Here is a 56,768-nt window from a genome sequence, read left to right as displayed (position 1 = left end):
GGCTGAACCCGGGTCTGAAAGGAATGGGTGAGGCTTGGGTCGCGCAAAGCTATGACCCTCGCAAGGATCGCGAGCCGATCAAGCTTGAAAAGGGATCAACCGTGTCGTTCAGAGTTGGCGGACTGAAACCCGAGCTCATGCTGCACCGGGGCTGGTCACGCTTCGAAACGAACGGCATCTGGTCCACACGGAAGGTGTCGAATGTCCTTCTCGAGCTGCCAAAACATCAGGACTTGAACCTGCGTGTCGATCTCGCCCCGTTCGTCCCGCGGTCTCAGGATCGGATGAAGGTGCAACTCTCGATGAATGGCCACGACGTCTTCGAGCGCACTTACGTCGGACGCAACGATGGAACTTGGCGTGTAGAGACAGAAAACATCAAGCTGCCAAGTTCCATACTGAGCGAGGATGGCATTAACGTTCTGGAATTCAAGGTCGATCCACTACTGTCCCCGACAAGCATCGGCATTCAGGACCCGCGGTCGCTCGGTGTCATGCTTCAGCAGATCAGCATCGAATAGTATAGCGTTGGAAACGTGTCGCGCCGATTGTCCGCCCATGGGAGCGGTTGTATCGTCATGGAGGAGCGGATAACGAGTTGAAGCTCGGACGTTGGGGTGCACTTCGCCGCCCCTCTCGGAACCTGGCAAGCCGACTGTTGCGGATCAACCAAGCAGGCGTGCTCCGACCAATCCATCGCTAGAGCATTTTTCGGCGAAGTGGATCCGGTTCGCCGTCAAAAATGCGGCACGGCAAAGAAGAGAGGTGATTCCACGCCAGAGGAAACAGCTCTAGGGACAAACTGCGCATTCACACGGCAACGCGGGCGCATCTTGATCGACCGGCACGTCAACCCAGCCGGCACTGGTCGGTCGGACGAAAAACCGTCGCCGCCTGGGTTAGCCTTCCCCACGCCGAAGGGGCGAGATCCGATCGCACCGCGCGCAAGTCGCTGGTTTAGGCGGAGGAATGACTTCCTGAGCCTGGACCGCAGGTCGACGGTTCGAAACGCTCAGCGCGTCATCGTTCAATTCAGCCGACCGTCCTGTCTGGGTCGATACAGCCTCATGACCTTGTACTCTCGCAAGTGAGCGGGCCTCCAGCCTCCATGGAGTTCGCCCTGCCCTGGCTTAGAGCATCGGACGGACCCAGAGGGCCGCGTCAGCGAAGAGTGGATCCGGTTTTCACTGACGTGGCCCTTCGGGTCGCTGACGCGGCCCGCTGGGTCCGTTCTGACCGATGCTCTCATTCAAGAAGAAAGCATCGGATGGATCCCAAAAGCGCAAGTCCACTTTTGGGTCCGATGCTTTAGACCGCAGTGGCATCGGCCTTCTTCTGCAGCCATGAAGTCACGAAAAACAGGAAGTCGCCCGTCACCGTGACGATCCGCCCCAGAACCACGGTCAGCAAAAGCTCACTCTCGCCGACGAGCCCCTGCAGCAGGAAGACCAGGATGAGCTCTCTGACCCCGACACCGGCAGGCGCGCCGGGGGTGACCAAGCCGATGAGCCAAGCCACGATGTAGGCGCTGCACAGCACGATCCAGCCCGAAGGAGATGTGATCGCCGACGGAAAAACCATCTCGATCAGGCAGACGAAGAGGACTCCCGACAGGGTCACGAAGCTGACATAGTGGCCGAATGCCCGGACGGCCGCCCGCCCAAAATAGACCGCGAGAGCGGCAGTCACGACCGCGACAGCCACCACGAAGGCAACGATCCCCAACTGCATCGGCAGCCAGGGCACCAGCAGAGGCAGCACCAGAGCGCCGAACATTGATCCTGAGATCGCCAGCAGCCCCAGTTCCCAAAAGGTCGACTTGGCCAGAGACCAGCCGGGTACACCAGAGGCCATTCCCATCGCCTGCCTGCCGGCAAGGTGAAAGATGTTGCCGGGCACGTACTTGGCAAGCTGGGAAATGCCGTAGGTTCTGATCGCCCAGCGGCGTGGCGTAATGGCCCCGAACTGAACAAGAAGGTTCCACCAGCCCAACGCCATCAGGTTATTCGCAATGCAATACGCCACTGCACAGACCCCGACAGCCCACCAGAGCTCCGAGCCCAGACCCTTGAAATCGATCTGACCGCTATAGTCTCGCAGGCGTATGGCGACAAAGAAGATTCCGACCACCGCGACAGCGCTGCCGAACCAATGCATGTGTTTCTTCATGCCGGTAAGCACAGAGGAGCTTCGTGTGGCCGAGGCCGGGCCAGCTGCAGGGGCCGGCCTGGCGAGCTCTCGATCTGGGCAGCCATTCTCCTGGGCGTTACCGGCCATCTTCAAGCTCATCGCCCTATCCTTGATCTGTTGGCAGCGGCCCGCCCAATGCAGGTGAGATGCTCCGCGGTCCGAGCATTGAGTTGCTGAACGCAGACGCCAGTTGCTCAGCGGTGAGCTACCATATTCTCCGCGCGGGCGTCAGCTTGCGCCGCGCTGCCATGTTGTCCCAGGAGCGCCGACGCCTGCTGCCGGACCGTTACATCTTCGAGATTGACGGTATTGTGGCTCATATCCGTGGGTCCACGCTTGACCGTGACACGGATATCCTCAAGCAGCTTCCTGTTCGCAGCCAGCAGATCGGCCAGAAACGCCACCAGAACGGTTTGGAACCCCATGCCGAGCAACACGGATGCGAGAATGAGCGACTGAACGTGACCTTCGCCGGTGCCCGTAAAGTAATAGAACAGGAAGCGCAGCCCGAGAAGGAATCCGAGCAGGAACAAGGCGCTACCAAGAACTCCAAAGAACCGGAACGGGCGGTAGATCACGAAAATGCGGACCATTGTACCAATGGAACGCTGAATATATGACGGGATGCTTTTCAGAAGCCGAGACGGGCGCAGATCTTCGTTGACGCGGATAGGAACCGACATGATCGCCATGTTCTTCTGTCCGGCTTGGATGATTGTCTCGAGCGTATAGGTATAGTCGCTAAATACAACTAAACGTTGAGCGGCTGCCCGGCTCATGGCCCTGAACCCACTTGGGGCATCCGGAATGCTGGTGCGGCTGACGACGCGCACCACCCAGCTGCCCAGCTTCTGCAGAAATTTCTTGGCAGGTGAGAAATGCTCGATCGTGTCGATCGGGCGGGCGCCGACCACAATATCCGCCTTGTGCTGCAGAATTGGGCTCACGAGCGCCGGGATATCATCCGCATTGTATTGGTTGTCGGCATCCGTGTTGACGATGACATCCGCCCCACGTTCGAGACAGGCTTCCAACCCGGTCATGAACCCGCGTGCGAGTCCCTGGTTCCGGCTGTGGCTGACGACGTGATCGACACCGTTCTCCAGGGCGATACGCACTGTCTCGTCAACGCTGCCGTCATCGATCACCAGCCACTCGACGACGTCAAATCCCGGGACGGTGCGCGGAAGGGCCGCGAGGGCGATCGCAAGGGTCCCAGCCTCGTTGTAACAGGGTATTTGGATAATCAGCTTCAAAGTTCGGTCCCCGGAGGCATCAATTTCTAGAAACTCACCGCGACAATGGCACTCTCAACCAGGAGTTGCTCACACCAAGCCTGACTTTGCCGCAGATATCGACTAATCCGGAAGCAGTCGGCCAACGTTTCAATGTTATGATGCCTAGGCACTACCGGTTCGCCGGTCAACCCCCTTCTTTCGATGCAAACAAGGAGAGACATAGCTTCTGCCTCGCTGCTGCAGCACGCCTCCGACGTATGCCAGGACACTTCCAAGTAACGATGCCGAGCGGGGACGGCTGCATATCGATCGAGAGATCTCCACCGCAACGCCATGCGGAAAGCATTGCGATGCCTTTGATGCCTCGAGCCCACCGAAGGGGTGTCATCCCCATCCTTGCAGCTGAGATTTCCATAGTGTAGGCGATGCGGGCATGACAGGCGGCTAACCTGCGGGAAATCTATCACTTTCGTAGTTCGTGCAGGCCGGGCGAGCGATTTGCCCGGCCCGCTTCCTTGTCAGGGTTTTGCAATGATATTCGTTCGATGGAGTCTCTGATGCGTGTCGCGATGATCGGAGCCGGCTATGTGGGGCTGGTGTCCGGCGCCTGCTTTGCCGATTTCGGGCACGAGGTCTGCTGCGTCGACAAGGAGCCGGCCAAGATCGAGGCGCTCAACCGGGGCGAGATCCCGATCTTCGAGCCGGGCCTGGACGATCTGGTGGCCAAGAACGTGCGCGAGGACCGCCTGACCTTCACCACCGACCTGGCGCAGGCGGTCGGGAGCGCGCAGGCCGTGTTCATCGCGGTCGGGACCCCGTCGCGGCGCGGCGACGGCCACGCGGACCTGTCCTATGTCTATCAGGCCGCCCGCGACATCGCGGCCGCCATGGACGGCTACACCGTGATCGTGACCAAATCGACCGTGCCGGTGGGCACGGGCGACGAGGTCGAGCGCATCATCCGCGAGACCCGGCCCGAGGCGCAGTTCGCCGTGGTGTCGAACCCGGAATTCCTGCGCGAGGGCGCGGCGATCGCCGATTTCAAGCGCCCGGACCGCATCGTGGTGGGCACCGAGGACGAGCGCGCCAAGGACGTGATGACCGAGCTCTACCGCCCGCTCTACCTCAATCAGTCGCCCCTGCTCACCATGTCCCGGCGCACCGCCGAGCTGACCAAGTATGCCGCCAACGCGTTCCTGGCCACCAAGATCACCTTCATCAACGAGATCGCCGACCTGTGCGAGCAGGTGGGCGCCAACGTCCAGGACGTGGCCCGCGGCATCGGCCTCGACAACCGGATCGGGGCCAAGTTCCTCCATGCCGGCCCGGGCTATGGCGGCTCGTGCTTTCCCAAGGACACGCTGGCCCTGATCAAGACCGCGCAGGACCACGAGGCGCCGATGCGCATCGTCGAGACGGTGGCGGCGGTCAACAGCCAGCGCAAGCGCGCCATGGGCCGCAAGGTGATCGCCGCCTGCGGCGGCTCGGTGCGCGGCAAGACCGTGGCGGTGCTCGGCCTGACCTTCAAGCCCAACACCGACGACATGCGCGATGCGCCGGCCATCGACGTGATCACGGCGCTCCAGGATGCCGGGGCGCGGGTGAAAGCCTACGACCCGGAGGGCATGGAGGCGGCCCGCTCGGTGCTGACCGACGTGGCCTACGCCCGGGATGCCTACGATTGCGCCCGCGGGGCCGACGCCCTGGTGCTGGTGACCGAATGGGACACCTTCCGGGCCCTCGACCTGGCGCGCCTCAAGGCGACCCTGGCCGCCCCGGTGGTGGTGGACCTGCGCAACGTCTACCGGCCCGAGGAAATGCGCCGCCACGGCTTCACCTATGTCAGCGTCGGACGGACTTGACGATCGGCTGCGCACCCTCCCTGCCATCAAGGCGTACCGCTCGAGTAAGCACACAAGGATCCTCCTGCGCCTAGAATTTGGTCTCCCAGTCAGGCCTGTGTAATTTGCTCTGGTCTGTGCGAAATGGGCTGAGGATAGAATGAACTCCGATCAAGCGATGCCGCCTGGGCTGACGATCATTGCCGAGGAACTGCTGGAGCGTTTCCAAAGTCGCAAGGCAACCGTCGGCATCATCGGTCTCGGCTATGTGGGCCTGCCGTTGGCCCTCACCGCGGCTCAAGCCGGCTTTTCCGTGCTGGGCTTCGATATCAACCGCTCATATGTCACCCGGCTGAACCAGGGTGAGAGCTACATCAAGCACATCTCTTCTCAATCCGTTGCTAGCGCAGTTGCAACAGGGCGCCTCGAAGCGACAACCGATTTCGGCCGCCTCGGCGAGGCCGACGCTCTTCTGATCTGCGTGCCGACCCCGCTGACGCGGCACCGCGAGCCGGACCTGTCCTTCGTGCGGGACACAGCGACGACGATCGCGTCGCGCCTGCGCCCGGGCCAACTCATCGTTCTCGAATCCACGACCTATCCCGGAACGACCGACGACGTGCTCAGGCCCATCTTCGAAGCCACAGGCTTGAAAAGCGGAGAAGATTTCTTCCTGGCCTATTCGCCGGAACGGGAAGACCCGGGCAATGCGAATTTCGGAACCTCGACGATCCCGAAGGTCGTCGGTGGCGACGGGCCGGAGGCCCTCGCCCTCGCAGAGGCCCTCTACCGGCAGCTTGTCGTCGAGACCGTCCCGGTCTCCACGGCCGCAACGGCGGAGGCGGTCAAGCTGACCGAAAACATCTTCAGGGCGGTCAACATTGCCCTCGTCAACGAGTTGAAGGTGGTCTACGCGGCCATGGGCATCGATATCTGGGAGGTGATCGATGCCGCCAAGACCAAGCCCTTCGGCTTCATGCCCTTCTATCCCGGTCCTGGGCTCGGGGGGCACTGCATTCCCATCGACCCGTTCTATCTCACGTGGAAGGCACGGGAATACGACATCACCACGCGGTTCATCGAACTCGCCGGGCAGGTGAACACCCACATGCCCTACTACGTCGTTGAGCGGCTGGTCGAGGCCGTCGATCGGAGCGGGCGCCCTTTCAGCGGCTCGCGGATTCTGGTGTTGGGAGCCGCCTACAAGAAGAATGTCGACGACATGCGAGAGAGCCCGTCCCTCAAACTGATGGAATTGATCGAAGCGCGCGGCGCAAGTGCGGATTACCACGACCCGCATGTTCCCGCATTGCCGCCAACCCGCCAGCATGGGGCCCTGATGGGCCGGCTTTCCGTTTCGATCGATCCTGAAACCGTGAGCCGCTACGACGCCGTCCTGATCGCGACGGACCACGACGATGTGGATTACCGCCTGGTCGTGGACCATGCGAAGCTTGTCCTGGATACCCGGAACGTCTGCGCGAGAGCCGGAATCACCGACCCCCGCATCATCAAAGCTTGAGGGATGAACCCTGCCTCGGGCGCCGGCAGGCCCCGCTCGGGGACGGCGACCCTCGCGCATCGTGCGGACGAGAGCGGCCCCCCGAACGATGCGCCGCGTCAGGATGTGAGCCTCGGACAATCGGGATGACCGGCGAGAGGCGAGCGATGACCGACCGGCCATGACGCCGGAGGGTGTTCGCACCGCCTCCCACAACCCTCCACGTCATTACCGGGCTTGTCCCGGTGATCTCGATACGAGAGGCGCGGCGCTTCACCTTATCGGGATGGCCGGCACAGGGCCGGCCATGACGTGGGTGGGTGTGATCACCGGCCCGCACCACCTTCTCCACGTCATCACCGGGCTCACACCACCCTCCCCGTCATCACCGGGCTCGTCCCGGTGAACGCGATCGGAAGACCGCCGAGCGCATCCTGCGGACGAACGCGGGCCGCACTCAACGATGCCCCGGACCATGCCGACCGCTCGATCGACCTGGGATCGGCACGCTCCCCGCTCGAGGTCGCTGGAACTCAACGGATTACGTCCTGTTTACCTAAAAGGAGGTAAGCCTATCGTCATGCTTCGGAGAGTTCCTGAGGCACGGCGCGAGACCGGAGAGATGAGGTTGTCCATGACCGACCTGGAGGAGATCAAGAAGGCGATCGGTGATCGGATCCGCGATGAAGAACTGGCCACGTCCGCCTGTTACGAAGTCGAGGCCTATGCCAAACGTTGGCCATCCATTTTTCTGATCAACGATTGGGATGTCTGGAACGAGAGCAGGAAGGCGCTCAAGCTTCAGGTCGTCCGCTGGCTCGAGGCCAACGGCACCCCTTACGACTTTTATCAGTTCCGCACCGGCTGGGGTCTGATCGGCTTCAAGAGCCGAGATGCCGCCCGCCTCTTCGAAACGCGGTGGTCCGGACAGAGTGACAGCCTTTCCATGCCCGATGAGGACTGGAACCCGCATCCCCTGAAGAGCACCTTCGAACCGACCTACATGGGCACAGCAGCCAGCCAGGAGCGCCTTGGGCAACGGGCGATGCGCTAGAGCTGCTTCCCCCTCACGTGGAATCATCTCTTGTCTTTGCCGAGCCGCATTTTTCGACGGTCAACCGGATCCACTTCACCGAAAAATGCTCTAGCGCCGTGGATGCTCTCAGGCCACCTGCTTGCCTGCGACGGACAGCCCCCAGGCCAGAAGGTCATCCGCCCGTTCCTGGGTCACTGCCTCGACATACACGCGCAACTCCGGCGCGTTGCCGGAGGGGCGGAAGTGCACGACCTCGCCGTTCTTCGCCGTCATCCGCAATCCATCGCGGGAGTTGATCCCGGCCACGCCGCCCAAGGGAGCCATCAGCTCGGCCAGGAACGTCTCTTCCTGCTGCAATCGCGCAACGAAAGCTGCGCTCCGGTCCGTCGCGACATTCTGCAGACGATTGCTGGCCGCCGCCTTGAAGGCGAAGGCCGCCCCGATATCGGCCAGCGACCGGCCTTGAGCGACGATTTCGCCGAGAGCGCAGAGGATGGGCAGCATCGCGTCCCGGGTTGGAAGAGCGGCAAGACGGCGCCCGTCCCGCACGACGTCGGAACCGAGCAGCACGCCCCCATTGGCCTCGAACCCGACGACAGCCTGCGCCCCGGACGCGATGGCCTCCGCCATGCCCGCGATAACGTAGGGTGACCCCACCCGGGTGCGGAGCACCGTCCCGAAGGCGCCGGACTCCTCGAGAGCGGAGTTGGACGTCACCGGCGTGACGATCGCGTCCGCCCCCAGCGCCTTGGCCGTGATCGCTCCCACGAGGTCTCCGCGCAGGAACATGCCCCGTGCATCCGAGATCAGAGGGCGATCCGCATCGCCGTCGGTCGACACGATGGCGTCGAGAGATTGCTCGCCGGCCCATTGCCGGGCCAGAACCTCGTCCTCTTCCCGCAGGGCTTCGGTGTCGACCGGGATGAAGCTGGTGGCCCGCCCCAGGGGCAAGGCCCGCGCCCCTAAGGCCTCGAGCGTCGCGACGATGACGTCCCGGGCCACCGACGAATGCTGATAGACCCCAACCGTGAGGCCCTTCAAGGCCCCATCCCCGAAGAAGTCGCTGTAGCGGGCCTTGTAGGCGGCTACGAGATCGATGTCCGGCGTCCGGGCGCGGACCGTCCGGGCGGCCTCCGGCACCGAGTCGATTCCCAGCCTGCCATGCCAGGCCAGGATGCTCGCCTCGTCGTTCTTGTCGATCTCGCCCTGAGCCCGGTAGAATTTCAGGCCGTTGCGATCCTCCGGGATGTGGCTTCCCGTCACCATGATGGCCGGAATCCCGAATCGCATCCCGTGATAGGCCAGCGCCGGAGTGGGAAGAGCGCCGCAATCGAGCGGCTCGAGGCCGGCTTCGTGCAGGGCCGCGCAGCAGAGCTGGGCAATGCTCGGGCTGCTCTCCCGCAGATCCCGCCCGACCAGCACGACGTTGCGGGACGCTGCCGCCGAGCCGTCCTCCTTGAGCATTTCGGCGAAAGCGCGGGTATAGGCGAAAGCCGGGCTGCCGTTCAATTCGACCACCAGCCCCCTGAGACCGCTCGTACCGAACTTGAGAGACGATGGTGCGGCTGCTGGTTTGCTCTGCATAAGGATTGCCTGTCTGATCTCGGAACCTGATGCCGTGGCTCTACCAGAACGCGCCCTTCGACGGAACTCCGTCAGGCGCACAATTTCGAGCGCTTCGGCATGGGTCGAGGCGCTCAGTCGGAGGTCGAGCGTTCATCCGGACAGGGAGACGGGCATCCGGGCTACTACGATCGCACAGGATGCCCGATCCCTCGGGCCGGACCGGGCTTCGGCGCTAGACCCGCTCCCATGCGGCGGACTCGTCCGACCGTCGCAAGGCATCCAGGATGCGCATGTTCAGGATGGCGTCCTCCAAGCCGTATTCGAGAGGCGCCGCGCCTCTGACCGCCCGGCTGAAGGCCTCGCCCTGGAGCTGGTACTGGTCCACCACGGGACACTCGAGGGCTCGCGCGGAACGGTTGCCATGCTGGCTGCCGTCGTCGACGAAGATCCGGGTGGGGCTGTCGGGTGGGGCGTTGAAGGGAATCTCGATCTCGATTCGCCCCTTCGTTCCGAGAATCTGCACCCTCTGATAGGGCACCGCCTGGGTCGAGACCGTAAAGGCCAGCTGCCGCCCTCCACCGAAGTCCATGAGGGCGCTGGTGGTCCGGTCGACGCCGAAGGCCGGGTCACGGTCCACGAGCGTCACGACCCGCAGGGGCTCGGCCTCGAAGACAAAACGCCCTGCCACGACCGCATAGCAGCCGATATCGAGGAGCCCTCCCCCGCCGATATCGGGCTTGTTGCGGATGTTGGCCGGATCGACGTTGAAATAGGAGAAGATGACGTGGATCGCGCGCAGATCTCCGATCTCGCCGCTCCGGATCACGTCCCGGGCCCGATGCCATTGCGGGTGATGGCGGACCATGAAGGCCTCCGCGATCATGACCTGCGCCGCGGCGCGCTCGAGCTGCTCCGCCTCGTTGGCCGTGATGGCGATCGGCTTCTCGCACAGGACATGCTTGCCGGCGGCGGCGGCCGCCAAGGTCATCGGCACATGCAGGTGATTGGGCAGCGGGTTGTAGATTGCTTCGATATCCGGGTCGGCGAGAAGCGCCTCATAGGAGCCGTAGGCTTTCGGGATTCCGAGTTCCGCCGCCATGTCCCGCGCCGATGCCTCGTCTCGTGAGGCAACGGCAACGACCTCGCAGAGCGGGCTCTTCATCATGCCGGGCACGACCTTCACCCGGCCGATCTTCGCGGTGCTCAGAATTCCCCAACGGACGGGCTGCATGGCGTTCTCCTCGGTTGCTCTCTCGTGGACGGGTTCGATCTCACATCGCCGATCGGCGCAGCGACGTGTAGTCCTTGTGCAGAACGGGACCCGTGGTGTCCCGCTCCAGGAGCGTCAGCGGCAATCGGACGTTCCAATCTCCCGCCGTCATCTCGCCCCTGATCAGCTTCATGAGAACATCGGCCCCGACGCACCCCAGTTCGTGCAAGGGCTGACGAAAGGTGGTGAGCGTCGGCTCGGTGTAATCCGCGAACTCGATCCCGTCGAAGCCGATGACGGAGACATCCTGCGGGACCCGGATGCGCTCGGCTCTGACCCGCTTGATGAAGCCGATGGCGCTCTCGTCGCAGGCCGCGAAAATCCCGGTCGGGCGGTCCTTCATGGCCAGGAAGGACTCGGCCGCGGCGACGCCTGTCGCGAAGACGAAGGGTCCCTCCCAGCGAACGATCTCGTCCTGCCGGAACCCGGCCGCGGCAATTCCCTCGCAAAATCCCCGGAACCGCTCGTGTTCGATGATCGAACCCGGTGTTCCGGAGATGTAGCCGAAACGGCGATGCCCGAGCTCCGCCAGATACTCCACCGCCCTGCGGGACGCTTCGCGGTCCTGAACGACCACGCTCGGGATCGCGTCGTCCTCGATGGCGGCGCACAAGGCCACGATGGGCAATCCGCCCTCCCTCATGTCGCGGGTGCCGTCCGCGGGAATGTAGCCGGTCAGCAGAAGAACGCCGTCCACCTGCCGGGAGAGGGCGAGGTCCACATACCGGGCCTCCCGCTCCCTGCGGTTGTCCAGGTTGCCGATGATGATCCCGTAGCCCGACTGCGTCAGTTCGTCGTCCACCCCGCGCAGGATCTCGGCAAAGACCGGATTGGTGAGCCGGGGCGCAACCACCAGCACGGTCATGGTGCGGCGCGTGCGCAGTTTGCGCGCCGTGCTGTCGGGAATGTAGCCGCTGCGGCGCACCGCCTCCATCACGAGATCGTGCGTCTTCTGCCTGACCTTGCCCGGCTCCGACAGGACGCGACTGACGGTCGCCGTCGATACTCCTGCGAGACGAGCCACGTCGGCGATGCGGATCTCCTTGACGGAATGCCACCTTTTCCGACTCATTGAGGTTTCCCCGCCCCTCGGCAAGACATGTTACCTTCTCTCACAGGATATGACTGACCTCAACGAGTGTCTTGACTAATCTAAAAAGTCTCTACAACCTATATCTCAAGATGTAATCGATTACAAAAATCGATAAAACGCTTCTGGGAGGAAGCCATGAGCATGACGACACGCGTTTCCGCATATACCCTTTCCATCGCCCTGATCTGGAGCACCGGCGCGTTCGCGCAGCAGATGAAAGCCGAGGTTCTGCACTGGTGGACCTCGGCCGGTGAATCCGCCTCGGTCAAGGTCTTCGCCGATCAGTTCACCAAGGCCGGAGGCACCTGGGTCGACAATGCCATTGCGGGCGGGGCCAATGCCCGGACGGCCGGCATCAACCGCATGGTGGGCGGCAACCCCCCGACCATGATGCAGTTCAACACCGGCAAGCAGTTCGACGAGCTGGTCAGCAACGATCTCGTCCGTGACGTCGATCAGCAGGCGCAGGCCGGCAAGTGGCGGCAGATCATGCCCAAGCCGATCGTCGATGCGACTGTGCGCGAAGGCAAGTTCTTCGCTGTTCCGGTCAATATTCACGGCCAGAACTGGATGTTCTACAACACGAAGATCTTCGCCGATGCCGGTCTCGAGCCTCCGAAGACCTTCCCTGAGCTGGTCGAGAGCGGCGAGAAGCTGAAGGCCAAGGGCATCATTCCGCTGGCTCTCGGCGGCCAGCCGACCTGGGAGCACAACCTGTTCCGGGCCGTCGTCGTCGGACACGGCGGAGCGGACATGTTCCGCCAGCTCTACGGCACCCGCAAACCGGACGTTGTGAAGACCCCCAAGTTCAAGGAAACCGTGGAGCTCTTCGGCAAGATGCGCGGCCTCGTCGACCCGGGCAGCCCGGGCCGCAACTGGAACGACGCGACGGCTCTCGTCATCACCAACAAGGCCGCGATGCACTTCAACGGCGACTGGGCCAAGGGTGAGTTCATCGCGGCAGGCCAGACCGCGGGCAAGGAGTACGGCTGCACGGTCGTCGGGCAGGAGCCCAAGCTGGTCATCGGCGGCGACGTCTTCGTCTTCCCGGCCACGAAGGACAAGGCGGCGCTCGCCACTCAGGACAAGCTGATCCAGGTCCTGCTCGATCCCGCCACGCAGATCGAGTTCAACAAGAAGAAGGGTTCCATCCCGGTCCGCATGGATGTCGACGTCTCGTCCATGGATATCTGCGCCCAGAAGTCCCACGCCATCCTGAGCGACCCCGCCAACCAGGTGGAGAGCATGGAGATCCTGAGCCCGCCGAACTTCTCGGGCGCCATGCAGGATGCGGTCACGCAGTACTGGAACAACCCGAACATGTCGGCCGACGCCTTCATCGAGAAGATCGTCAGCGCCATGCGCGACGCCACCTGAGTCACTCCACCTCGCCCCGGGGCACCGGGGCGAGGTCTCCATCACTGAGTCTTGCACTGAGTCTTGCACTGAGTCTTGACGCACTCGCAGTGGAGCCTTCCCGGTGGAAACGATCTCGATTCGCGCACCCTCTACCCCATCGAGCGCCACGAAAGCCCGACGCAGCGCGCGCACGCGCCTGCCTGCAGCCATCGCCCTCCTGCCGACGGCACTCGTTGTCCTCGTCGTCTACATCGGCTGCATGCTCTGGACCGTGCGGCTCTCCTTCACGAGTTCGACCCTCCTGCCCAAGCTCGACTGGTTCGGCCTGACGCAGTACATGCGTCTCTTCGCCAATGACCGGTTCGTCACCTCGGCCGAGAACATCGTCATCTTCGGCGTCCTGTTCATCTCGGGCTGCCTGATCATCGGCTTCCTCATGGCCGTGTTCATCGACCAGAACGTGCGCGGCGAGGGTCTTTTCCGGACCGTGTTCCTTTATCCCTATTCCATGTCCTTCGTGGTCACCGGCGTCGCGTGGCAATGGTTCCTCAATCCGGGGCTCGGCCTGCAGAAGCTTGTCCGCGACATGGGCTTCGAGAGCTTCACGTTCGACTGGCTCGTGAACCAGAGGATGGCGATCTACACCATCGTGATCGCCGGCCTCTGGCACGGCTCGGGCCTCACCATGGCGATCATGCTCGCCGGCTTGCGCGGCGTGGACAAGGATCTGTGGAAGGCCGCGAAGGTGGACGGCATTCCGACCTGGCGCGTCTACACCTCCGTCGTTCTGCCGCTGCTGCGCCCCATGGTCGTCACCGCCACCGTGCTGCTCGCGACCGGCGTCGTGAAGCTCTACGACCTGGTCGTGGCCATGACCCTCGGCGGTCCCGGGATCGCCACGGAGGTGCCGGCCAAGTTCGTCATGGATCATCTGTTCGAGCGCAACAACATCGGCCTCGGAACGGCTGCCGCGACCATCATGCTGATCACCGTGGTGATCGTCCTGGCTCCCTGGGTCTATGCCCGCTACGTTCGTCCGCAAGGGAGGCATGCATGAGCACCGCCGTGCCCCAGGGCCGCCGCCCCCGTCACCTCACCGTCGGCCGCATCGGAGTCTACGCCTTCCTGGTGACGGCGGCCCTGTTCTTCCTGCTGCCGCTCTGGATCATGGTGGTGACGTCGCTCAAGCCCATGGACGAGATCCGGCTCGGCAACATCCTCGCCCTGCCCGCCGCCATGACCGTCGATGCCTGGTCCAAGGCCTGGTCTTCCGCCTGCACGGGCCTGGAATGCAACGGCATCAGCGTCGGGTTCTGGAATTCCGTGCGCATCCTGATCCCGTCGGTGATCCTCTCGATCATCGCGGGCGCCATCAACGGCTATGCGCTGTCGTTCTGGCGGGTGAGGGGTGCGAACGTCATGTTCGGCATCCTGCTGCTCGGGGCCTTCATCCCCTACCAGGTGTTTCTCTACCCCCTGGTGCGCATCTTCTCGATGACCGGGATCTACAATTCGCTCACCTGCATCGTCCTGGTTCACGTGATCTTCGGCCTGCCGACCATGACCCTGCTGTTCCGCAACTATTATGCGGGCCTGCCGATCGAGCTCTTCAAGGCGGCGCGCATCGACGGGGGCGGGTTCTGGTCGATCTTCTTCCGGGTGATCCTGCCGATGTCCACGCCCATCCTGGTGGTCGCGACCATCCTGCAGGTCACCGGCATCTGGAACGACTTCATCTTCGGTCTGACCTTCGCAGGGCGCGAGAACCTGCCGATGACCGTGCAGCTCAACAACATCGTCAACTCGACGCAGGGCGAGCGCGCCTACAACGTGGACATGGCGGCGACCATGCTGGCCGCCCTCGTTCCCCTCGTGGTCTATTTCGTCTCCGGCCGCTGGTTCGTCCGCGGCATCGCCGCCGGCGCTGTGAAGGGATAAGGCATGTCGACCGTTTCCGTTCGTGATGTGACCGTCGCATTCGAGTCCGTTCAGGTCTTCGACGGGCTGTCCCTCGACATCGACGAGGGTGAGTTCATCGTCCTGCTCGGTCCGTCGGGATGCGGCAAGTCCACCCTGCTCAACGCCATCGCGGGCCTGCTCGACGTGGCGGAGGGGCAGATCTGGATCAACGGCAAGAACGTGACCTGGGAGGAGCCCAAGGATCGCGGCATCGCCATGGTGTTCCAGTCCTACGCTCTCTATCCCCGGATGAGCGTGCGCGAGAACATGTCCTTCGGGCTCAAGATGGCGAAGACGCCGCGCCCCGAAATCGAGAAGCGGGTCGCCAAGGCGGCCGAGCTCCTTCAGATCACTCCCCTGCTCGACCGGCGCCCGGACCAGCTCTCCGGAGGCCAGCGCCAGCGCGTCGCCATCGGCCGCGCGCTGGTGCGCGACGCCGCCGTCTTCCTGTTCGACGAGCCGCTCTCCAACCTCGACGCCAAGCTGAGGAACGAGCTGCGCGTCGAGATCAAGCGGCTGCACGCACGGCTCGGCAAGACCACGATGGTCTACGTCACCCACGATCAGATCGAGGCCATGACGCTCGCCGACCGCATCGTGGTCATGCGGGAGCAGAAGATCCAGCAGATCGGCACGCCCGACGAGATCTATCACCGGCCCGCCAACCTGTTCGTGGCCGGTTTCGTCGGCTCGCCGCAGATGAACTTCATCAAGGGCCGGCTCGAGAACACCGGAGAAGGACTGAGCTTCCTTTCGGGCGACCGCCGCCTGGCCCTGTCGGCCTACCCGTTCGCCACCGCCCCGTCGGCGGGTCAGGATGTCGTGCTCGGCGTGCGCCCCGAACATCTGGAGATCGCGAACAACGGCATCTGGCCGGGCTTCAAGGTCGACATCGTCGAGCCCATGGGCGCCGACACCATCATCTGGTGCAGCGACCCGGTCGGCTCGGTCCAGGTGCGCACCACCGGCTCGCGCCGGGCCGCGCCGGGCGAGAGCCTGACGCTCCATGCCGATCCCTCGCAGGTGTCGCTCTTCTCCGCAGAGACCGGCGAACGCCTGTGACCACCCCCCATCGCGATCGGCCCTACTGCCTGGCGGGTCGCGCCTGTCGTCACGAACCCCGAGGATTCCATGAGCGTCACGGACAGTCTTTCCATCCAACTCTACACCTTGCGATCGCTGGAGGATCTCGACCGGATCCTCGACACGGTGGCCGATGCCGGCTACCGCAATGTGGAAACGATCGGCTCGCATCTCGATAAAGCCGCCGAGGTCCGCGCGAAGCTCGATGCGCGGGGTCTCAAGGCCTCGTCCAGCCATGTCGGCATGGCGGCCCTGCGCGAAAAGCCCGATGCCATTGTCGAGGCATGCCGGACGCTTGGCCTCACCGACCTCTACATGCCGGCCGTTCCGCCGGACGAGCGCGACATGGCGGCCGACGGCTGGCGCTCGCTCGGCCGCGAGCTCGGGCAGATCGCGGAGCGCTTTCAGGAGCAAGGGATCCGTCTCGGCTACCACAACCATCACTGGGAGCTGAAGCCGAAGGACGGAGACAAGACGGCCCTCGAGCTGATCTTCGAGGCCGCCGGATCGAGCCCGCTCACCTGGCAGGTCGACGTGGCCTGGCTCGTGCGCGGCAATGCCGACCCGAAGCAGTGGATCGACCGCTACCGCAGCCGGATCACGGCCGCCCACGTGAAGGATATCGCGCCCGCCGGGCAGAACGAGGACCAGGACGGCTGGGCCGATGTGGGCTCGGGCACCTTGGACTGGCGCGACCTGTGGCGGGTCTGCCGTGCGGCGGGCGCGAAATGGATGGTCGTCGAGCACGACAAGCCCGCGGATCCGGGGCAGACCGCCCGCAACAGCTTCGCCTTCCTGCGCACGATCGAGGATTAAGGACCATGAACTCCCTCAACGTCGGCATCATCGGATGCGGCAACATTTCAGGCATCTATCTCCAGAACATCCCCGCCTATCGCGGCCTCACCCTGCGGGCCTGCGCGGACATGAAGCCGGAGGTGGCCCAGGCACAGGCGAGCCGGCACGGCATCGAGGCCCTGACGGTCGACGAACTGCTCGCCCGTGACGACATCGACCTGGTGGTCAACCTCACCGTCCCGGCGGCTCATTTCGGCGTCTCGCTCGCGGCGCTGAGCGCCGGCAAGCACGTCTTCTCGGAAAAGCCCCTGGCGGTCGATTTCGAGCAGGGCCGCCGGCTCGTGGACGAAGCGGAAGCGCGCGGCCTCCATCTCGGCTGCGCGCCCGACACCTTCCTCGGCGCGGGTGGGCGCCTCGCCCGCAACCTCGTCGATGAGGGCAAGGTCGGCCGCATCCTGTCGGGAACGGCCTTCCTGATGTCGCACGGCATGGAGCACTGGCATCCGGATCCGGAATTCTTCTTCAAGCCCGGCGGCGGACCGATCCTCGACATGGCGCCGTACTATCTGAGCACCCTCGTCAATCTGATCGGGCCCGTCCAGCGCGTCTTCGCCATGTCGAGCATCGGATTTCCCGAGCGCATCGTGACCGCCGAGTCGCCGCGCAAGGGTCACCGCATTCCGGTCGAGACGCCGACCCATGTGATGTCGCTTCTCGAATTCGCCTCCGGGGCGCAGGTGACGTTCTGCATGAGCTGGGACGTGTGGAAGCACAGCCATCCGGCGATCGAGATCTACGGCTCTGAGGGCTCGCTGCGCGTTCCGGATCCGAACTTCTTCGGCGGCCACGTGGAGATCACAGAGCGCGGCGGCGATTGGCGCGCCGTCGATTCGAGCGAGATGCCGCTGGGCTCCCCCAACTGGCGCTCGCCCAACTGGGCTCCCGAGGTTCCGAACAAGGCCAATTACCGTGCGCTCGGCCTCGCCGATCTGGCAAGCTCCGTTCTGAACGGCACCCCGCACCGCTCCAGCGGTCGCCTCGGTCTGCACGTCCTCGAGGTCATGCACAGCATCCTCGAAGGAGCGGCGACCGGGCAGCCCCGGGCGATCACCACGGCGCTCGATCGGCCGGCGGTCCTGGAGGATGCCGATGCGGCGCTGCTCTGGAAGGGTCAGCCCCAGACGGCGTCCGCGGCCTGAGATCGATCACAGCGACAGAAAGAAAGAACGATGCGCGAAGCACTCATCGTGTGGGGCGGCTGGCACGGTCATGAGCCGGAGCAATGCGCCACCATCGTGGCCGGCCTGCTGAGGGACGAGGGCTTCCAGGTTCACCTGGAGACCTCGACCCGTGCCTTTGCCAGCCCTCGGCTCTCCACGATGAGCCTCGTCGTGCCGATCTACACCATGTCGAAGATCGAGAAGGACGAGGTGGCCAATCTGTCCAAGGCCGTCCGCGACGGCACGGGCCTCGCGGGCTTTCACGGCGGCATGGGCGATGCCTTCCGTGAGGCGGTCGAGTACCAGTTCATGTGCGGCGGACAATGGGTGGCCCATCCCGGCAACATCATCGACTACCGCGTGAACGTCACGCGCCCCGACGATCCGGTCATGCAGGGCATCCGGGACTTCGACTACCGTTCCGAGCAGTACTACATGCATGTGGACCCGTCGAACGAGGTGCTCGCCACCACCACCTTCTCGGGCGAGCACGCCCCCTGGATCGACGGCGTCGTCATGCCGGTGGTCTGGAAGCGCCGTCACGGCCAGGGCCGGGTCTTCTACAGCTCCCTCGGCCATGTGGCGAAGGAGTTCGACGTGCCGGAGATGCGTACCATCCTGCAACGCGGCATGGCCTGGGCGGCGCGGGACTGATCCGGAAAAGCCCGTTCCCCCAGGCTGGTCGAAGCGAGGGATCGGGCTTGAAGGGAACACCCGAACGACCCATCCTGATCGACCAGCTCTCACGCGAGGATCATCATGCGGATCATTGTCTATGGCGTCGGCGCGATCGGCGGAACCGTGGCCGCGGCCCTCGCAGCGTCGGGGCAGGAGGTGATCGGCATCGCTCGCGGCACCCAGCTGGAGGCCATCCGGTCCCATGGGCTGCTTCTGCGGACGCCGGAGAAAGCCGAACGAGCCCGTTTCGCCTGTGTGTCGGACCCGGCCGACATCGACTTGCGCCCGGACGATGCCATCCTGCTGACCATGAAGACCCAGGATACGCCCCCCGCCCTGGACCGTCTTCGCGCCGCGGGCGCCGCCGGGCAGGCCGTCTTCTGCGTTCAGAACGGCGTCGCCAACGAACGCTTCGCCCTTCGCCTCTTTCCCGAGGTGCACGGGGTGACGGTGATGATGCCCGCCGCCATCTCGGGGCCGGGTGAGATCGCCGCCTTCTCCCTGCCCCGTCACGGCATCTTCGATATCGGGCGCTACCCGGGCGGCAGCAACGCGCATGACACGGCCCTCGCCGATGCTCTGGAGGCCGCCAACATCGCCGTCTTCGTGTCGCAGGACGTGATGCAAAGCAAGTACGGAAAGCTGCTGCTCAACCTGAGCAACATCCTGCAGGCCGCGCTCGGCCTCGATGCCGATTACCGGCATCTCGAGGCGCTGCTGCGCGCCGAGGCGGAGGCGGCCTTCAAGGCGGCCGGCATTCCTTGGCTGGACGTCGGGGCGGCCGATCCTCGGCGAACCCGGCTGATGCAGCAGCGGCCGATCGCCGAGGTCGGACGCCTCGGCAGCTCGACGGTGCAGAGCCTCGCGCGCGGCACCGGATCGGTCGAGACCGACTACCTCAACGGCGAAGTCGTGCTGCTCGGCCGCCTTCACGGCGTCGCGACGCCTGCGAACGCCTTCTTCACGGAACTCGGTGCCCGCATGGTGCGGGAGGGGCTCAAGCCGGGAGCGATCTCGATGTCCGAGGTCGAGGCGCAGCTCTCCGCTCTCGGTGCGATGCCCGGACGGTGATGAACAATGGGGAAGCTCTGCATGGATTACCGCAATTTGGGCCGATCCGGCCTCAAGGTCTCGCCGATCTGCCTGGGCACGATGATGTTCGGAGGACCGACCGACGAGGCTCTTTCCGCGCGCATCATCGCGAAGGCGCAGGAGGCGGGCGTGAACTTCATCGACACGGCCGACGTGTACAACGAGGGCCGCTCCGAGGACGTCACGGGCCGGGCGATCAACGGGTCGCGCTCCCATTGGGTGATCGCCACGAAGGTCGCGAACCCGACCGGGCCAGGTCCCAATGACCGTGGCCTCTCGCGCCGCCGGATCATGGAGGCCGCGGAGGCGAGCCTGAGGCGCCTCCGCACGGACTGGATCGATATCTACTACCTCCACCGGGAGGATCACGCGACCTCGCTGGCGGAGACGGTCCGCGCCATGGGGGATCTCGTGCGCCAGGGCAAGATCCGGCATTTCGGCGTGTCGAACCACCGCGCATGGCGCGTGGCCGAGATCTGCCGCCTCTGCGACGATCTCGGCATCGACCGCCCGGTGGTGAGCCAGCCCTATTACAACGCCATGAACCGGATGCCGGAGGTCGAGCATCTCCCGGCCTGCGGCTATTACGGTCTCGGCGTCGTGCCCTACTCGCCCCTCGCCCGCGGCGTGCTGACCGGCAAATACAGCCCCGACGCTCCACCGCCGGAGACCAGCCGCGCCGGCCGGCAGGACAACCGGATGATGCAGACCGAATGGCGTCCGGAATCGCTCCAGATCGCCCAGGACCTCAAGCGCCACGCCGAGGCCCGCGGGATCACGGCGGGCCAGTTTGCCGTGGGGTGGGTCCTGAACAACCGCCTCGTCACCGCGGTGATCGCGGGCCCGCGCACGGAAGAGCAGTGGGACGATTACCTCAAGGCGCTCGACTACCGGTTCACCGCCGAGGACGAAGCGCTCGTCGACGGCCTCGTCGCCACGGGTCATCCCTCGACGCCGGGGTACAACGACCCCGCCTATCCGATCGAGGGCCGCGTGGCTCGGACGGGCTCGCAGGGCGAGAGCCTTTCCCGGTGAAGGGGATCCGGTTCACCGTCAAACAATGCGGCGAGCGCATCGGACGATCGGGCTAGCCGTCTCTCCCCTCCCACGTCATCACCGGGCTCGTCCCGGTGATCCCGATACGGTGGAGCGCGGCGCTTCGAACAATCGGGATGGTCGGCACAGGGCCGGCCATGACGTGGGGAGGGTGTTGTCACCGGGTCACGCCACCCGCCATGTCATCACCCGCTCTCACCATCCTCCCACGTCATCACCGGGCTTGTCCCGGTGATCCCGATACGGTGAAGCGCCGCGCCCCAAAAGATCGGGATGGCCGGCACAAGGCCGGCCATGACGGGTGGAGGGTATCATCACCGGGCTCGTCCAGGTGATCCCGGTCGGAGGACCGTCGAGCGCATCGTGCGGACGAAAGCGGGCCACGCTCGTGACCCGAAGGCCCCCCTTTTCACGTCCGATGTTTCAAGGCGTGGCTCGGTCGGGTTCATGCGCCGCGGCGAAGACGGAGCCCGGATTCCCAGGAGAGACCCGCCCCATCATTGCACAATCACAATAAATAGACTGCAATTTGCGCCATTGATTTGCATTATTGAAAGGATCAGGTTCTTGGCAACGGACCATCGGGGTCCCGGAGACGAAACCATGATCGACACCCGCCTTGCTCCCTATGGTGCTTTCGCCCTGCGTGCGGCTCTTGGCATCATGTTCATTGCCCATGCCTATCTGAAGATCGCCGTGTTCACGGTCCCGGGCTTTGCCGGATTCCTCACGCAGGTCGGCTTTCCGGCCTTTCTTGCGTGGCCCATCATCCTGGCCGAACTGATCGGCGGCGTCGCGATCCTCCTGGGCCTGTACGGTCGAGCCGTCTCGGTCGTTCTCCTGCCGGTTCTTCTGGGCGCGCTTCTCGTCCATGCTCCCAATGGCTGGGTGTTCAACGCGCCCAATGGCGGCTGGGAATATCCGGCCTTCCTGGCCGTTGCGGCCCTCGCCCATGCCCTGATCGGCGATGGTGCCTTCGCGGTTCGGCCCTTGGCCCTCGGCCTGGGCTCGGGCGCCGTCCTTCGTCCCCGGATCGGGTAACGTCGGACCCACATCCCGAGCGGCCGCCTGTCTCCTGCGCGGCCGCTCCTCCCCTTGGGACATGAGGGGGCGCGGAAGGCCGCGGCCCCGGCGAACCCGTCAGATCTCCATCCGGGCCAGTTCGGCCTTCAGCCAGTCGTGGAAGGCCGACACGGCACGGCTCCGAGGAAGGGTTTGGGACGTGACGAACCAATAGGCGATCCCGGTGGAATAACGATCCGGAAACGGCGCCGACAGGCGACCGAACGCCATGGCATCTCCAGCCAGGGTTTCCCACGCCAGGAACACCCCCTGCCCGGCGACGGCCGCATCGAGACAGAGCGATGCATCCGAGAAGACCGGCCCGCCGCCCAGGATCGACTCGTCGAGGCCGTTCGGCCCAAGCCATGCGTCCCAGCCGAACATCGGCGTCGGTTCGCGGATGATCGGGACGGCGGCGAGATCCGCAGGCTCGCGCAGGCGCTCGGCGAGCGGCGGGCTGCAGACGGGGAAGATCAGCTGATCGATCAGCTTCTCCGCCTTCACATGCGGCCAGTTCCCCCAGCCGACCCGGATGCACACGTCCACGTCCGAGGTGTCCGGATCGACGAGCGCCACGTTGGCGTCGATGCGGATGCGGATGTCCGGGTAAATCTCGTGGAAACGCTGGAGACGCCACACCAGCCACTTGCTCGCGAAGACCGGTGCGACGGACACCGTCAGCACATCGTCCCGGCGGCGCTCGGCAAGAGCGAGTCCGGCGGAGATCTCGGCGAAGCCGACGCTCAGATACTTGAGAACCTCCTGGCCGAACGGCGTGGGCTTCAGGCCCTTGGGCAGACGCTCGAACAGGGGGCGTCCGAACTGCTCCTCGGCCTTCAGGATCTGCTGGCTGACCGCCCCGATGGTCACGCCGAGTTCGTCGGCCGCCGCCCGCAAGGTTCCCAACCGGCCGGCCGCCTCGATGGCCCGCAATCCGTTGAGATGGAAGCGGCTCAGGTTTCTCATATAGATTTTCTATAATCGTTCGCAGATAAAATCCATCCCATCGGGAGGATGGATGAAGCATCATGCAGAGATGTTGAACCTCTTCCGCCTTGCGGAGCAGTTGCTTCGGGCCTGCGCCGGCCCCCAGGACCCGGGCGATTGCAGCGACGATCCGCTGTCCCACCCGGCCCTGCGGCGCATGACCCTCGAACAACTTGCCGATCTGCCGTTCGACCGGCCTCCTCCGCCAGCCGGATTCGGCTCCGGTCCGTCGCCCGATCCCGTTGCGTCACCGTGCCGGCCCCTCCGGTGTCTGACGGCACCGGGAGGGACCATGGAGGATCCTCTCAGGCCTCCTTGTCGAAACGGCGCGCCTGAGCTTCGACCAGGCGGGTCATCTTGCGCAGGTCCTGCTCTCCCAGGTCCATGGCGGCGTCGAGCCAGATTTCGACGATGTCGCTCAACTCCTCGTAGGTCAGCGGGTTGATGCGCCGCTTGGACCGGTACATGGCCTTGTGGGCGTTATGCTTGCGCCTGTTGCGGGCGATATAGTCCCTGACGGCGTTCTCGCCCTGCCCGTCATCCGCCAGGATGTCGACGACGCCGAGGCGGTGGAGCTCCTCGGCCGTATAGACGGTTCCGCTCATGATGAGCTTCTCGGCCGCCGCGGTGCCGATCTTGCGCGAGAGGAAGCTGTAGGCGCCCATCCCCGGGAACAGGTTGAACAGGACCTCCGGCAGCCCCAGCTTGGCGCTCTTCTCCGCGACGAGAACGTCGAACGACAGGGCGCATTCGAACCCGCCCCCGAGCGCATCGCCCTGCACCAGGGCGATCGTGATCACGGGCGTATGGAACGCCATGGCGTTTCCATAGACCACGTCGATGCAGGCGTACGCATACGTCCGCAGGCCCTCGCGATCCCGCCGCCGGATGCAATCCGCGAAATAGGCGAGGTTTCCGCCGAAGTTGTACACGCCCGGCGTCTGGGATGCCGCCACGAAGTATTCGAGGTGCTGATGCTGCTCGCGGTTGCCCTCCTCCATGATCACGCGGACGGATTCCTGCACGCACATCATGTCCTGCAGCAGCTCCATCGTGATCATCGGGTGCCGGCTCGGACGCATGGCGGCCCAATAGATCCGGCTCTCGAAGTCGATATCGACATCGATGTGAGGCAGGAGAAGGTTCGTGGGGGCGCCATCCGACGGCGCGGGGTTCTGCTTCCGAGACGGACTTGCAGGAGGCGACGCGACTTCGTAATCGACGGTTTGGGCCTCGTCGCGGACAGGGCCGGCGACTTTGGCCGACGGGGCCAGCATCAATACTCTCCATCATAGAGAAATTCGGACGGACAGCGAGCTTCATCTCGCGGTCGTTCAGGATGCCGTGGTTGGGACAGGCCTCCTTTCCTATGGATAATGGTCTATTAACGACGGCCTGTGGAGTCGCTCATACCGTTTCGTAAGCAACTTGGTTAATGGTCAAGGCCGTGCCGGCGCTGTTCTGCCATCGTCATGCTGCGGCAATAAGGCTGGATTAACCAATCCCTGAAGAATGAGGTATCGGCCGACGCATGACCCAACGTTATTGTGGTATAAATCCCTTATTCAGTTTGGGATCAGCGTAGTTCAATCAGCAGAATGCCGATGAATTACGGCCTTGTCTCACCGCTGGACGAGACCGCCGACCTCCGTAGAGGACCTTGAACCACGCTAGCGCGAGTATAGACCCCATGGCCGACCGAATGACCACCATCAAACAGATCATCCCGTGAGACAATAGCGAAGACCATCGGGGATCGATCCATCTCATTGGCCAGGGATGCCGGGGGGCAACACATGGCGCGCATTCTGATCGTGGACGACAGAAGCACGAACCGCAACATCTTCTCTCGACTGGCGCAGGCCATCGAGGAAGGTGCGGAGGTCCACGCCTCCGCGTCGCCCCACGAGGCTCTCGACTGGCTGGATGGGAACTGCCCCGACCTGATCATCACCGATTTCCGAATGCCCGGCATGGACGGCGCAGAGTTCACCAGGCGTGCCAGGAACAGCGTCAACGGCGCCGATGTGCCGATCATCGTCATCACGGCCTATGACGACAGGGCCTTCCGGCTTCAGGCTCTTGAAGCGGGCGCGACCGATTTCCTCCGGTCGCCCGTCGATCATTACGAGTTCACGACCCGAGCCCGCAACCTCCTCAAGCTGCAGAGGCAGCAGCAGTTCATCAAGAGCCGCGCCCTGGCCCTCGAGCAGCAACTCCTCATCAGCGAGCGCTCCCAGGAAGAGCTGGTTCGCAGCAGCCGCGAGGCGCTGACCCAGGTCATCGACAGCGTTCCGGCGATGATCAGCGCAACCGACGAGGACAACCGCATCCTCTTCGTCAACGCCTACTTTGCGGAATTCGCCAACATGTCTCCCGAGTCCCTCCTCGGAAGACCCCTGCCCTCCGTCCTTCAGAGCGACAATGCGAACCATGGAGAGCGCGTCCATGAGGCCGTTCTCGGAAAGCAGCGGACATCGTCCAGCTTCGAGGAGCGCATCTCCGACAGCAACGGCTCGGAGCGCGCCTTTCTGACGACCAAGACGTCCCTGCGCGAACTCACGGGCGGCGTCAGGGGCGTTCTCACCACGTCGATCGACATCACCGAGAGAAAGCAGGCGGAGAACACGCTCCGGCATATCGGCCTGCACGACACGCTGACCGATCTCCCCAACCGCAGGATGCTCTACGAGAGGGTTCAGCAGGAGATCGATGCCGGAGACGGTCAGTTCTCCCTGTTCCTGATCGATCTCGACCGCTTCAAGGCCGTCAACGACGCCCTCGGCCATGCGGGCGGCGACCGCATCCTTCAGCAGGTGACGGGTCGCCTCATCGGCTGCGTGCCGAGCACCCATCTCGTGGCCAGGATGTCCGGGGACGAGTTCGTCGTTCTGCAAACCAACGTCGCCGCAGCCCAGGATTCGGAGGCCTTGGCGCGCCAGATCATCGACAGCCTGTCGGCCCCGTTTCTCCTGGACGGAAACGAGCTCAGGCTCGGCTGCACCATCGGGATCGCCATGTCTCCGGGTGACGGACGGGACGTCGAGAAACTCCTCAGATACGCCGATCTGGCGATGTACCAGGCCAAGGCCGAGGGGAGGAACACGGTCCGCTTCTACTCGCAGGAGATGGAAAGCATCTCGCTGAACACCATCAGCCTGGAAGCGGACCTTCTGAAAGCCATCTCGCAGGAGCAGTTCGTTCTGCACTACCAGCCTCAGGTGGACCTGGCGACGGGAGCGATCGTCGGGGCGGAAGCCCTTCTGCGCTGGGTCAGACCCGAGTTCGGCATCACGTCGCCCCATGTCTTCATCGACATCGCCGAGGAGACCGGCCTGATCAACGAGATCGGAGCCTGGGTTCTGGGAGAAGCCTGCGCTCAGGCGGCAATCTGGCACGCCCACGGGCATGCGCCCCTGCAGATCGCCGTGAACCTGTCGCCGGTGCAGTTCCTGCGCCAGGACATCGTGCAGCTCGTCGCCGAGACCCTTCAGGCGACGGGTCTGAGGCCGGAATGCCTCGAGCTCGAACTCACCGAGGGCAGCCTGCTCAGGGACGTCGAACGAACCCAGCTGATCCTGCACGAACTCAAGAAGCTGGGCGTGAAGATCGCGATCGACGATTTCGGCGTCGGCTATTCCTCGCTCAGCTACCTGAAGAACTTCGAGGTCGATACGTTGAAGATCGACCGTTCGTTCGTGTCCAGCCTGTCGGACGGAACCCGTGACGAGGCCATCGTCAGGGCCATCATCTCGATGGCCGAGAGCCTCGAGCTGAAGGTCGTCGCGGAGGGCGTCGAAACCCAGTCCCAGCTTGCCTGCCTGCTCAATCATCCCTGCGATGAGGCGCAAGGCTATCTGTTCAGCCGGCCGGTGGCCTCGGACGCCTTCGACGAACTGCTCAAGGAACGCCCGCGGTACCGGCTCCCGCGACAGGACCTCCCTCTCAGGAAAGCGCGCACGCGGTGATCGCCAACCTCCTGGCCCGCTTCAGAAGCAGTCCCGACCGCGAGCACGAGATGAGCCTCAATCGGCTCATCTTCCTGAGCCTGATCGCCGCCTATACCTTCTGGATCAACCCGTCCGTGCCGCGGGAGGCGCTGATCGCCGCCACGGTCTTCGCGTTCGTCTCCGCCGGGATCGTCGTCCATATGCTGATCCGGCCGCTCCAATCGACCGTTCGGCGCATCGTGGCCATCGTCAGCGACCTCGCCACCCTGTCGTTCCAGCTGCGCTATGTCGGGGAGACGTCGTCGGTCCTGTTTCTGCTGTACCTCTGGATCACCTTCGGGAACGGTTTCCGCTTCGGGGTCCGCTTCCTGTACATCGCCATGGTGGTCTCGGCGGTCTGCTTCACGGCGGTCATCACCACCACGCCGCGGTGGCACGACGACATCTACCTGTCGGCGACCCTGCTGCTCAGCCTCATCGTGCTTCCGCTCTATGCGAGCACGCTGATCCGCAAGCTCTCCAACGCCAAGGCCCAGGCGGAGGCCGCCTATCGGGCGAAGACGCTCTTCCTCGCCAGCGTCAGCCATGAGCTGCGGACGCCCCTCAACGCGATCATCGGACTGTCCAGCCTGATGGCCGGAACGAACCTCGACACCGAGCAGCGCGGGATCGTCCGCACGATCGGGTCGGCGGGAGATACTCTGCTCCGGCAGATCAACACCATCCTGAACCTGTCCCGGATCGAGGCGGGCCAGATGCCCATGGAGAAGGTCGACTTCGATCTCCTGGAAGTCCTCTCCACGGCGCGGGCCATGATGCTCGCGCAGGCGCAGGAGAAGGGTCTTCGCCTGACGATCCACGTGGCGCCCGGCACGCCGTCACGCGTCCATGGCTCGCGCCATCACCTGGAGGAGATCCTCCTCAATCTTCTCGGCAATGCGGTGAAGTTCACCGACAGCGGGACCGTGACGCTCGACGCGCGGCCGCTCGATGCCGACAAGGGGCCGTTCATCCGCTTCGCCGTGTCCGATACCGGAATCGGCATCGCCCCGCACGCGCTCGGCAGGATCTTCGAGAGCTTCACCCAGGCGGACGAAACCATCATCAACCGGTATGGCGGCACCGGCCTGGGCCTCTCCATCTGCAGGCAGCTGATCGCCGCCATGGGAGGCACGATCGGCGTCGACAGCCAGGAGGGCCATGGCAGCTCGTTCTGGTTCACGCTTCCGGTCGGCGTCCCCGAGCACAGGAGCCCGGAGGAACAGCCCCTGGACGGGTTCCGGCGCCTGCTGGTCTGCCCGAGCGCGGATCTGGCGCGCAGCATCGCGCCGCGCCTCGGCGAACCCGATCGGATCCCTGTCGTCCGAACGCTGGCGGATGCAAGGGATTACGTGAAGCGGCACAGTGGCGGCGAATGGCTGGTCTTCTGCTACAGCGACCTGCCCGACGATCGTCTCGCCGACGAGATCGACCGGGCGAACCTGCCGGCTCCTCCGGTGCTGATACGCCCCCGCCCCTCGCAGGGCGCTTCGAACGCGCGACTGGTCCGGTTATCCAGCAGCCTGCTCCCGCTCGACTTCACGTCCGATGAAGCACGGGTCGCTTCCCTGGCCGCGGCGGCGCAGACGTCCATGGCGCCATCGATCTGGCGCGGGTCCGGCGACATCGAGATTCCCGTGGCGTCCAGGCGCCTCTCGATCCTCGTCGCGGACGACAATTCGACGAACCGCATGGTGATCACGAAGATCCTGGAGCGCGGCGGGCACGCCACGCGGTGCGTCACGAACGGAGAGGACGCGCTCGACCTGCTCGCGACGGAGAGTTTCGACTGCGTCATCATGGACATCAACATGCCCGTCATGACCGGCCTGGAGGCAACGAAGATCTTCCGGTTCACGGAGCCGTCCGGCGTCCGCATGCCCATCATCGCCCTGACGGCCGACGCGACCCCGGAGATCGTCGCCCGAACCCTCGAGGCGGGCATGGATGCGTGCCTGACGAAGCCCGTGCAGCCGGCGGCCCTGCTCAGGCTGATCGACGAGAGGGCCGGCTCCCGGACAGATGGCGGACCGTCGGCCGTCGAGGACATCCCGGTCCCCTCGCCGACCGGCCAGAACCCCTTGGTCGACGAGCCCGTTCTCGCGGAGCTGGAACAGCTCGGCGGGCGGGATTTCGTCCTCAGCCTCGTGGAAGAATTCTTCCTGGACGCCCATCATCTCGTGGCCGAACTGCGTTCGGCCGCAGCCGCGGGCGACTCCCACCGGTTTCGTCTCGAGGCCCATGGATTGCAGAGCGCGTCGGCCAATGTCGGGGCCAGAACCGTGCATGAGATCTGCGTCGGCTGGCGAAAGATCACGAGCGCCGACCTCCTGCGCGACGGGCCGGACCAGGTCGAGCACCTGGCCCAGGAGCTCGAGCGCACCCATGCCATGCTGAAGCAGTACCTGAATGCCGGCGCCGCTTCGACGAAGGCGGCAGGTCTCGTTCACTAGCGCATCGGACGGACCCAGAGGGCCACGTCGGTGAAAAGTGGACCCGGTTTTTCGCAGTCAACGATGCGCCAGCCAAGAGTGGAGCATCGGGCAATCGGGATCACCGGGACGAGCCCGGTGATGACGTGGCGGGTGGTTCGGCGATGACACCCTCCACACGTCATGGCCGGCCTTATGCCGGCCATGACGTGTGGAGGGTGGGATGGGCCGGTGACAACACCCTCCGGCGTCATGGCACCCTCCGCCCTTCCTGCCACCCACGTCATGGCCGGCCCTGTGCCGGCCATCCCGATTGCCCCATGCTCAACCCATTGAGCGGCGCACGTGCGCGAAACCGGTTCCCGCTTTTGCGCCCGACGCTTGAGAAGGCGCCGAGATCGCCTGTCGATCTTCCTAAGAACAGCCTCCCTCAGCGAAAGCCGGCTCGGCCGGAGCGCCGCCGTCACAATCGGGAGGTTGCGGAGTGTACCGAGCTTTCGGGCAAGCCGCGCCTCATCCCGGTCGCGCTCGTTCGTCTCGCTGTTGCCGCCGTGGCCCATGACGTCCTGGCGCCATTCCAGCATGACCTTCGCGTCGATCGGGGCGTCATTCCCGAAGTGTCGGATCGAGTGAAACGTCTTCCCCTGCCCGCTCGCATCAGGAAGAGCCCTTGCCACGGCCGGCGTCCACTCGTCGTGGAGCTGGTCTCCGGGAGAGAAGCCTTCGATCTCAGAAACTTAGCACGGGATGGCTGGGGCGCCAGGATTCGAACCTGGGAATGGCGGTACCAAAAACCGCTGCCTTACCACTTGGCGACGCCCCAATCGGTGTGGCGTGTACATAATCGGCCCGGTGGCGGCTGGCAACATCGTTTTGCGCGGTCCAGATATTGTCCGAAAAGGCGCAATTCTCCCCTTGCGGTGCTCCCCCCTCGCCGCTATAAGACCGGCCTCCCGAGAATTTTCGGTGTCGGAGTGTAGCGCAGTCTGGTAGCGCACCACGTTCGGGACGTGGGGGTCGCAGGTTCAAATCCTGCCACTCCGACCATTCTTCCCGCAAGATCCCAAGACTTCAGGCAAGATCTCAAGACTTCAGGAATGAGAGCCCCTCGAGGGTTCGAAGGCCGTGGACCGCCTCATGGACCGGTCGAGCGGGTGAACGTTCTCTTGCCCCTTTCCGGCCCGACCGCCCCCATGCCCCCGCTCCCGCGATGGCGCCGCCCTGTCCGAGGCGAACCGGCGTCATCGGCACGACCGATCGTCGCCGGTTCGATGCAGGAGCGTCGCGATCGTTGAACCGCGACGCTCCGAACCGGGCTACCAGCAATCGAGAGGGTCGGTGGGGCCAGAAGGAAACTCTCCGTAACCCGGAATGATGACGGGGCCCTCCCCCGAACCGGGAGGCGTCCCGCAGAACGGCGGGACGCCGTCGCCATGGTCGTTCCCGGACGGGAACCAGGACGAGAGATCATCGAGCCAGGGTGGCAACGGATGCCCGCCGTGGAACGGGCCCATGTCACCGCCGGGACCGCCGTCGGGCTCCACCGGTATGGGGGCTCCCGGATTGGGTTCTCCCACGGCAATCGCAGGAATTCCCTGGCCGGACGGGATGTCGTTGACGCCCGGGTCGAGTAGAGTGTAGCCGCTCATGAGATGTCCTTTCCAACAGGTCTGCTCGCCTCCGCCGGGGATGTCGTCCGACGGCGAACCCTCACTTTGGCGGATGCCGCTGGGTCCGATCTGTGAGATGCTTCACAGGCGGTGCATTCGGCTCGCAGGAGGGCGCTTTCGATGAACATGATGATCCCGGGCTTCTGGACATACGTCGTTCTGATGCTCTGCATGATCGCGCTTGTGGCCGCCCCGTGGATCGTCGAACACGTCGAGGCGACGCTTCGCTGACCCCGGCGTTTCAAGCAGGGAGGGAGGCCCATGGCCGGCCACGCAGGCGGAGCCGGGGGACGACCCGGGAACCGCTGGAGTCCGGTCCTCTGGAGCGCGGCGGGGCTCATGCTCCTGGCGCCGCTCGTCGCGACGCAGCTCACCGATGAAGTCGATTGGGATCTGCACGACTACGCGGTCTTCGGCGCCATGCTGATCGGGGCCGGCATCGCCTGCGAGATAGCCGCGCGGAGGACCGACAGCGCCGCCTATCGCGCCGCGACAGCGCTCGCGGTCGCCGCGGCCTTTCTCCTGCTCTGGATGAACCTTTCCGTCGGCCTCATCGGGTCCGAAGACCATCCCGCCAATCTGGCGTTCGACGGCGTGCTCGCCGTCGGCATCACGGGCGCCGCCCTCGCGCGCCTCCGGCCCCTCGGCATGGCCCGCGCGTTGACGGCGACGGCTCTCGCCCAGACGCTGGTCGCCGCCGCGGCGCTCCTAGCCGGATCGGGCCCGGCCGGGGCGAAGGGCGCCGGGGACATCCTGGTTTTGAACGGGATCTACGTGATGCTCTGGCTCACGGCGGCGTGGCTGTTCCGGAGAGCGGCGCGTCAGCCGAGCGCAGCAGGTTCAGCGCCTTGAGAACGATCGATCGGAGGCCGTGAAGCGGCCTCCGAGATGCACCCGCCTCAATGGGTCGAGAAGCGGCCGTCTTCCTGATAGGTCTCATAATGGAGCGTCTGGGCCGGGATCGCCTCGAGCTGGCGCGGAGCCTTGGGCCAGTCCTGCGGCGTCTCGTTGGTCTGAGGCATGTACCGCGGACGGAAGCGCAGGTCGACGAGGCTTCGCAGCTCGGGAGCCGCCAGATCCAGCACGTTGGCATCGCGCCAGCGCCGGTGCAGCTTGGTCTTGCCGAACATCCGGCTCCAGAAGCCGGTAACCTCCTCCTCGACCTGCAGAACGATGCGGCCGGTAAAGGTCTTGCGAAGGTTAAAGCGTCCCGTCAGAGCCATTCGACTCTCCTCACGTGTCGATCTCTTCAAAATGACAGAGCGCCAACGGTCCGGTTGCTGATCAAGAAGCCAACAAACCTTGGCCTTGGCGCTCGCATAGAATCCATTCCTGCTAGCCAATGCCTTTGCGGAGCAAGGGTTCCGACCCCTCCACTATCGACACGTTGACACATTCGCGATGTGCGATGGGTCACAAACCCGCGCCGCTCACCATAAAATAAGGCGCTTTGCGCAATCGGTCAGTGGAGGGGGCGATCAAATAAGGGGGAGGAGGAGAATGAGTGCGGTGATCGGAAATGGGATCGGACGATCGATCGGGAAGGCGGTCACGCGGACCGGTCGCGGCGCGGCTTGGACGTGAGATCGATGGTGACGAGCTGCCCGGTCTTGGGATCGAGGATGGTCATGAAGGCCCCCTGTTCTGTTGGCGTAGGAGAAACGCCCGGGGGCGGCCAAGGATCAAACCCTCTTGGGAACGTGGTAAGCAATTCGTTACCGGAAGCTGCACCGTCAGGGGTGGGAAGATCGGGGCCGACCGGTTATCGGAACGGCGCACATGGGCGGAACGGCCCCGCCGTCCGCGGAGATTCCTTCAAGCCTGGAGACCCCTTGATGAACACCACGCAGCTCGAGACCGTTTGGGCGCCGCGCCTGCTCAGCATCCTGCGCATCGTCGCCGCTCTCATCTTCATGGCGCATGGCACGCAGAAGCTCCTCGGCTTCCCGGTCTCTCCCAATCCCGGCCCGGCGGCCTTCAGCCTCCCCTGGATCGCGGGTGTTCTGGAAATCGTCGGCGGTGCGCTGCTGGTCCCCGGGCTGTTCGTCCGGCCGGTCGCCTTCGTTCTCTCGGGCCTGATGGCATTCGCCTACTGGATCGCCCATGCGCCGCGCAGCCCCTTCCCGGTTCTGAACGGCGGCGATGCGGCCATTCTCTACTGCTTCGTGTTCCTGTTCATCGCGGCCGCCGGCGGCGGCGCCTGGAGCCTGGATCGCCTCCTGCGCAACGGCCGCGCGGCCTGATCCGACCAGGGAACGAAGGAAAGGCGGGGATCGCGGCGATCTCCCGCCTTTCCATGATCTACGTGGACCGCGTGCCCGCAGGTGGGCGAAGACGCTCGTCCTCCAGCTCCACATGGAGCGTGTGATCGCCCTCCTCCTCGTCGTCGACGGGGATCGGCATGAGATCGGTCATCAGGCCGGTCGTGGTGGACGCGGCGGCCCCGATGGGCGGCGCCGGGGCCTCGTCCGACGCCCGCTCCTGGCCGCTCGGCTCGACCTCGCCTTCGTCGTCGAGGATCCTCACCACCCGGTCCGCCTGCGCCTCGTCGACCTTCACGGTCACGAGCGCGCCCCCGCGACGGACTCCCTCGGCATAGGCCTGCGCATCCTCGTCGCTGAGCCCGGCATCGGCCAGGGCTCCCGCAAGGCCCCCGACGGCCGCCCCGGCGCCGGCCCCGACGAGAGTCGAGACGAGCCATCCCGCCGCGACCACCGGCCCGAAGCCCGGGACCGCCACCGTGCCGAGCCCGGCCAGGAGACCGGCGCCCGCGCCTGCGACCGTGCCGGCCGCCGCGGTGGCGCCGGCGAAATCGTGAGACGTCCCCGCGTCGAAGGTCCGTGTCGCGTGACGGGTCTGAGTGTCGTCGAAGTTGTTCGACACGAGGCTGATCCCGAAGCTCGGAAGATGGGCCGCTTCCAGCCGCTCCACCGCCCGGGCGGCTTCGTCATAGGTGTCGAAGAAGGCGGAGATCCTGCGTTCGGCCATGGGAGCCCTCCCGTCGAGTGGTTCGCAGGGCTAGCGCACCGTGCGAAAAAGTGGACCCGGTTTTTCGCCCTCAGCGGTGCGCCGCTCAAAGGCTTGAGCATCGGATCCGATCCCGAAAGTGCATTCCACTTTCGGGTCCGATGCTCGGGCGCACCGTGCGAAAAAGTGGACCCGGTTTTTCGCCTCGAACGGTGCGCCAGCCAAGAGTGGAGCATCGGACCCAAAAGTGGTGTCCACTTTTGCGTCCGATGCTTTAATGAGCGGCTCGCCGGGCCGGTTCCCCTCCTGTCGGGCGGCAGGCGAGATGCGCGTCCATGCCGCCTTCCGGCCCGGAGCTTTTCTTGATACATTCAAACAAAAGGTGCCCGGAAAGGGCGATTTGGGGGCTTCCCGCTATGCGACATATCCACCTGGATGACGGTTTGCGGCTGCGTTTTCCCGGCCGCAGCGAAGATTTCGATCAGGGCGTCGAGATCGGCATGATTGCCGTCTTGATGGACCAGGGATTGAGCGAGTTCTCGCGCTGGATCGCGCGGCCGAATCTCAGCCAGGTCGAGGCCATCGCCCGGCAGATGGGATACCGCATCGAGGAGACCGGCGGCGACGAGGAATGGGTGGACGTCACCTTCCTTCATGGCACGGCCAAGGCCAAGCCGAAGCTGCGCCTAGTGCACTCGGCCGGCTGATCGTCTCCGCCGGCAACGGCTGCCGGGGCGGGTTCCTAAAGCATCGGACCCAAAAGTGGACTTGCACTTTTGGGATCCATCCGATGCTTAAGGCTTTTGTTTTGGAGCATCTTTTCACGCAAAACCGGTTCCCACTTTTGCGTCCGATGCTCTAAAACGAAGAAGCCGCCCGAAGGCGGCTTCCGGAACCATCGGGTTCGAAGGGCCGGATCAGGCCTTGTCGCCGCGACGGGTGACCGACCAGGCCGCCTGCATGAGGGCCACGGCCAGGGCGGTCTTCACCAGGGTGGCGGCCACGAACGGGGCGGCCCCTACGGTCCAGGCCTTCGCGAACGGCATCACCAGGGAGAGCTGCGCCAGGCCGAAGGCGAAGATCACCGCATGGCCGATGGCCATCATCACGATGACCCGCGGGAGCGAGCGATCCCAGCCGCGCTCGGCCATGAAGCCCATCACGATGGCGGCGGCCAGGAAGCCGAAGAGGAAGCCGCCCGTCGGGCCCATCAGGTAACCGATGCCGGCGGTCGGACCGGCGAAGACCGGCATGCCCATGGCGCCTTCCGCGAGATAGAGGGCGACGGTCGCCCCGCCGAGGCGCCAGCCGAAGGACGCGCCGATGAGCAGCACCACCAGGGTCTGGAGAGTCATCGGGACGAAAGGAAGCGGCACCTGGACCTTGGCCGAAAGGGTCAGAAGCGCCGTGCCGGCGACCATCAGCACGATGGCGCGAAGGGCAGCGAAGCGGACGTCGCCCCGCGACGGCCAGAGGAGGCCGACCAGGGTCGACGGAGAAGACAGCGAAGAGACGCCGGTCGTCATGAATTGAATCTCCAGATCGTTCCGCCATTCGCGTGGCGGCTCATCAAGCCTTATAGGGAGGTCCGGCCCCTGCCTCAAGCCGCAGGCGCGCGCATTTCCCGGCGTTGTCGACACCCTTTGGTCCAATCCCGGCCCCGGGACAAAACGATGCGCTCTTCAAGGAGGTGGGAGCATCGGACGTGAAACGTGGGCCCACTTTTCACGTCCGATGCTCTTGCGGCCGGCTCGAGGTCGGTTAGGAAGCGACAGACACCCCGAGGATTCGCCCCGAGGATTCGCCCCGAGGACTCCCCATGGCCGACGATCTCACCTTCGACATCCGCCCGCCGGCCAGGTCCGGGGAATGCGTGCGGGTGAGTCCCCTGGTCCGCCGGATCGTCGCCGACAACCCCGGCCCGATCACCTTCACCGGAACCTGCAGCTATATCGTCGGGACGGGACAGGTCGCCATCATCGACCCTGGTCCCGATGCGCCAGCCCATATCGGGGCGCTCCTCGATGCGGTGCGGGGCGAGACGGTGACCCATGTCCTGGTCACCCACACCCATAAGGACCACTCCCCTGCCGCCCGGGCCATCCAGGACGCCACGGGGGCGGAGATCGTCGGCTGCGCCGCCCACCACAGCGCGCGCGCCCTGTTCGCCGGGGAGGTCAATTCCCTCGAGGCCAGCTCCGACAGGGACTACGCGCCTGACCGCGAACTGCGCGAGGGCGATGCCGTCGCGGGCCGCGGCTGGACCCTCGCGGCGCTCGCCACCCCGGGCCACATGGCCAACCACCTCGCCTTCGTGCTGCCGGAGGAGAAGGCGCTGTTCTCCGGCGATCACGTGATGGCGTGGTCCACCACCGTGGTGGCGCCGCCGGACGGATCGATGAGCGCCTTCATGGAATCCCTCGACAAGCTGAAGGGCCGGGAGGAAACCCTGTACTGGCCGGGCCACGGCGGTCCGGTGCAGGAACCCCAGCGCTTCGTGCGCGCCCTCATCCACCACCGGCGCCAGCGCGAGGCCTCGATCCTCAACCGGCTGAGGGCGGGAGACCGGACGATCCCGGCGATCGTCGCGGCGATCTATCAGGGCCTGAATCCCGCCCTGGTCGGAGCCGCGGGTCTCTCCGTCTTCGCCCATCTGGAAGACCTGGTCGCGAAGGGCCAGGCGGCCGTCGACGGCATTCCCGCCCTCGACAGCGAGTACCGGATCGCGTAACCGGCATCCACGGCCGGGACATGCAAGCCGGCCCTGACCACATTCTCCCCGTCATCACCGGCCTTGTGCCGGTGATCCCGATGCGAGAGGCGCCGCGCTTCACCTGATCGGGATGGCCGGCGAGAAGCGCGTGATCACTGGCCGGCCATGACGTGAGAGCACGATGATCTCTCACCGTACTGCGATCGCCAGGTTCGACGCCTCTTCGAGGAAGTCGCGGATATGACCGGCATTGGCGCCGAGATCGTGGCTGCCGAAGCGCGAGGCCGAGCGGATGTCGATCCGCGTGCCGTCGACGCGCGGGCGGACCCTCACGGTGATGTCGCTCGGCATCTTGAGCAGGCGCGTCCGGTCCACCGCCTCCAGCCGTCCCAGGCCGACGCGGCCGCCGGGCGGCACGGCCTCGATCACCTGCCAGCCGAGATTGTGGGCGGCCTTCTGCACGATCGCGAAGGCTTCGTCCGGCCCGATATCGAGCGTGAGCGGCGCGATCTGCACGTAGGACGCCCGCTGCATCTCGCGCGTCTCCGGCGGCACATCGGGAGGGATGCGGCCGTCACGGGCCGCCAGCGCGGCGCGCGAGCGGGAAAACGACGGCGGGTCGTCCGTGTCGGTGCTGACATCGGTGATCGGCGGCAGGGTCGCGGCCTTGAGCGCCATGAAGCCCGGATAGGCGAGAACGAGGGCCGCGATGAGAACGCCCCGGATGGCGCTGCCCAGCCCCTGGCGGCCCTCCTGCCAGATGCGGACGAACCCCATGAAGGCCATGACCACGGCCAGGAGCGCCATGGCGATGCCGGCGCCGAGGGCGATGAAGCCGGATTGATAATCGATCCGGTTGAAGCGGATCATGAGAACAGCCAGCACGGTAACGACGAGCGCGAACCATGCCAGCGCGGGAGACCACTTCGCCGGACGGGAGACCGGTTCTTCGATGATGAGACGGCGCATCAGGTCGTCTTACAAATCTCTTTGAGCGCGCGCCACTCCTGTTGATCGAGAAGAGGCTCGCCGGATCGGGATGGCACCTGTTTTTCCAAAGCTTTCAGCCGTTGGTCGGTGACCGGGTGGGTGGAGAGAAAAGCCGGGATCCGGGAATCGTTCCCGCCCTCCCCATCATCCTTGCCTTCGATGCGCTTGAGCAAAAGGACCATGGCATGGGCCGGCCGGCCCAGAGACCCCATGGTCCTGCCGGCGAAATCGTCCGCGGCTGCCTCCGTGTCGCGGGAATAGGCGCTGTCGACGAGGTAGCGGCCGACGAACACGATGGCGCCGCCGCCCGACACGTCGCCGAACAGCAGGCCGAGGAGATAGGAGGTGCCGCCCGCCTGGATCATCTTGCGCAGGCCGTCGCGATGCGCTGCATGGCCCATTTCATGGGCCAGCACCCCGGCGAGCTCATCGGGGGTTTCGGCTTTGTCCAGAAGCCCGCGGAACAGATAGATCCGCCCGCCCGGCAGCGCGATGGCGTTCGGCACCCTGGTGTCGAGCACGGCGACATCCACCGTGGGACCGCCCGGATGCGCAGCCTGAAGGCGCGCCACGAGAGTCCCGAGGGCCGCATGCCCGCGAGGGTCCTCGCAGACCCTGCCCGTGAAGATCGTTCTCACCTGATTGTCGACGGCCGCGCCGAGCCGGCGTTCGAAGGAAACGGGAATGAGCGGGGTCAGCCGCTCGGCCAGGATCGGAAGCAGCAGGACGACGCAGAGAAGAATCGATGCCGTCGCCGCAAGGGACCAGACCAGGATCCGCCCCGCCCGCTCGCGCCGGTCGGGCCCTTCGAGCTGCGTGCAGGACGCGCGGATGGCGGCCTGAAGGTCCGCATCGGCCACATCGAGGCGCGCCAGGGACGACGCGCCTTCACGGGTGAGCCGCAGGACGCAGTCGGGCGCGTCCCGCCGTCTCACCTCCGCGGAGGGCCAGGAGGCGATCCATTCGGCGCCCTCGTGGATGTCGATGGCGGACCGGGTGACGTTCAGAGAAACCGGTCTGCGGCGGGCGCTTTCGCCGTCATAGAATACCGCACCCGCCATGGCCGACCTCACAGGCCGACATTGAAATCGAGGGCGTCGGCCAATCCTTCTCCCAGAACGCCGGCCGGTTGGCCAGCCGCCACGGCCGTGTCGATCGATTCCAGATTGGTGATCGTCGTCGACGCCACGACGGCCACCCACAGGCCACGCCCGAGGAAATAGCGCTGGAGGATCCCGAGACCCAGCAGGGCGACGAGGTAGCCGACCGCCACCACAAGGCCCACCCCGACCGAGAGCCAGGAGAGCGCGCCGGATGCCGTCACGACGTCCTTGACGACCCTGGCGGCCAGGAAGCCCACCAACCCGACCGTGATGACGAAAGCCAGCAGGAAGCCGAGGGCCGAGAAGACGAGCTTGACAAAGAGCCCGTAACAGGTGCGGGCCCGGAGGCGGCTTGCCGTGGTGACGTCGCCGAAACGCAGGCCTTCGACGCGCCAGCGCGTGACGATCGCCAAGGCGAGCGGGAAGAGCGCCATGCCGAGCAGGGTCAGCAGGACAGCCATCGCCTCCAGGGCCCTCCGTCCCGGAGACAGGAAGGTCAGGACGACGACGAGCAGCGCAAGGCCGAGGAGACCCGCGAATCCCACCAGCCAGATCCACCATACCCGCTTGAACAGCCCCCAGCCCGTCCCGGCGAAGTCGCCCCGGATGCTGCCGAAATAGGTGTTGCGCATCCTGTAGCGTTCGAGGGACGCCAGGGCCCAGGGCAACGCGAGACCGAGGGTCAGAACCGTGGCGACATCCCACAGGATGGCCCGGGCGGCATAGGGCCATCCGGATCCCGTCATCCAGAACCGGATGCCCCGGAACACCGTCCGGCTCGCGCGATACTTGCGGGCGCGATAGCTGCCGAAATGAGCCAGCACATACATGATGACCACGAGCGGAACGCTGGCGAACGCATAGGTCTCCTCGAGGAGGATGCCGAGGATCGCATAGGCGATATAGAGCGGCCCCAGGATCGCCAGCGCGATGAGGAAGCCGATGAGCAGCTCCCTGGCCGTGCCGGTATACTCGAACGCCTCGCCGGCGATCTCGGTATGGGCCCACAGGTGGCGGCGCAGTCTGGTAATGAGCCAGAACCGGTAGAAGCCGAAGGTCGGGATCTGAAAGAGGCTTCCCGCGATCAGAAGGTTCATGAATTCGCGGCCCTGTCCCGAGAAGGCCATGGGCGAACGCGACGGTGCGGGAGCCGGTCCGTCGGCGAGGAGAGGGAGGGTCATCGTCAGGCCTTCGTAACACCGGCGTTGGAATGCCGGCCCTCACGGTTCAACACGAGAGCATCGGCCATGAACATTAGGCCCAAAGTTCACGTCCGATGCTCCCCTTTTCGAAGAGCGCATCGTTCGGGGCGAACCCGCAGGGCCGCGTCAGCGAAGACCGGATCCACTTTCCTGCATAATATGATACAATATATCAACATGCAAGCGGCCGTAACGTCAGCCGCGGCGGCATTTTCCGGGTAAAGCGCCCCGTCCCCCCTTCGCGAGGGGTGACGGGGGAAATGGTTTCAATATAAACTATTGCCCCGTGAGGAGCCTGAAGCCTTTGATGTCGTCCGCACCCGTTCACGCCCCCGTCGAATCCGCCGATCCTCTGCGGATCTGGTTCCGCTTCATTCGCCTGAACCGCCGGGCCACCAATGCGGTCGCGACGGAGCTCAAGGAGCTCGGCCTGTCGATCCCGCAATTCGACCTGCTCTCCACGCTCACCGAGCGCGAGGGCATGAGCCAGCAGGAACTGGCCGAGCGCCTCTACGTCACCAAGGGCAACGTGTCGGGGCTTCTCGACCGCATGGTCGAGGCGGGTCTCGTCGAGCGCCGGTCGATCCCCGGCGACCGACGCTCCAACGCCCTGTACCTGACCCCGAAGGGCCGCGATCTCGCCAACCGCGGGATCGCCGCGCAGCGCGCCTATGTCATGCGCACTCTCGGAACGCTCCCGGCCCAGGATCTCGCCGAGCTGGAGCGCATCGTCCTGGCCTGGCGCGACCGGGCCAGGACCGAGGAGGACGCCGCCTCGGCGAAAACCCGATAGGCCTCCCATGTTCGACGCGGTGGCATTCGCAGGCGGCGGCAACCGCTGCTACTGGCAAGGCGGCTTCTGGGAAGCCGCCGCTCCCCTCCTGGGCCTGAAGCCCGCCATGGTCGTCGGCGTGAGCGCGGGCGCCTGGTCGGCCTGCTACAGCCTTCTCGGGCTCGGACGGCGCGTCAACGAGATGGTGGCGGAGGGCTGCAGCCTGGGTCGGCGCAATTTCGAGTGGCGCGCCTGGCGCAGCGAGGGCTCGCCCTGGCCGGTCTCGCTCATGTACCGCAGCCTGATCGAGGCCATCATCGACGAGAGCGCCCTGGAGCGCCTGAAGCAGGGCCCGAGCGTCCTGATCGGGCTCGCCCGCAAGCCGCGCCGCCTGCCCCTCTCGCTGGCCGTTCCCCTGGGCATCGCCACCTACCAGATCGAGAAGAAATGGCGCGCGCCCGTTCATCCGCGCGGCGGACGCGCCCTGGGGTTTCGCCCCGAATTCATCCGGGTGCAGGATCTTGCCTCGCCGGCGGAGCTCTCGGCCGCCCTGATGGCGAGCGCCAGCGTGCCGCCCTTCATGCCGGTCGGCCTCGTCGGCGGCATGGCGGCGCTCGACGGCGGGCTCGTGGACAACGTTCCGACCGAGCCCCTGCTGCCGGTCGAGGAGCTGGGCGGCCGGACCCTGGTCGTCCTCTCCCGCCTCTACCGCGCCTTCCCGAACGTGAAGGGCCGCACCTACATCCAGCCCTCGGCCCCCGTCCCCATCGGGCAGTTCGACATCACCAACCCGGCCGGCATCCGCAAGGCCTACGAGATAGGGCTGAGGGACGGCGAGGCCTTCGCCAGAGGTGCGGGCGCGCACAGCCTCTAGGGAAGCTTGACCCTAGAAGGCTCCCCGTCTGACCCAGCGCATCGTGCGAAAAAGTGGACCCGGTTTTTCGCAGTCAACGATGCTCCAACGTCAACAAGGGGAAGCCGCCATGACACCTGCGACCACACCTCCGAGCACACCTGCGACCACACCTGCGATCACGCCTGCGATCACGCCACGCTGGATCGGCGCCCTGCTCTCGAGCCGGGGGACGGAAATCGCCGCCCGCATCCTGCTCACCTTTCCGTTCTGGGCCAGCGGTCTCATCAAGCTCCTGGACTTCTCCGGCGGGGTGGCGGAGATGCGCCAGTTCGGCCTCGAGCCGGCGTGGCTCTACAACAGCCTCACGATCGTCGTTCAGCTGGCCGGGTCGGCGCTCATCATCGCGAACCGCTGGACCTGGCTCGGCGCCGGCGCGCTCGGCGTCTTCACCTTCCTGACCATCCTGATCGTCCACGCCTTCTGGCGGCTGGAGGGTGAACGGGCCGTCATGGCGCTCCATACGGCCGGCGAGCATGTGGGCATGATCGGCGCGCTCGTCCTGGTGTCGATCCTGGCCCTGCGGCCGCGGGCTCGTGCATCGGACCCGAAAGTGGACCAAGGTTTGGGATTGATCCGAGGCTCCCTCTCTTGACCGGCGCATCGGACGGACCCACCCGGGGCGGGCGATTCGCCCGGCCCGGGTGCCCGACCACTCCCCCCGCGCCTCCCGCGCCCTCTGCCCCCCCCGCGGGGGGCCCGCGCCCCCCCCCAGGCCGGGATCCCGGACCTCGCAGGACTTCGCCCCGGCGGGCGCAGGAATGTTGCAGCGTTAAGACTCCATTCACCTTGGACCGTTCATCTGCAGCCAAGCCAGCACATGATCACAGGTCCGCCCCAAAGCAGTCACAGGCAGCCGGATCATAAGAACAGGTTGCAAAGACAGCCCATGATCGAGAGAGGATTCATGATTCAACACGCCCAAGACCGCCGGACCCGTCCCGGCGAACAGAACACTGCCCCCTCCATTCCGGCTTTCAAGGCCGTCGCCCTGCCCGCCCTCGCGGCCGCCGTCCAGGCCGCCAAGCGGCAGGAGAGCCGCCCGAAGGCCACCGAGCTTCCGGCCATCCTGCGCAAGGAAGCGATTCTCGGCTGAGATCCCTTTTCAGAAACAAAAAGAGCGCCTCCCGGGCGCTCTTTTCATTGTGGACTTCGGCCGTGCCCGTCAGCGGACGATGACCTTCGTGTTCAGGGACACGCGGTTGTAGAGGTCGATCACGTCGATGTTGCGCATCCGGATGCAGCCCGACGAGACCGCATGGCCGATCTTCTCCGGCTCGTTGGTGCCGTGGATGCGGTAGAGCGTGTCCTTGTTGCCTTCGTAAAGATAGAGAGCCCGCGCCCCGAGGGGGTTCGCCGGGCCGCCCTTGGTGTACTGGACGTGCGGCCAGCGGGCCTTCATCTCGGCCGGCGGGTTCCAGTCCGGCCATTCCGCCTTGCGGGCGATGGTGGCCGTGCCGGTCCAGCCATAGGCCTCGTCGCCGACCGCGACGCCGTAGCGGATCGCCTTCCGGTTCGGCTGGACGAGATAGAGCTGGCGCTCCTTGGTGTCGACCACGATGGTGCCGGGCGCCTCGCCGGTCGGATCGTCGATCATGTAGCGCCCGAAGCGCGGATCGGCCTCGGCCGTCGGCACCTGCGCCATCCACTCGGTGTCGCGGGCCGAGACCTGCGGGTCCGGGACACCTTTGAAGTTGCATCCGGCCAGAGCCGCGATCATTGCCAAAAGAAGGGGCAGACGGAAAAGGCGCATCGTGTAAAGCTCTGCAGACTAAGGCTCGGGGCGAGACAGGATTTCGTTTCAGGCCGCGTTATAGGCCGTGACGTCGTCAAGTCGAATCGAAACACACCATGGCACGGCTCCGCATCCGAAAGTGTTGCATCGCAACAACATGGACAGCCGCTCGTGACGCTGCGACACTCGCGGAGGTCCCACCACAAGAAGCCCCATGCCCACGCTCTACATCGCCCATCCGGCCAGCCTCGACCACCAGACACCGCTTGGGCATCCCGAACGCCCGGACCGCATCCGCGCCATCGAGCGCGCCCTCGAGAAGGAGCGGTTCACGTCGCTCGTCCGCGAGCAGGCGCCCATGGCCGAGATGGAGAGCCTCGCCCTCGCGCATCCGGAAGAGTACATCGTCCGGCTCCGCAACATCAGCCCCCGAGAAGGGTTAGTCAGGATCGACGAGGACACGGTCATGTCGCCGGGCACCTACGAGGCGGCCCTCAGGGGCGCCGGCGGCGCCGTGATGGCGGTGGACGAGGTCATGACGGGCCGGGCCACCAACGCCTTCGTGGCGATGCGCCCGCCCGGGCACCATGCGGAGCGCGTCCGGGCCATGGGCTTCTGCTTCTTCAACAACGCGGCGATCGCGGCGCGCCATGCGCAGGCACGCCACGGCGCCGAGCGGGTGGCGATCTTCGACTGGGACGTCCACCACGGCAACGGCACGCAGGACATCTTCTGGTCGGATGAGACCGTGCTCTACTGCTCGACCCACGAGGCTCCCCTGTATCCCGGCACGGGCGCCCTGTCCGAGACGGGCGAGCACGGCACCATCGTGAACGCGCCCCTGAGCGCGGGCGACGGCAGCGAGGCGTTCCGGGAGGCGGTCGAGACCGCGATCCTGCCGCGGATCCACGATTTCGGCCCGGACCTGATCGTCATCTCGGCGGGCTTCGACGCCCATTGGCGCGATCCGCTCGCCAGCTTGAACCTGATGGAGTCGGATTTCGCCTGGGCGACGCAGAAGCTGATGGATCTCGCCGGGCGCCATTGCGGCCAGAGAATCGTGTCCGTCCTCGAAGGCGGCTACGATCTCGAAGGCCTGGCGAAATCGACCGCCTTCCATCTCGACGCCCTCATGGGGCGCGAGACGGGAACCTGAGGCGGGCCTCGCACGGCACGCTGGGCCTCTCCCATGTCATGGTCCTACGTCATGGCCGGCCGGTCATCGCCCGAATCTTGCCGGCCACCTCGATACGGAGAAGCGCGGAGCATCAGGCGATCGAGATCACCGGCCCAAGGCCGGTGATGACGTGGCAGTTTTCACGAAGCCCGGCGACGCCCGTCTCAGCACTCGATGGGCTCCTCGCCCAGAAGCTCGATCCCGAAGCCCGAGAGGCCCACATAGGAACGGCTCGACGTCGCGAAGTTGCGGATCGACGCGACCCCGAGATCGCGCAGGATCTGCGCGCCGAGGCCGATCTCGCGCCACTGGCTGGAGCGCATCGCCTCCGAGCCCGTCTCGTCGTTGTCCGAGAAGGACGTGGTCGGCACGCCGGCGGTGCCGTCGCGCAGATAGACCAGGACGCCCCTGCCCTCCTTCACGAAACGCTGCAGGGCGGCGTTCACCGTCTTGCCGCCCTCGAACACGTCGGTGAGCGCATTGGCGCGGTGCAGGCGCACGGGGACGTTCGTGCCGTCGCCGATGCGGCCATGGACGAGAGCGATGTGCTGCACGCTGTCGAAGGGCGTGGAATAGGCGTAGCCGGTGAACGGGCCCCACTGGGTCTCCACCGGGAAGGTGCCGATCCGCTCGACCAGCTTCTCCCGCGCCTGGCGGTACGCGATGAGATCCGCCACCGAGATCCGCTTGAGGTTGTGCGTCTCGGCGAAGGCGTCGATCTGCCGGCCCTTCATCACCGTGCCGTCGTCGTTGGCGAGCTCGCAGATCACGCCGACCGGCGGCAGGTTCGCGAGCCGGCACAGGTCGACGGCCGCCTCCGTATGGCCCGAGCGCATGAGGACGCCGCCGTCCTTGGCGATGAGCGGGAAGACATGGCCGGGGCGGACGAAATCGGCCGCCCCCATGTTGTTGTTGGCAAGCGCCCGCACGGTGTTCGAGCGCTGCTCGGCCGAGATGCCGGTGGTCAGCCCGTGCTTCACGTCCACGGTCACCGTGAACGCGGTGCCGAGCGGCGCGTCGTTCGCCTGCACCATCGGGTCGAGCCGCAGGCGGCGGGCCTCCGCGACGGTCAGCGGCGCGCAGACGATCCCGCAGGTGTTGCGGATGATGAAGGCCATCTTCTCCGGCGTGCACAGGGAGGCGGCGACGATGAGGTCGCCCTCGTTCTCGCGGTCGTCATCGTCCGTGACGATGACGATTTCACCACGGGCGAAAGCCTCGATGGCTTCGGTGACGGAATGGGGCATCCAGGCCTCCTTGGCGGATTCGGGCAGGAAATCGTTGGGCGTCACCGCCCCGCGGGTCTCGCGGGCGATCAATTCGGCGGTGTCGCGGGAGAGCCAGGCCTGTTCGGAGTTGCACAGCTGGGTCACGGCGCCAGGGGTGACGCCGATCCGCCGCGCGAAGGCCACGCGCGACACGCCGTTGCGGGACAACCACTCAGCCAGTCTCATGCGGGAGGCTTAGCCGATGGGAGGATTTTAGTAAAACTAAAATCTGCAATGGAGCCTTTGCAGGATCGCCGGCGCGTCGTGCGGACGAAAGCGGGCCGCCTCGTGGCCCTCTCCACGTCATCGCTGGCCGCCTATCACGGGAGGGTGGCGCGAGCCGGGTGTCTCATCCTCCACGTCATCACCGGGCTCGTCCCGGTGATCCCGATCGTCTGAAGCGCCGCGCCCCACCGGACCGACATGGCCGCAACGAGCCCGGCCATGATGTCAGGACAAAACCTCTCGCGGCAGGGTCTCACGCCCCGAACGGCCAGGAGGGCCCCTGCCCGACCTGTCCGCGGTGGCGCAGGAGATGGTCGGCCAGCACGCAGGCGACCATGGCCTCGCCCACCGGCACGGCCCGAATGCCCACGCAAGGGTCGTGGCGGCCCTTGGTCCGCACCTCCGCCTCGGCGCCGCTGCGGGTCACGCTGGCGCGCGGGGTCAGGATCGACGAGGTCGGCTTGACGGCGAAGCGGCACACCACGGGCTGGCCGGTGGAAATGCCGCCGAGCACGCCGCCGGCATGGTTCGACAGGAAGGTGGGTGCGCCCTGGTTGCCGGGGCGCATCTCGTCGGCGTTCTCCTCGCCGCGCAGGCTGGCGGCCGCGAAGCCGTCGCCGATCTCCACGCCCTTGACCGCGTTGATGGACATCAGGGCGGCGGCGAGATCGGAATCGAGCTTGCCGTAGATCGGCGCGCCGAGGCCCGCCGGAACGCCCTCGGCGACGATCTCGAGGACCGCCCCGATGGAGGAGCCGTCCTTGCGCAGGCCGTCGAGATACTCCTCGTAGAACTGCGCCGCCTTGGAGTCCGGGCAGAAGAACGGGTTGCGCGCCACCTCGTCCCAGTCCCAGTTGCCGCGGTCGATGGCGTGCGGCCCCATCTGGACGAGGGCGCCGCGGATGGTGATCCCGGGAAGCACCTTGCGGGCGATGGCGCCGGCCGCCACGCGGGCCGCCGTCTCGCGGGCCGAGGAGCGCCCGCCGCCGCGATAATCGCGGATGCCGTATTTCACGTCGTAGGTGAAATCCGCGTGCCCTGGGCGGTAGGATTCCTTGATCTCGGAATAATCCTTGGAGCGCTGGTCCACGTTCTCGATCAGGAGCGCGATCGGCGTTCCGGTCGTCACCTGCCGTCCCGTGCGCTCGTCGGTGAACACCCCGGACAGGATCTTCACCTGATCGGGCTCCTGGCGCTGGGTGGTGAACCGCGACTGGCCCGGCCGCCGGCGGTCGAGCTCCGCCTGGATCTCCGCGGCCTCGAGCGGGATCATGGGCGGGCAGCCGTCCACCACGCAGCCGAGGGCGGGTCCGTGGCTTTCGCCGAAGGTGGTGACGCGGAACAGGTGGCCGAAGGTGTTGTGGGACATGGCGCTTCTCGAGGTTCAGGGCGTCTTAGAATCAAAGCGGCCAGGTGTCACGCGCGATGCGTTCATCCCCGTCCTCTCGACTTGCCCTGGTCTCAGATCAGGCGTCCGCCCACTCTGCCATGCTCCGCCCGCCGTCACTCCACGCGGATCCGGTACGTTTTGGTCATCAGCGTCTGTGTGCCCAGGTCGTTCCAGCTCCAGGGGATGTCGAGAACCACCTCATCCTCGCCCTTGAAACCCCTTTTCGGCGTATAGACGTAGGCGAGACCGCGGACCTTCGTGCCGGGGCAGCGCGTGTCCTTGCCGAGCGCCTGTTCGTGCGGCCGGATCTGGAGGGTGCCGTTGGCCGGCGCCTGGCGCACCTTCACGTCGGGGATCACCGACGGATAGCAGGTATTGACCTCGTAGCCGAGGAATCCGTCGATGGCCGAGACGGTATTGGCCTTGACAGTCCGCTCGATGGTCTCGGCGGAGCCGGGAGACGTAAGCAGAGCCAGGCCTGCGGCGGCAGCCATGAGCCGGTACATGGTCGATCGCCTTCAGTGAAACGATGTTTCACAATATGAGCATATTCCTCGGCCGGGCTCAAGCGGCCATCCCGGGGCGTCGCACGGGGACCAGGGTTCGCATGCTCCTGCCGGTCGCGCCTGACGAGGCACGCCCCACGACCCGGCCCGGGCGGCGCTCGATTGGAACGGGGGCACGGACCGGGAGCCGCCGCGGACGGCCGGCTCCGCCCGTGACCGGCGAGGAGCGCCCTCCGGGCGCGGGAGCCGGACCCGCCCGGGGTCAGATCTCGATGGAGCTGCCGATCTCGACCACCTGGGCGGCCGGGATGCAGAAGTAATCCGCCGTCAGCTCCGCATTGCGGTTCAGCATGGCGAAGATCACCTCGCGCCAGAACGCCATGCCGGGCAGATTCCTGGACGCCACGATCGTCTGGCGGCCGACGTAATAGGTCACGGCATCCGGATCGAGACCCGGCAGGTGCAGGCGGGCGGCCGCATGGCGCAGCGCCTTGGGCACGTCGGGCTTCTCCGTGAAGCCGAGGCGCAGGACCAGGCGCTGAACCCCCTCGCAGATCGGCACCAGGTGGACGCGCCCCTCCTCCCGGACCGTGGGCTCGTCGGTGACCACGACCGACACGAGGAACACGGTCTCGTGCAGCACACGGTTGTGCTTCAGGTGATGCAGGAGCGTCCCGGGGATCCCGGTCGGCGACGCCGACATGACCACGGCGGTCCCCGGGATGCGGATCGGCGGCTGCTGCTCCAGGAGATGCTGGAAGTCCTTCGTGGACATGCGCAGATGCGTGCGGGCGCGCTGGACGAGCTGCTGGCCCTTGCGCCAGGTCAGCATCATGAAGGCGGCGCTGAACGCGATCAGGAGCGGGAACCAGCCGCCTTCCAAGAGCTTCGTGGTGTTGGCCGCAAAGAACACCAGATCGACCAGCAGCAGGGTCCCGTTGAGCAGGTAGACGAGGACGGGCCGATGGCCCCAGTGAAGGGCCACGAAGGTCGCCAGGATCGTGGTGATCACCATGTCGAGCGACACGGCGAGCCCATAGGCGCCCGCCAGGCGGCTCGAGGATCCGAACCCGAGGACCGCCGTGAAGGTCAGCAGGGCGAGCGCCCAGTTCACGAACGGCACGTAGACATGGCCCCGCTCGTGGGTCGAGGTGTGGATCACCCGCATCCTGGGCAGGAAGCCGAGCTGGATGGCCTGCTGCGTCAGCGAGAAGGCTCCGGTGATCACCGCCTGCGAGGCGATGACCGTGGCGAAGGTGGCCAGGACCACGAGCGGGTAATGGGCCCAGTCGGGCGCCAGGTGATAGAACGGGCTTTCGATCGTGCCCGGGTTCGTCAGAAGGAGGGCGCCCTGGCCGAAATAGTTGAGCATCAGGGCGGGCAGCACGACGAAGAACCACGCGTTGCGGATGGGCGCCGGACCGAAATGGCCGAGATCCGCGTAGAGCGCCTCCCCGCCCGTGACGGTGAGGAACACCGCGGCGAGAACCGCGAGCGTGACCGGGAGATCCGTCTTGATCAGGAAGGCCAGCGCATGGACCGGGTTGATCGCCGCGATCACCCCGGGCGCGGCCACGATCCCGCCGAGCCCGAGCAGGCCGAGGACCGAGAACCAGATCAGCATGAACGGGCCGAAGACCCGGCCGATCCGGCCCGTGCCCATGCGCTGGAGCGCGAACAGCGTCACCAGGATGACCATGGTGATCGGGATCACGTAGGGCTTGAACTGGTCGGAATCGACCGCGAGGCCTTCGACGGCGCTCAGCACGGAGATGGCCGGCGTGATCGTCCCGTCCGCATAGAGCAGCGCCGTGCCGACGAGGCCGAGCACCGCGAGGTACATGCGCCAGGAGCCCGGCTGGATGCGCCGCACGCCCAGGAGCGCGAGCAGCGCGATGATCCCGCCCTCCCCGCGGTTGTCGGCGCGCAGGATGAACAGGCAGTACTTGATCGAGATGACCACGATGAGCGACCACAGGATCAGCGAGAGCACCCCCAGGACCGTGGCGGCCGAGAGCACGCCATGGTCGGCCGCGACCGCCGCCTCGCGGAGCGCATAGAGCGGGCTGGTGCCGATGTCGCCGAACACGACGCCGAGGGCGCCGAGGACCGCCGCCCGGGAGGCGGTGCCGGTTTTCGCGTCATCGGCATGGGTGTCGGCGAATGTGGCCATGGCCGTCCGAACCTACAGCGCCCATGAGATCGGCGCTCAGGGATAACCGGAAGGGTACGGCTCCGTTCCTGGAGGGAGCAAGCCTCTCCTGTCATCGCACCCTCCGCCCGCCCTAGCGCATCGGACGGACCCAGAGGGCCGTGCCATTCGCCCCGTCATGGCCGGCCGGTCATCACCCGACTCTCGCCGGCCATCCCGATCAGGAAAGGCGCCGCACCTCGGACAATCGGGATCACCGGCACAAGGCCGGTGATGACGTGGAGAAGGTGGCAAGGGCCGGTGCGAACACCCTCCGCACGTCATGGCACCCTCCGCCCTTCCTGCCACCCTCCACACGTCATGGCCGGCCTTGTGCCGGCCATCCCGATCGGAAGGGCGCGGCGTTCCCAACGATCGGGATCACCGGGACAAGCCCGGTGATGACATGGGGGGTGACGTTGGGGGTGGCGTGGAAGGTGGTCTGTGAAGCGGAGCCCTGCGGGCGAACGGCCGCCCATGAGCCGTCACCGGTAGGGATAGCAGCGGTCGCGGTCGAGGGTCAGGCCGAAATGGACGCCCAGGGCGCGGATCGCCTCCCCGTGCTCCGGATAGGGATCGCGGTTCTCCGGTCCGACGATGATGATCCGGTAAGGCCGGTCCCCCTCGCCGTCCGGCGGCAGCATCGCGGTCGCCAGGGCCGTTCCCTCACTGTCGCGCAGGGTCAGGAACAGCGGCATGGCGCGCCGCACATGCGCCTTCAGGCCGATATTCTGCTCGACGAAGGGCGACGAGGCGGCCCGATAGCTGCCGGCGGCCGCCTCCCAGGCCTGGCGGAAGTGCTTCTCGACCGCATGGCCCATGGCGTCGGATTCGAGCGCGGCCTCGCCCTCGGTCTCGATCCTGAACCAGGTCTTCGCCCCCGGAGCATCGCAGATGTATTGCATATCCTGACAACGCAGGAGCGCCGCGAAGGTTGTCCCGGCGACGGCCCGTCACACCCAGCGGTAACTGCGCCCCTCGATCACGAGCACGCGGCCCTGCCAGATGTCCATGCTGGCGGCCTGCCGGGCATTCACGCCGCAGCAGATCGACAGGAAGGCCCGCGCGACGCCGCCATGGGCGACGATCACGGTGTCGCGGGTGAGATCGTCCAGGATCGGGCGGATGCGCTCGACCAGCATGGCGTAGCTCTCGCCGCCGCCCGGCGGCGCGTAGTGCCACTTGTCCTGCTCGCGCAGCGCAGCGAGCTGCGGCTCGGCCTTGCGGACCTCCTTCCAGGTCATGCCCTCCCAGGTGCCGAAGGTCAGCTCGACCAGGCGCTCGTCGAGCCGGTAGCTGTCGGGATGCAGGCCCAGGGTCTCGCGCAGGATCTCCATGGTCTCGCGGGTGCGGGTCATGGGGCTCGCCACATAGGCGAGGTCCTCGACATGCGGCACGAGCGCCTTCAGCTTGCGGCCCGCCTCCTCGGCCTGGACCCGGCCGACATCGTTGAGCGGAATGTCCTTCTGGCCCTGAAGGCGGCCCTCCAGGTTCCAGTCCGTCTCGCCATGGCGAATGAAGTAGATCGTGGGGCGGGACGGAGTCACTGGTTGTCGGTCCGATACGCTGGGGTGACGCGGCAGGTTGAGGCTAGCGCATCGTGCGGAAAAGTGGATCCGGTTTTCCGCGAAGAACGATGCGCCTTTCAAAAAGGTGGGAGCATCGGACCAAAAGTGAGTCCACTTTTGGTCCGATGCTCTAGTCCTTGTCGAGGGACAGGTCCGGCGCTTCCGGGTTCTTCATGCCGACCACGTGATAGCCGGCGTCCACGTGGAGGATCTCGCCGGTCATGCCGCGGGACATGTCGGACACGAGATAGGCGGCGGTCTCGCCGACCTCCTCGATGGTGACCGTGCGGCGCAGCGGCGAGTTGTACTCGTTCCACTTGAGAATGTAGCGGAAGTCGCCGATGCCGGAGGCCGCGAGCGTCTTGATCGGACCGGCCGAGATGGCATTGACGCGAATGTTCTTCGGGCCGAGATCGGCCGCCAGATAGCGCACCGAGGCCTCGAGGGCGGCCTTGGCCACGCCCATGACGTTGTAGTGCGGCATCCACTTCTCGGCGCCGTAATAGGTGAGCGTCAGGAGCGAGCCGCCGTCGTTCATCAGCTTCTCGGCCCGCTGGGCGATCGCCGTGAAGGAATAGCAGGAGATCAGGAGCGACTTGGTGAAGTTGCCCTCGGAGGTCTCCACGTAGCGGCCGGTGAGCTCGTCCTTGTCCGAGAAGGCGATGCAGTGGATGACGAAGTCGATGGAGCCCCAGAGGCGCCTCACCTCCTCGAACACCGCGTCGATGGTGGCGCCGTCCGTCACGTCGCAATGGCCCACCACATGGGCATCGAGCTCCCGCGCCAGAGGCTCCACGCGCTTCTTCAGGGCGTCGCCCTGATAGGTGAAGGCGAGTTCCGCTCCGTGCTGGCGGGCAGCCTGCGCAATGCCCCAGGCGATCGAACGGTTGTTCGCCACGCCCATCACCAAGCCACGCTTACCGGCCAGGATGCCGGTGGCCTTTGTCTCCGCCATGATTCACCTAGATCGTCGCTGGACAGGTCAAGAAAGAACGGCCTCTTTAGCCGACGCGGCGTCAGGGGGGAAGACCTCTTGATGCGCCTTGGGACGATCGGGTCGGCCGGCGCCGTCCCGCGGGCATCCACGCCACGTCATCACCGCCTCACACCACCCGCCACGTCATCACCGGGCTCGTCCCACCCGCCACGTCGTCACCGGGCTTGTCCCACCCTCACACGTCATCACCGGGCTTGTCCCGGTGATCCCGATTGTTGGGAACGCCGCGCCTCACCGCATCGGGATGGCCGGCACAAGGCCGGCCATGACGTGGGAAGGATGGGATCACCGGCCCGCACCACCCTCACACGTCATCACCGGGCTTGTCCCGGTGATCCCGATTGTCGGGAACGCCGCGCCTCACCGCATCGGGATGGCCGGCACAAGGCCGGCCATGACATGGGAGGGGACAGAACGGGCGGAGCGTGGCCATGACGTCGGGAGGGTGGTCGTGACGGGGAGGACGACGTCGCTCTCTACTTGGCCTTCTCCGAGCGGCGCCTGCGGGCGTAGTCCAACAGCTCCTCGTCCACCACCTCGGGCAGCCTGATCTCCGTGGTCACGAGGAGGTCACCGTGCCCTGTCTTGGTGGGCAGGCCCTTGCCGCGCAGCCGGAAGGTGCGGCCCGCATTCGTCATGGGCGGGATCTTCATCTCCACCGAGCCGGTCAGGGTCGGCACCCGCACGGGGCCGCCGAGGACCGCCTCCTCGATCTCGACCGGCAGGCGCAGGCGCAGATCGGACCCTTCCGGGGTGAAGCGCTCATGGGGGGCGAACGCGATGGTGAGCAGCGCATCGCCGGGATCGATGCCGGGGGCGCCCTGGCCCAGGCCGCGCAGGCGGATGACCTGGCCGTCGCTGACGCCCTTGGGGATCACCACGTCCACGTCGCGACCCGTGGAGAGCCGGATGCGCTTCTTGGCCTCCTGGGCCACCTCCTCGAGGGTCACGGTGAGGGTGGCGGCGACGTCCTCGCCCTTCTGCGACCGGGTGCGGCCCTGGCGGGTGCCCTCGCCGCCCGAACGGAAGGCATCGGCGAAGAACTGGGAGAAGATGTCGTCGCCGAGATCGGCCCCGAAGGTGCTCCGGCTCGACCGGCGCGAGCCGCCGCCGAACCCGGAAAAGCCGCTGAACCCGGAAAAGTCCTCCGAGCGCGCCCCGCCGCGCCCGCCGCCGAAGCCCTCGAAGCCCTGGAAGCGCGGCTTGCCCTCCGCGTCGATCTCGCCCCGGTCGAACTGGGCGCGCTTCTGGGCGTCGCCGAGGATCTCGTAGGCCGAGTTCGCCTCGGCGAACTTGTCCTTCGCCTTGGGATCGTCCTTGTTGCTGTCGGGATGGTAGGTCTTGGCGAGCTTGCGGAACGCCTTCTTGATCTCCGCTTCGCTCGCGGAGCGGGATACGCCTAGAACGTCGTAGGGGTTTCGCATCGTGGAATCCATGAACCGTCGGAATGGGAGCCTGAAAGCTCAACGGGTTTGACGGTCATATGGGCGAAGTGTTGCCCGTCTGCAACGCCTCGCCCGCCGAGGCTAGACCTTGCGAGGCTAGACCTTGGCCTGCGCCTTGACCGGTTTGACGTCCTTGATCGCCCAGTCGCCGCCCGAAGGCCGGCAGGCCGTCCCGTTCAGGGACGCGGAGGACGGACCGCTCAGATGGGCCGAGAAGGTGCGGCAGATCTCGTCGTTCTTCACGAAGGGCGCGCCCGTGGGGGTGAAATGGCCCTTCATGCTGGTCGCGGGGTTGTCCCAGGACACCAGCGTGCCCGGCCCCTGCGGATCGAGAGCGACCGCGAGGGCGGCCTTGGCCCGGCGCCAGTCCTCCTCGTCGAGATCGGCCGACAGGGGCGTGACGGCTTTGGCCGCGAGGGCGCCGGTGGATTTGGGCTCCTCGTCGTCCAGGGCGGACAGGCCGAAGGAAAAGCTGCATGCGCCCGTGGACAGGGCGATGAGGCCCACGGCCAGCAGCTTGATGGCTTCGCTCCGGACAGCATCTGATCTATAACGGCGCGCATTGATCCGCGTCACGCGTCGGGTCCCCCCAGAACCTTAAGTCACAGAACGAGATAAGCATTGAACCCGTTAATAACCGGTGACTTCACTGAATCGGAAGAGCCCTTCGCGCTCTTCAAGGCCTGGATGGCGGAAGCCGAGGCTTCGGAGCCGAACGATCCGAACGCCATGGCGCTGGCGACCGTCGACGACACCGGCCTGCCGAACGTCCGCATGGTGCTCCTCAAGGGTTTCGACGAGAACGGCTTCGTGTTCTACACCAACACGGAATCGAACAAGGGCCAGGAACTCCTGGGCCAGAGGAAGGCGGCGCTCGTCCTGCACTGGAAGAGCCTGCGCCGCCAGGTGAGGGCCCGCGGGCCCGTGACCCTGGTGAGCGACGAGGAGGCCGATGCCTATTTCCAGAGCCGCCCGCGCGACAGCCGCATCGGCGCCTGGGCGAGCCAGCAGTCGCGCCCGCTGGAGAGCCGCTTCGCGCTGGAAAAGGCCGTGGCGCTCAACACGGCCAAATACGCCATCGGCGAGGTGCCCCGTCCCCCCTACTGGACGGGCTTCCGCATCGCGCCGGTCTCCATCGAATTCTGGCAGGACAAGCCGTTCCGGCTCCACGACCGGGTCGTCTTCACCCGCGAGGGCGAGGGATGGCGCAAGGTACGGCTGTATCCCTGACAGGCCATGAGCGGCATGGACCCCGGCCCTGAACCGGGGTAAGGGTCCAGGCCCTCCCACGCGAGAAACCCAGATGCCCTCCCCCAGCAATTCCCGCCGCATCATGCTGCTCACCGGCGCCAGCCGCGGCATCGGGCATGCCACCGTCAAGCGCTTCTCCGCGGCCGGATGGCGGGTCATCACCTGCTCACGGCACGGCTTTCCGGAAAACTGCCCGTGGGAGATGGGGCCGGAAGATCATCTCCAGGTCGATCTCGCCGACGCCCAGGACACCCGCCGGGCCATCGCGGAGGTCAAGGAGCGGCTCGCCGCCGAGGGCGGGTGCCTGCATGCCCTCGTCAACAACGCGGGCATTTCCCCCAAGGGCGAAGCCGGCTCCCGGCTCGGCACTCTCGATACCCGCTACGAGGACTGGGTGCGGGTCTTCCAGGTCAACTTCTTCGCCTCGATCATGCTGGCCCGCGGCCTGCAGGACGAGCTCACCAAGGCCAAGGGCTCGGTGGTCAACGTGACCTCCATCGCGGGCTCGCGGGTGCATCCGTTCGCGGGCGCGGCCTATGCCACGTCCAAGGCGGCGCTCGCGGCGCTGACCCGCGAGATGGCGGCCGATTTCGGCCCCCTGGGCGTGCGCGTCAACGCCATCTCGCCCGGCGAGATAGATACCGCGATCCTCTCCCCCGGCACGGAGAAGATCGTCGAGCAGCTGCCCATGCGGCGGCTGGGAACGCCCGACGAAGTGGCCAAGGCGATCTATTTCCTCTGCACGGAGGCGAGCTCCTACGTGAACGGCGCGGAGCTCCACATCAACGGCGGCCAGCACGTCTAGAGCATCGATCCATGCACCTGCGGCATCCAGCGCGACATCTGATGCGGGCCGTCACGGCCGTGCTGCTGGTCGGGGCGGTGCCGCCGGCGCAGGCCCAGGATGCGCCCGACAAGAATCCCTTCGCCGATCCCGACATGCAGCCCTCGTACCGGGCGCAATGCCACGAAGTCCGGGAACTGACCAAGGATCGGGAGACCGGCGCGACCCGGGTCGACTTCAGCGTGACGGGCCCGCTCGCCCTCGTGCATTTCGACGGCACGCTCGCCTATCTGGGCCTGTGCGGCAGCGGGACCGACCCGAAGGTGCTCTGCGTCACCTACCAGACCAACGACATGAAGGTCGGCGACGTGGTGACGGTCGCGGGCGGCTACAGCCGCCCCAGTCGCGACTTCATCGTCCTCGACCCATGCCTGGCGCAGCGCCCGGAGGA

Annotated in this window: 53 protein-coding genes and 2 tRNA genes (2 of these 55 running past the window's edge); 30 read left to right on the top strand and 25 right to left on the bottom strand. The window is 65.8% G+C overall.

All coding sequences use genetic code 11. The features are described 5' to 3' along the window. A protein-coding gene (locus OCW50_RS02300; RefSeq protein WP_262296285.1) for a putative glycosyltransferase family protein crosses the window boundary here: on the top strand, positions 1-521 show its end. 1,942 nt of this gene lie to the left of the window's left edge; only the last 521 of its 2,463 coding nucleotides appear in the window; its start codon lies beyond the left edge, outside the window; the stop codon is at positions 519-521. 787 nt (positions 522-1,308) lie between these two features. On the opposite strand, the gene OCW50_RS02295 is transcribed toward OCW50_RS02300, so the two are convergent. Together OCW50_RS02295 and OCW50_RS02290 are read right to left on the bottom strand one after the other, a co-directional pair. Continuing rightward, positions 1,309-2,289: a hypothetical protein gene (locus OCW50_RS02295; protein WP_262296284.1), complete on the bottom strand. Its 981-nt coding sequence runs from the start codon at positions 2,287-2,289 to the stop codon at positions 1,309-1,311. A 95-nt stretch (positions 2,290-2,384) separates the two neighbouring features. Beyond that, positions 2,385-3,446 (bottom strand): glycosyltransferase family 2 protein, encoded by a 1,062-nt coding sequence (locus OCW50_RS02290; protein ID WP_262296283.1) that lies wholly within the window; start codon positions 3,444-3,446, stop codon positions 2,385-2,387. A gap of 539 nt (positions 3,447-3,985) precedes the next feature. On the opposite strand from OCW50_RS02290, the gene OCW50_RS02285 reads away from it, so the two are divergent. From OCW50_RS02285 to OCW50_RS02275, 3 genes are all read left to right on the top strand, one after another. Continuing rightward, the gene (locus OCW50_RS02285) at positions 3,986-5,290 is read left to right on the top strand and encodes a UDP-glucose dehydrogenase family protein (RefSeq protein WP_262296282.1); all 1,305 of its coding nucleotides are present in this window, start codon (positions 3,986-3,988) and stop codon (positions 5,288-5,290) included. A 139-nt stretch (positions 5,291-5,429) separates the two neighbouring features. Further along, a complete protein-coding gene (locus OCW50_RS02280; protein WP_315974389.1) occupies positions 5,430-6,791 on the top strand; it encodes a nucleotide sugar dehydrogenase in 1,362 nt (453 codons plus the stop codon). 613 nt (positions 6,792-7,404) lie between these two features. Further along, positions 7,405-7,824, top strand: a complete 420-nt coding sequence (locus tag OCW50_RS02275) for a hypothetical protein (protein WP_262296281.1) — start codon at positions 7,405-7,407, stop codon at positions 7,822-7,824. 108 nt (positions 7,825-7,932) lie between these two features. Here OCW50_RS02275 and OCW50_RS02270 read toward each other — a convergent pair whose 3' ends face one another. From OCW50_RS02270 to OCW50_RS02260, 3 genes are all read right to left on the bottom strand, one after another. After that, complete coding sequence (locus OCW50_RS02270) at positions 7,933-9,390, bottom strand: phosphomannomutase (protein WP_262296280.1); 1,458 nt, start codon at positions 9,388-9,390, stop codon at positions 7,933-7,935. Positions 9,391-9,604: 214 nt separating this feature from the next. After that, positions 9,605-10,603: a Gfo/Idh/MocA family protein gene (locus tag OCW50_RS02265; protein ID WP_262296279.1), complete on the bottom strand. Its 999-nt coding sequence runs from the start codon at positions 10,601-10,603 to the stop codon at positions 9,605-9,607. 40 nt (positions 10,604-10,643) lie between these two features. Continuing rightward, positions 10,644-11,714: a LacI family DNA-binding transcriptional regulator gene (locus OCW50_RS02260; protein ID WP_262296278.1), complete on the bottom strand. Its 1,071-nt coding sequence runs from the start codon at positions 11,712-11,714 to the stop codon at positions 10,644-10,646. A gap of 162 nt (positions 11,715-11,876) precedes the next feature. Here OCW50_RS02260 and OCW50_RS02255 point away from each other — a divergent pair, with 162 nt between their 5' ends. From OCW50_RS02255 to OCW50_RS02210, 10 genes are all read left to right on the top strand, one after another. Next, positions 11,877-13,112, top strand: a complete 1,236-nt coding sequence (locus tag OCW50_RS02255; protein WP_262270229.1) for an ABC transporter substrate-binding protein — start codon at positions 11,877-11,879, stop codon at positions 13,110-13,112. Between the two features lie 103 nt (positions 13,113-13,215). Continuing rightward, positions 13,216-14,151, top strand: a complete 936-nt coding sequence (locus tag OCW50_RS02250) for a carbohydrate ABC transporter permease (protein ID WP_262296277.1) — start codon at positions 13,216-13,218, stop codon at positions 14,149-14,151. Further along, the gene (locus OCW50_RS02245; protein WP_262270231.1) at positions 14,148-15,032 is read left to right on the top strand and encodes a carbohydrate ABC transporter permease; all 885 of its coding nucleotides are present in this window, start codon (positions 14,148-14,150) and stop codon (positions 15,030-15,032) included. Before OCW50_RS02250 ends, OCW50_RS02245 begins: the two co-directional genes overlap by 4 nt. A 3-nt stretch (positions 15,033-15,035) precedes the next feature. Next, positions 15,036-16,115 (top strand): ABC transporter ATP-binding protein, encoded by a 1,080-nt coding sequence (locus OCW50_RS02240; protein WP_262296276.1) that lies wholly within the window; start codon positions 15,036-15,038, stop codon positions 16,113-16,115. A gap of 69 nt (positions 16,116-16,184) precedes the next feature. Further along, positions 16,185-16,952: a sugar phosphate isomerase/epimerase family protein gene (locus OCW50_RS02235; protein WP_262296275.1), complete on the top strand. Its 768-nt coding sequence runs from the start codon at positions 16,185-16,187 to the stop codon at positions 16,950-16,952. Between the two features lie 5 nt (positions 16,953-16,957). After that, complete coding sequence (locus OCW50_RS02230) at positions 16,958-18,133, top strand: Gfo/Idh/MocA family protein (RefSeq protein WP_262296274.1); 1,176 nt, start codon at positions 16,958-16,960, stop codon at positions 18,131-18,133. A gap of 30 nt (positions 18,134-18,163) precedes the next feature. Continuing rightward, positions 18,164-18,808, top strand: coding sequence for a ThuA domain-containing protein (locus OCW50_RS02225; protein ID WP_262270235.1), 645 nt, complete (start codon positions 18,164-18,166; stop codon positions 18,806-18,808). A 105-nt stretch (positions 18,809-18,913) separates the two neighbouring features. Then, positions 18,914-19,903, top strand: a complete 990-nt coding sequence (locus OCW50_RS02220; RefSeq protein WP_262296273.1) for a ketopantoate reductase family protein — start codon at positions 18,914-18,916, stop codon at positions 19,901-19,903. Positions 19,904-19,924: 21 nt separating this feature from the next. Then, a complete protein-coding gene (locus OCW50_RS02215) occupies positions 19,925-20,959 on the top strand; it encodes an aldo/keto reductase (RefSeq protein WP_262296272.1) in 1,035 nt (344 codons plus the stop codon). Between the two features lie 624 nt (positions 20,960-21,583). After that, positions 21,584-22,021 (top strand): DoxX family protein, encoded by a 438-nt coding sequence (locus OCW50_RS02210; protein WP_262296271.1) that lies wholly within the window; start codon positions 21,584-21,586, stop codon positions 22,019-22,021. Between the two features lie 99 nt (positions 22,022-22,120). On the opposite strand, the gene OCW50_RS02205 is transcribed toward OCW50_RS02210, so the two are convergent. Together OCW50_RS02205 and OCW50_RS02200 are read right to left on the bottom strand one after the other, a co-directional pair. Then, entirely contained in the window at positions 22,121-23,008 is an 888-nt protein-coding gene (locus tag OCW50_RS02205) for a LysR substrate-binding domain-containing protein (RefSeq protein ID WP_262270239.1), read from the bottom strand. A gap of 326 nt (positions 23,009-23,334) precedes the next feature. Then, on the bottom strand, positions 23,335-24,306 hold the full coding sequence (locus OCW50_RS02200; RefSeq protein WP_262296270.1) for a crotonase/enoyl-CoA hydratase family protein: 972 nt from the start codon (positions 24,304-24,306) through the stop codon (positions 23,335-23,337). Positions 24,307-24,825: 519 nt separating this feature from the next. On the opposite strand from OCW50_RS02200, the gene OCW50_RS02195 reads away from it, so the two are divergent. After that, positions 24,826-26,997, top strand: a complete 2,172-nt coding sequence (locus OCW50_RS02195) for a putative bifunctional diguanylate cyclase/phosphodiesterase (protein ID WP_262296269.1) — start codon at positions 24,826-24,828, stop codon at positions 26,995-26,997. Continuing rightward, positions 26,994-29,471, top strand: a complete 2,478-nt coding sequence (locus OCW50_RS02190; RefSeq protein ID WP_262296268.1) for an ATP-binding protein — start codon at positions 26,994-26,996, stop codon at positions 29,469-29,471. The genes OCW50_RS02195 and OCW50_RS02190 overlap by 4 nt, the downstream gene beginning before the upstream one ends. A gap of 727 nt (positions 29,472-30,198) precedes the next feature. Here the strand turns inward: OCW50_RS02190 and OCW50_RS02185 are convergent. Further along, positions 30,199-30,273 (bottom strand) — tRNA-Gln (locus OCW50_RS02185). A 147-nt stretch (positions 30,274-30,420) separates the two neighbouring features. Between OCW50_RS02185 and OCW50_RS02180 the strand changes: the two genes are divergently transcribed. After that, positions 30,421-30,497: transfer RNA gene (locus OCW50_RS02180), tRNA-Pro, on the top strand. Between the two features lie 269 nt (positions 30,498-30,766). On the opposite strand, the gene OCW50_RS02175 is transcribed toward OCW50_RS02180, so the two are convergent. Further along, complete coding sequence (locus OCW50_RS02175) at positions 30,767-31,099, bottom strand: hypothetical protein (protein ID WP_262296267.1); 333 nt, start codon at positions 31,097-31,099, stop codon at positions 30,767-30,769. Positions 31,100-31,381: 282 nt separating this feature from the next. Between OCW50_RS02175 and OCW50_RS02170 the strand changes: the two genes are divergently transcribed. Beyond that, positions 31,382-31,972 (top strand): hypothetical protein, encoded by a 591-nt coding sequence (locus OCW50_RS02170; protein WP_262296266.1) that lies wholly within the window; start codon positions 31,382-31,384, stop codon positions 31,970-31,972. A 47-nt stretch (positions 31,973-32,019) separates the two neighbouring features. Here the strand turns inward: OCW50_RS02170 and OCW50_RS02165 are convergent, their stop codons facing one another. Further along, positions 32,020-32,343, bottom strand: a complete 324-nt coding sequence (locus OCW50_RS02165) for a hypothetical protein (RefSeq protein WP_210811968.1) — start codon at positions 32,341-32,343, stop codon at positions 32,020-32,022. A gap of 612 nt (positions 32,344-32,955) precedes the next feature. On the opposite strand from OCW50_RS02165, the gene OCW50_RS02160 reads away from it, so the two are divergent. Beyond that, positions 32,956-33,363 carry a DoxX family protein gene (locus tag OCW50_RS02160; RefSeq protein WP_262296265.1) on the top strand — a complete coding sequence of 136 codons (408 nt, stop codon included), beginning with the start codon at positions 32,956-32,958 and terminating at the stop codon, positions 33,361-33,363. 58 nt (positions 33,364-33,421) lie between these two features. Here OCW50_RS02160 and OCW50_RS02155 read toward each other — a convergent pair whose 3' ends face one another. Continuing rightward, positions 33,422-34,108: a hypothetical protein gene (locus OCW50_RS02155; protein ID WP_262296264.1), complete on the bottom strand. Its 687-nt coding sequence runs from the start codon at positions 34,106-34,108 to the stop codon at positions 33,422-33,424. 395 nt (positions 34,109-34,503) lie between these two features. On the opposite strand from OCW50_RS02155, the gene OCW50_RS02150 reads away from it, so the two are divergent. Further along, complete coding sequence (locus tag OCW50_RS02150; RefSeq protein ID WP_262296263.1) at positions 34,504-34,794, top strand: hypothetical protein; 291 nt, start codon at positions 34,504-34,506, stop codon at positions 34,792-34,794. A 210-nt stretch (positions 34,795-35,004) separates the two neighbouring features. Here OCW50_RS02150 and OCW50_RS02145 read toward each other — a convergent pair whose 3' ends face one another. Continuing rightward, positions 35,005-35,613, bottom strand: a complete 609-nt coding sequence (locus OCW50_RS02145; RefSeq protein ID WP_262296262.1) for a biotin transporter BioY — start codon at positions 35,611-35,613, stop codon at positions 35,005-35,007. Between the two features lie 293 nt (positions 35,614-35,906). Between OCW50_RS02145 and OCW50_RS02140 the strand changes: the two genes are divergently transcribed. Next, positions 35,907-36,818, top strand: coding sequence for an MBL fold metallo-hydrolase (locus OCW50_RS02140; RefSeq protein ID WP_262296261.1), 912 nt, complete (start codon positions 35,907-35,909; stop codon positions 36,816-36,818). Between the two features lie 171 nt (positions 36,819-36,989). Here OCW50_RS02140 and OCW50_RS02135 read toward each other — a convergent pair whose 3' ends face one another. The 3 genes from OCW50_RS02135 to OCW50_RS02125 are packed head-to-tail and all read right to left on the bottom strand — an operon-like array spanning position 36,990 to position 40,074. Beyond that, positions 36,990-37,769 carry a DUF1499 domain-containing protein gene (locus OCW50_RS02135; RefSeq protein WP_262273358.1) on the bottom strand — a complete coding sequence of 260 codons (780 nt, stop codon included), beginning with the start codon at positions 37,767-37,769 and terminating at the stop codon, positions 36,990-36,992. Beyond that, on the bottom strand, positions 37,769-38,851 hold the full coding sequence (locus OCW50_RS02130; protein ID WP_262296260.1) for a M48 family metallopeptidase: 1,083 nt from the start codon (positions 38,849-38,851) through the stop codon (positions 37,769-37,771). The genes OCW50_RS02135 and OCW50_RS02130 overlap by 1 nt, the downstream gene beginning before the upstream one ends. Positions 38,852-38,859: 8 nt before the next feature. Beyond that, the gene (locus tag OCW50_RS02125; protein WP_262296259.1) at positions 38,860-40,074 is read right to left on the bottom strand and encodes a YjgN family protein; all 1,215 of its coding nucleotides are present in this window, start codon (positions 40,072-40,074) and stop codon (positions 38,860-38,862) included. Between the two features lie 328 nt (positions 40,075-40,402). On the opposite strand from OCW50_RS02125, the gene OCW50_RS02120 reads away from it, so the two are divergent. The 4 genes from OCW50_RS02120 (at position 40,403) to OCW50_RS02105 (ending at position 42,876) form a co-directional block, all read left to right on the top strand. Next, positions 40,403-40,888 (top strand): MarR family winged helix-turn-helix transcriptional regulator, encoded by a 486-nt coding sequence (locus OCW50_RS02120; protein WP_262296258.1) that lies wholly within the window; start codon positions 40,403-40,405, stop codon positions 40,886-40,888. A gap of 7 nt (positions 40,889-40,895) precedes the next feature. Next, positions 40,896-41,741: a patatin-like phospholipase family protein gene (locus OCW50_RS02115; protein WP_262296257.1), complete on the top strand. Its 846-nt coding sequence runs from the start codon at positions 40,896-40,898 to the stop codon at positions 41,739-41,741. Between the two features lie 109 nt (positions 41,742-41,850). After that, positions 41,851-42,375, top strand: a complete 525-nt coding sequence (locus OCW50_RS02110; protein ID WP_315974388.1) for a DoxX family protein — start codon at positions 41,851-41,853, stop codon at positions 42,373-42,375. Positions 42,376-42,687: 312 nt separating this feature from the next. Beyond that, positions 42,688-42,876: a hypothetical protein gene (locus OCW50_RS02105; protein ID WP_262296256.1), complete on the top strand. Its 189-nt coding sequence runs from the start codon at positions 42,688-42,690 to the stop codon at positions 42,874-42,876. 69 nt (positions 42,877-42,945) lie between these two features. Here the strand turns inward: OCW50_RS02105 and OCW50_RS02100 are convergent, their stop codons facing one another. Then, a complete protein-coding gene (locus OCW50_RS02100; protein WP_262273351.1) occupies positions 42,946-43,533 on the bottom strand; it encodes a L,D-transpeptidase in 588 nt (195 codons plus the stop codon). 196 nt (positions 43,534-43,729) lie between these two features. On the opposite strand from OCW50_RS02100, the gene OCW50_RS02095 reads away from it, so the two are divergent. Continuing rightward, positions 43,730-44,671 (top strand): histone deacetylase family protein, encoded by a 942-nt coding sequence (locus OCW50_RS02095; protein ID WP_262296255.1) that lies wholly within the window; start codon positions 43,730-43,732, stop codon positions 44,669-44,671. 185 nt (positions 44,672-44,856) lie between these two features. Here the strand turns inward: OCW50_RS02095 and ribB are convergent, their stop codons facing one another. After that, positions 44,857-46,146 carry a 3,4-dihydroxy-2-butanone-4-phosphate synthase gene (ribB, locus tag OCW50_RS02090; RefSeq protein ID WP_262296254.1) on the bottom strand — a complete coding sequence of 430 codons (1,290 nt, stop codon included), beginning with the start codon at positions 46,144-46,146 and terminating at the stop codon, positions 44,857-44,859. Between the two features lie 78 nt (positions 46,147-46,224). Here ribB and OCW50_RS02085 point away from each other — a divergent pair, with 78 nt between their 5' ends. After that, on the top strand, positions 46,225-46,359 hold the full coding sequence (locus tag OCW50_RS02085) for a hypothetical protein (protein WP_262296253.1): 135 nt from the start codon (positions 46,225-46,227) through the stop codon (positions 46,357-46,359). A 79-nt stretch (positions 46,360-46,438) separates the two neighbouring features. Here OCW50_RS02085 and aroC read toward each other — a convergent pair whose 3' ends face one another. The 8 genes from aroC to OCW50_RS02045 form a co-directional block, all read right to left on the bottom strand. Beyond that, the gene (gene aroC, locus OCW50_RS02080) at positions 46,439-47,554 is read right to left on the bottom strand and encodes a chorismate synthase (RefSeq protein ID WP_262296252.1); all 1,116 of its coding nucleotides are present in this window, start codon (positions 47,552-47,554) and stop codon (positions 46,439-46,441) included. Positions 47,555-47,688: 134 nt separating this feature from the next. Then, on the bottom strand, positions 47,689-48,081 hold the full coding sequence (locus OCW50_RS02075; protein ID WP_262296251.1) for a hypothetical protein: 393 nt from the start codon (positions 48,079-48,081) through the stop codon (positions 47,689-47,691). Positions 48,082-48,343: 262 nt separating this feature from the next. Then, on the bottom strand, positions 48,344-50,254 hold the full coding sequence (locus OCW50_RS02070; RefSeq protein ID WP_262296250.1) for a potassium transporter Kup: 1,911 nt from the start codon (positions 50,252-50,254) through the stop codon (positions 48,344-48,346). A gap of 503 nt (positions 50,255-50,757) precedes the next feature. Beyond that, positions 50,758-51,177 (bottom strand): hypothetical protein, encoded by a 420-nt coding sequence (locus OCW50_RS02065; protein ID WP_262273344.1) that lies wholly within the window; start codon positions 51,175-51,177, stop codon positions 50,758-50,760. Positions 51,178-51,225: 48 nt separating this feature from the next. Then, positions 51,226-51,819, bottom strand: coding sequence for a histidine phosphatase family protein (locus OCW50_RS02060; protein ID WP_262273343.1), 594 nt, complete (start codon positions 51,817-51,819; stop codon positions 51,226-51,228). 151 nt (positions 51,820-51,970) lie between these two features. Next, positions 51,971-52,795, bottom strand: a complete 825-nt coding sequence (fabI, locus tag OCW50_RS02055) for an enoyl-ACP reductase FabI (RefSeq protein WP_262273342.1) — start codon at positions 52,793-52,795, stop codon at positions 51,971-51,973. A 518-nt stretch (positions 52,796-53,313) separates the two neighbouring features. Beyond that, positions 53,314-54,261, bottom strand: coding sequence for a DnaJ C-terminal domain-containing protein (locus tag OCW50_RS02050; RefSeq protein WP_262296249.1), 948 nt, complete (start codon positions 54,259-54,261; stop codon positions 53,314-53,316). A gap of 117 nt (positions 54,262-54,378) precedes the next feature. Beyond that, complete coding sequence (locus tag OCW50_RS02045) at positions 54,379-54,858, bottom strand: RT0821/Lpp0805 family surface protein (RefSeq protein WP_262296248.1); 480 nt, start codon at positions 54,856-54,858, stop codon at positions 54,379-54,381. Positions 54,859-54,903: 45 nt separating this feature from the next. On the opposite strand from OCW50_RS02045, the gene pdxH reads away from it, so the two are divergent. From pdxH to OCW50_RS02030, 3 genes are all read left to right on the top strand, one after another. After that, complete coding sequence (gene pdxH / locus OCW50_RS02040) at positions 54,904-55,512, top strand: pyridoxamine 5'-phosphate oxidase (protein WP_262272922.1); 609 nt, start codon at positions 54,904-54,906, stop codon at positions 55,510-55,512. 103 nt (positions 55,513-55,615) lie between these two features. After that, a complete protein-coding gene (locus tag OCW50_RS02035) occupies positions 55,616-56,338 on the top strand; it encodes an SDR family NAD(P)-dependent oxidoreductase (RefSeq protein ID WP_373371292.1) in 723 nt (240 codons plus the stop codon). Positions 56,339-56,349: 11 nt separating this feature from the next. Continuing rightward, a protein-coding gene (locus OCW50_RS02030) for a hypothetical protein (RefSeq protein ID WP_262296247.1) crosses the window boundary here: on the top strand, positions 56,350-56,768 show its 5' portion. It continues 13 nt past the right edge of the window; only the first 419 of its 432 coding nucleotides appear in the window; it begins with the start codon at positions 56,350-56,352; its stop codon lies beyond the right edge, outside the window.

Source organism: Microvirga sesbaniae (genome assembly GCF_025460805.1).
GTDB classification, from domain to species: Bacteria; Pseudomonadota; Alphaproteobacteria; order Rhizobiales; family Beijerinckiaceae; genus Microvirga; species Microvirga sesbaniae.
The sequence above is the reverse complement of the archived record's forward strand: the minus strand, read 5'-3'. Positions and strand labels throughout refer to the sequence as shown.

Coding starts and splice junctions, on each gene's coding strand:
- OCW50_RS02195 (WP_262296269.1), top strand. CDS start 24,826: ATGGCGCGCATTCTGATCGTGGACGACAGAAGCACGAACCGCAACATC.
- OCW50_RS02070 (WP_262296250.1), bottom strand. CDS start 50,254: ATGGCCACATTCGCCGACACCCATGCCGATGACGCGAAAACCGGCACC.
- OCW50_RS02035 (WP_373371292.1), top strand. CDS start 55,616: ATGCTGCTCACCGGCGCCAGCCGCGGCATCGGGCATGCCACCGTCAAG.
- OCW50_RS02200 (WP_262296270.1), bottom strand. CDS start 24,306: ATGCTGGCCCCGTCGGCCAAAGTCGCCGGCCCTGTCCGCGACGAGGCC.
- OCW50_RS02155 (WP_262296264.1), bottom strand. CDS start 34,108: ATGGCCGAACGCAGGATCTCCGCCTTCTTCGACACCTATGACGAAGCC.
- OCW50_RS02145 (WP_262296262.1), bottom strand. CDS start 35,613: ATGACGACCGGCGTCTCTTCGCTGTCTTCTCCGTCGACCCTGGTCGGC.
- OCW50_RS02230 (WP_262296274.1), top strand. CDS start 16,958: ATGAACTCCCTCAACGTCGGCATCATCGGATGCGGCAACATTTCAGGC.
- OCW50_RS02165 (WP_210811968.1), bottom strand. CDS start 32,343: ATGGCTCTGACGGGACGCTTTAACCTTCGCAAGACCTTTACCGGCCGC.
- ribB (WP_262296254.1), bottom strand. CDS start 46,146: ATGAGACTGGCTGAGTGGTTGTCCCGCAACGGCGTGTCGCGCGTGGCC.
- OCW50_RS02120 (WP_262296258.1), top strand. CDS start 40,403: ATGTCGTCCGCACCCGTTCACGCCCCCGTCGAATCCGCCGATCCTCTG.
- OCW50_RS02100 (WP_262273351.1), bottom strand. CDS start 43,533: ATGCGCCTTTTCCGTCTGCCCCTTCTTTTGGCAATGATCGCGGCTCTG.
- OCW50_RS02260 (WP_262296278.1), bottom strand. CDS start 11,714: ATGAGTCGGAAAAGGTGGCATTCCGTCAAGGAGATCCGCATCGCCGAC.
- OCW50_RS02175 (WP_262296267.1), bottom strand. CDS start 31,099: ATGAGCGGCTACACTCTACTCGACCCGGGCGTCAACGACATCCCGTCC.
- OCW50_RS02220 (WP_262296273.1), top strand. CDS start 18,914: ATGCGGATCATTGTCTATGGCGTCGGCGCGATCGGCGGAACCGTGGCC.
- OCW50_RS02280 (WP_315974389.1), top strand. CDS start 5,430: ATGAACTCCGATCAAGCGATGCCGCCTGGGCTGACGATCATTGCCGAG.
- fabI (WP_262273342.1), bottom strand. CDS start 52,795: ATGGCGGAGACAAAGGCCACCGGCATCCTGGCCGGTAAGCGTGGCTTG.
- OCW50_RS02245 (WP_262270231.1), top strand. CDS start 14,148: ATGAGCACCGCCGTGCCCCAGGGCCGCCGCCCCCGTCACCTCACCGTC.
- OCW50_RS02285 (WP_262296282.1), top strand. CDS start 3,986: ATGCGTGTCGCGATGATCGGAGCCGGCTATGTGGGGCTGGTGTCCGGC.
- OCW50_RS02130 (WP_262296260.1), bottom strand. CDS start 38,851: ATGGCGGGTGCGGTATTCTATGACGGCGAAAGCGCCCGCCGCAGACCG.
- OCW50_RS02235 (WP_262296275.1), top strand. CDS start 16,185: ATGAGCGTCACGGACAGTCTTTCCATCCAACTCTACACCTTGCGATCG.
- OCW50_RS02135 (WP_262273358.1), bottom strand. CDS start 37,769: ATGCGCCGTCTCATCATCGAAGAACCGGTCTCCCGTCCGGCGAAGTGG.
- OCW50_RS02265 (WP_262296279.1), bottom strand. CDS start 10,603: ATGCAGCCCGTCCGTTGGGGAATTCTGAGCACCGCGAAGATCGGCCGG.
- OCW50_RS02125 (WP_262296259.1), bottom strand. CDS start 40,074: ATGACCCTCCCTCTCCTCGCCGACGGACCGGCTCCCGCACCGTCGCGT.
- OCW50_RS02095 (WP_262296255.1), top strand. CDS start 43,730: ATGCCCACGCTCTACATCGCCCATCCGGCCAGCCTCGACCACCAGACA.
- OCW50_RS02075 (WP_262296251.1), bottom strand. CDS start 48,081: ATGTACCGGCTCATGGCTGCCGCCGCAGGCCTGGCTCTGCTTACGTCT.
- OCW50_RS02170 (WP_262296266.1), top strand. CDS start 31,382: ATGGCCGGCCACGCAGGCGGAGCCGGGGGACGACCCGGGAACCGCTGG.
- OCW50_RS02110 (WP_315974388.1), top strand. CDS start 41,851: ATGACACCTGCGACCACACCTCCGAGCACACCTGCGACCACACCTGCG.
- OCW50_RS02215 (WP_262296272.1), top strand. CDS start 19,925: ATGGATTACCGCAATTTGGGCCGATCCGGCCTCAAGGTCTCGCCGATC.
- OCW50_RS02225 (WP_262270235.1), top strand. CDS start 18,164: ATGCGCGAAGCACTCATCGTGTGGGGCGGCTGGCACGGTCATGAGCCG.
- aroC (WP_262296252.1), bottom strand. CDS start 47,554: ATGTCCCACAACACCTTCGGCCACCTGTTCCGCGTCACCACCTTCGGC.
- OCW50_RS02255 (WP_262270229.1), top strand. CDS start 11,877: ATGACGACACGCGTTTCCGCATATACCCTTTCCATCGCCCTGATCTGG.
- OCW50_RS02105 (WP_262296256.1), top strand. CDS start 42,688: ATGATTCAACACGCCCAAGACCGCCGGACCCGTCCCGGCGAACAGAAC.
- OCW50_RS02270 (WP_262296280.1), bottom strand. CDS start 9,390: ATGCAGAGCAAACCAGCAGCCGCACCATCGTCTCTCAAGTTCGGTACG.
- OCW50_RS02275 (WP_262296281.1), top strand. CDS start 7,405: ATGACCGACCTGGAGGAGATCAAGAAGGCGATCGGTGATCGGATCCGC.
- OCW50_RS02115 (WP_262296257.1), top strand. CDS start 40,896: ATGTTCGACGCGGTGGCATTCGCAGGCGGCGGCAACCGCTGCTACTGG.
- OCW50_RS02050 (WP_262296249.1), bottom strand. CDS start 54,261: ATGCGAAACCCCTACGACGTTCTAGGCGTATCCCGCTCCGCGAGCGAA.
- OCW50_RS02205 (WP_262270239.1), bottom strand. CDS start 23,008: ATGAGAAACCTGAGCCGCTTCCATCTCAACGGATTGCGGGCCATCGAG.
- OCW50_RS02065 (WP_262273344.1), bottom strand. CDS start 51,177: ATGCAATACATCTGCGATGCTCCGGGGGCGAAGACCTGGTTCAGGATC.
- OCW50_RS02150 (WP_262296263.1), top strand. CDS start 34,504: ATGCGACATATCCACCTGGATGACGGTTTGCGGCTGCGTTTTCCCGGC.
- OCW50_RS02160 (WP_262296265.1), top strand. CDS start 32,956: ATGAACACCACGCAGCTCGAGACCGTTTGGGCGCCGCGCCTGCTCAGC.
- OCW50_RS02295 (WP_262296284.1), bottom strand. CDS start 2,289: ATGAGCTTGAAGATGGCCGGTAACGCCCAGGAGAATGGCTGCCCAGAT.
- OCW50_RS02140 (WP_262296261.1), top strand. CDS start 35,907: ATGGCCGACGATCTCACCTTCGACATCCGCCCGCCGGCCAGGTCCGGG.
- OCW50_RS02240 (WP_262296276.1), top strand. CDS start 15,036: ATGTCGACCGTTTCCGTTCGTGATGTGACCGTCGCATTCGAGTCCGTT.
- OCW50_RS02210 (WP_262296271.1), top strand. CDS start 21,584: ATGATCGACACCCGCCTTGCTCCCTATGGTGCTTTCGCCCTGCGTGCG.